Source organism: Flavisolibacter nicotianae (assembly GCF_003628535.1).
GTDB classification, from domain to species: domain Bacteria; phylum Bacteroidota; class Bacteroidia; order Chitinophagales; family Chitinophagaceae; genus Flavisolibacter; species Flavisolibacter nicotianae.
In genome coordinates this window covers 230,687-288,357 of sequence record NZ_RBCI01000004.1, presented here as the reverse complement: position 1 = coordinate 288,357, position 57,671 = coordinate 230,687, and the positions used below count along the sequence as shown (strand labels likewise).

Below are 57,671 nucleotides of genomic sequence, written 5' to 3'. Positions count from 1 at the left end.
TTCCTCACTACGCCTGGCGTGCAAAGCAGTATTTCCATTTTTTTTGGCGCGGCAATCCTGCTTTACCTGCTGCTTCCATCCGGGCTGAAAACGACGGTGGGAAAAAAGACCCCGGGCTTTCTTCTCGCACTTCGGCGGCAGTTGGGCAAGCTGCTTTCTACGCAGACCAACAGTTCTTATTTCGGCATTGGTTTGCTCAATGGCCTTCTCCCCTGTGGCATGATCTACCTGGCGCTGGCATCCTCGTTTCTTGCCGGAGGTATATTGAAAGGTGGTTTGTTCATGCTCTCGTTTGGTGCCGGAACATTTCCCGCCATGCTGGCCGCGGTCTTTTTTGGAAGTTTTATCAACCAGCAGGTGCGGCTGAAACTTCGCAAAGCAGTGCCTGTTTTTCTCGCCTGCATGGCGGCGTTGCTGGTGTTGCGGGGATTAAATCTTGGCATACCGTATCTCAGTCCTTCCCTGCCACAGGATACGGCGGCGGTGGAAACCACCTGTCATTAAATGCTATTAATGACTTATTCATTTTGCCGAAACCGCTTTCGGATCGCTTCCACTTCCTCTTCACGAAGGGTTGCTGTTTTCTTCAGGACATTCATGAAATAAGCCACTTCTTCTTCGCTGGCGGGACATCCCGAATTTTTTCCCGGTTTGTATTGCGAATCGAAAAGCACGGTCCCGTTTTTATCCAAAACAAACCAATAGGGAATGCCCTGGCCTGATGCGCCGTGTTGTGTCAAAAATTCAAGCGCACCGGGGTTTTCCAGGTATTTTTTCCCCGGCGATTCATAAACTGTCAGGTGAGCAATCACATAATTGCGGTCAATGGCTTCTTTTATTGTTCGGTCAGCCAGCGATGAATCCATTTTGCGGCACCAGCCGCACCAGGAGGCATGAAAAATCAACAAGACGTTTTTCTGTTCAACCGACGCTTTTGCCAGTGCCGGTTTTAATACGTCGGTTGCGGCTGGCTTATTTTCCTGCGAAAAAACCGGCAACATGCTCGTCAGCAGCAGTAGCAATGCAAGAATCTTCATACAGCGAATTGCTTAAAATTAAACGAAAGCTTGCCTATTTTGGCTATTCAAAAACGGGTTATGAAAAAGCTCTTCCTCCTGCCACTGTCTTGTCTTGTTGCTTTCCTGCTCGGTGCCAAAACTCCATCGGGCAAGACAATGCCTGTTGCCATTGCCGACACGCCACGCATGAAACAATACTGGCTGGTTTTTTTGCTGAAAGGAGCCAACCGTTCGCAAGACAGCCTGACTGCAGAAATGATCCAGGAAGGACACATGGCCAACATCCGTCGCCTGGCCAGGGAAGGTTCGTTGATCATGGCCGGGCCCATGGGATACGACAAAGACCTTCGCGGCATTTTTATTTTGGATGCAATTGATTCTGCATCTGCCGCTTCACTCATCAACACCGACCCGGCTGTCAAAAGCGGACGACTGCGTTTTGAAATCCATCCCTGGTGGACACAAACGGGAACCTATATTTTCAAGTAAACGACTTCTGTACCGGGATTAATCGGTCGAGTAGGAAAAGTGGGAATTATCTGGGTGAGTTTCTAGAGGTTGGAATGTTGCACCGCAAACTATTTATCCTAAAAATCCCATCCATCCCACGAATCCCGGTTCAGAGAATTTATTTCGTCGCAAACACCTGCGTCCAGTAATCGCCAACCCTTGCGACCGCCATTTCCTTAAACGCCTTGTTCATGATGTTTTTGCAATGTCCCGGGCTCTGTATCCATCCCCTGACCACTTCCTTTTCGCTGCGATAGCCAAAAGCAATGTTTTCGCCATAGGTGCGCCAGTGATAGCCCGTGTTATCGATGCGGTCGCCGGCCCTGCTGCCATCCTGTGCCGCATGTGCAAAGTAATTGTTACCGGCCATGTCGCTGCTATGCACCAGGGCCGCCTGTTCCAGTTGGCTGTTCCAATTTAAGGCAGGCGCTGCCGGGTACCAGGCGTCGCCGCAGCGGCAACCTTTTTTACGGGTTTCATTGATCAACTGTAGCAGGAGTGTTTTATTGATGGGTGCAGGATCTTTACCGGGAAGAACGGGATCTTTTACCGGGGAAAGTGAATGAAGTGAAAGAAAAAGAGGAAGCAAAACAGCTAAGGGTGCCATAACCTGTTTTTTACCGTTAAAACTCCGCTTTCCCCGTTTTATTGCGGCCTGGCCGTTAAAGAAGTTTGAAGAAACGCAACGAAGAAGACGGTCAGTTTCCCAGATATGTCTTCATCTCGCCGGCGTATTGCCTGGCCACATCCGTGGCTGCTTCAGCAAAATCGTCGCCACCGGACGCATAGATGATGGCACGACTGGCATTCACCAAAATGCCGCAGTCGCTAGTCATGGCCTTTTCTGAAATATCCTTCAGGCTTCCCCCCTGTGCTCCCACGCCGGGCACGAGGTAAAAATGATTGGGCGTGAGCCGGCGGATATTGGTAAACTCTTCCGAGCGGGTGGCTCCCACAACAAACATCAGGTTGCCCTCGTTGCCCCAGGTTGCCGCTGTCTGCATCACCCGTTCGTATAAAAATTCGGTTTGATGGGAAGAAGGATCCGGAGACGACCCGCCGGTTTGTTTCCCTGCATTTTCCTGTGGCCAAAGCCGGCGAAGCTCGAAATCCTTTGCACCGGGATTTGAGGTTAGGCCCAGCAGGATGGTCCATTTGTCGCTGAACTCCAGGAATGGTTTTACGCTGTCTTCTCCCATGTACGGCGCAACGGTGACAGCATCGAAGTGCAGGGTTTCGAAAAAAGCCCTGGCGTATTGCGACGAGGTATTGCCGATGTCGCCGCGCTTGGCATCCGCGATGGTAAAATGGTTGCGTGGGATATAGTTTACCGTTTCTTCCATCACCTCCCAGCCTTTCACGCCATGGGCTTCATAAAAAGCCGTGTTGATCTTGTAGCCAACGCAAAAGTCTTTTGTTGCATCGATGATGGCCTTGTTAAAAGCCAGCATGCCGGCTGTCGACCGGTCGAATTGCTGGGGGAGTTTTGCGGGATCGGTATCGAGACCGACAAGTAAATACGAGCCTTTCTGGTAAATCTGCTGAACGAGTTCCTGCCTTGTCATGCCGCAAATGTAACGATGGCTTTTTTTACGATCTGTCCAAACTGCCACACTTCTTCGAACGTGTTGTACAAACCAACAGGAGCCACACGGATCACGTCCGGTTCCCGCCAATCGGCAAACACCCCTTCTGCTGAAAGCTGCGCAAAAACCTCGCGGCCATTCTTCACGGCCAGTGAAACCTGGCAGCCTTTTTCGGACCTGTTGCGCGGCGTGAAAATCCGCACGGAATTCGGCGGCATGTCCCGGATTATGTCGTCCAGCACAAACCACAGGTAGTCGTTCAGCCGGTTGTTCTTGGCAACGACATTTTCAAAACCGGCTTCTTCAAAAATGGACAGCGCTGCCCTGTGTGCGGCATAGAGCAAGGGCGACGGCGTGCTCAGTTGCCAGCCTTCCGCAGAAGCTTCGGGGTCGAAGTCCTTTTCCATCAGGAACTGCGTTGCTTTTTTATTTCCCCACCAGCCGGCAAAGCGGTTCAGTGACGAATCCGTGTGATAGCGTTCGTGTATGAAGGCGCCGCCAATTCCGCCGGGACCGGAATTCAAATATTTGTAACTGCACCAGCAGGCAAAATCGGCGTCCCAGTTGTGCAATTGCAGGGGAACGTTGCCGACGGCATGTGCCAAATCGAAACCGGCTTTGGCACCGGCAGCATGCGCTGCTTTGGTAATACTCTCCATATCGAACACCTGCCCCGTGTAGTAATTGACTCCTCCCCAGAAAACAAGCGCCAATTCTTCTTTATGCCGGTCGATGGCCGCCAGGATATCCTCGTGGCGGATCAATGAATCTCCCTCCCGTGGCTGCACTTCCACAATGACATCGGCTGGATTCAGGCCGCGTTGCCTGACGTGGGTGGCTAGCATGTACTGGTCGCTGGGAAAAGCCTTTGCCTCACAAAGAATTTTCGTTCGCCGGCCGGTGGGCTGGTAAAAGCTCACCAGCATTAAATGAAGATTGACGGTTAGTTGGTTCATGGCTACGACTTCGTGCGACTGCGCACCGACCATCGTTGATAAAGAGGGTGTGAGTTGCCGGTGAAATTCCAGCCAGGGTTTTTCGCCCATGAAAAACCCCTCCACACCGAAGCGGCTCCACTGATCCAGCACCTCGCGGATAGCGCCGGCCGTTTGTTTGGGCTGCAGCCCCAGCGAATTCCCGAGGAAATAAATGGCGTCCCTGTCTTTGTGCCGCGGAATGATGAATTGTGAGCGAAACTGCCGGAGCGGGTCTTCCTTATCCAGTTGCCGGGCAAAGGCCTGGTTGTTTTGAAAATCCATGTTGTACAAATTAAATGGAGCCGGTTCGTCCCCCGTCAACGGGGATGCTGGTACCGTTGACATACGCAGCCGCAGGTGTTGCCAGGAAAGCCGCCACGGCAGCTACTTCTGCTGCTTCGCCAAATCGTTGGGCCGGCACTTCCGCCATCATCTTTTTTTCCACGATTTCTTTCGGCACGTCTTCTTTTTCGGCAATGCTGCCGATCAGCGAATCGAGCCGCCCCGTTCGTGTAAAACCGGGAAGGACGTTATTGACCGTAATCCCGTATTGACCGAGTTCGTTGGCCATCGTCTTCGCCCAGGAAGCCACAGCGCCGCGGATGGTGTTGGAGACGCCGAGGTCTTTAAGCGGTATTTTAACCGAGGTGGAAATGATATTGATAATGCGGCCATACCCTTCGTTTTTCATGCCTTCCATCACCGCCCGTGTAAGGATATGGTTGGTGATAAGGTGCTGCTGGAAGGCTGTCAAAAATTGCTCTTCCGTTGCTTCAATGATGGGTCCTGCTTTGGGGCCGCCGGAGTTATTGACCAAAATGTGCACAGGTCCCTGTGCAATGATGGACCGGATCAATTCCCTTGTCGTCGGTTCATCGTTAAAGTCAATCGCATGGTAACTGTGGATCTGGCGGATCGATGTATCCAACTGTGAAGCGGCAATTCGTAAATTTTCTTCGTTCCGTGCCAGCAGGATGCAGTTGGCACCCATCAGGGCCAGTTCTTCGGCAATGGCATAGCCAATTCCCTGGCTGCTTCCGCAAATGACTGCATTCCGTCCGTCGAGTGATAGGTTCATCTTTCCATTCAATTTTATAAGGTGAAAAATCCGTTGACAGCCGTAGGTCTTAGGTCGAAAACAATGTAGCCGCTCGTTTTTGCATTTCTGCTGCCACAGCCTGCGCCTCTGCGTCCTGTTTATTTAAATGCCCAATGATGTTGTGGTAGCTTTCCGCATCGCGGTTCTGGCTTAGCTTGAAAACAGTGTCCAGTTCCTGCACATTCACTTCAAAGGCAACGATGGCCTTTTGCAGGCGGCTGCGGTAGTCGACCGGTAAATTGTCGTACACCGTTGCCGAATCAGGATTATTCTTTTCAAAATGGAGGCTTGTTTTTTTCAACATGTCAACAAGCGCTTCCTCGTCGAGAAACGAAAGATTGCCTCTGGCATGCACCGACATATAGTTCCAGGTAGATGCCTGGTGCGGATTGCTGTACCAGGTGGCGCTGACATAGGTGTGAGGGCCGGTGAATACGCAAAGTACCTGCGGATTGGCAACTATGGCCCTGTGGTGATCCGAGTTTCGCATCATGTGACCCGTTAGGTAAAGCCTGCCTTCCCGCTCGTCGATGAAAACAGGGATTTGCGTAGCCACGGGCTTTCCGTCTTCATCGCAGCCGGCAATCAATGCAAACGGGTGTTTTTGGATAAACTCCAAAACGACAGTTTTGTCGCTTTCTTTAAAATAGGGAAGATTGTACATAGGCTTGTTTACTTCGTGGCGTTTTGTTCGTCCTGCATGAAGAGAAGCAGTTTGCGCAGGTCTTCTTCGCTGGAAAAATCAACCGTATTTTCTTTCAGATATTGCTGAAGCTTTGGCTGCTTTTTGCCAAAAATATCCTGTATGTTTTTCTTGTTCGCCGGCTTGAAATGATTGAACTGGTCACCGATGTAAAAAAGGTTGTAGGAAGAAAGTGTGACGACTTCTTTTGCCACCAGGTCGTTAAAGACGTTGGCCGAACTGATCCTGTCGTAGGCATCAATGGAAGCACTGGACACTTCGCCAAATCCGCCGACCTTTTGTTTGTTGGTAAACGAAAAGTATTTTTTGTTTGCCAGTTTCAGCCCGTTGTAATTGGCCAGCAGTTTCAAATAACCTTTGTCGTAATAAAACACGTCTTTGTTGATTACGATCGACTGGATATTTCCTTCATCGGCAATGCCCAATGTGTCGCCTTTTTGATCGATAAATTGCATGTCGCCAAAAAGCGCATTGTAATTGAGTTTGGCCGTTGAAAATTTATCGCCTTTTAGATAAACCTTGCCTTCCGTAAAGTCCGGGTAGGAATAAATCTCCTCTTTGGGGATCACCTCCAGAAACTTTTCACCCGGGTTGATCTTGTAGATTTTACGCTGCGAAAAACCAGCAAGGCACAGGAAGCAAAAACCAACGATGCAGGCTGTTGTGCGAAGTAAAGCAGTTGTCATTGTAGAAATTTTGTAAAGTGAATATACACTTTACTCTTCAATCACTTCCGCCACCTCTTCGCCTTTCATATGCGCATTGCGCATGGAAACGCTGCGTGCCACGATGCCTGCAAATTCCGCGAATGCACTTTTGGTGATCTCGTCGTCGCTCATCATGATGGGTATACCGATGTCGCCGCCTTCGCGAATTCCCTGCACCAACGGGATCTGGCCCAGGAAGGGCAAATCATATTCTTCCGCCAGGCGCTTGCCGCCTTCTTTTCCGAAAATATAATATTTGTTGTCGGGCAGTTCCTGCGGCGTGAAATAGCTCATGTTTTCAACCAGGCCAATAATGGGTACGTTCAGTTGCGCCTGGCTGAACATGGCGATGCCCTTCTTGGCATCGGCAAGGGCAACATCCTGCGGTGTTGTTACAACGACTACTCCGGTCACGGGTGCGGTCTGCATCAGCGTCAGGTGAATGTCGCCGGTTCCGGGCGGCATGTCAATCACGAGGTAATCCAGTTCGCCCCAGTTCACGTCGGTGATGAACTGGCGGATAGCGCTGCTGGCCATCGGACCGCGCCAGACAACGGCATTTTTTTCATCGACCAGCAGCCCGATGCTCAGGAGCTTGAGTCCGTAACGGTCCAGCGGAACGATCATGGCTTTGTCGTTAATATTGGTCATCATGGGCCGTTCACCGCGAACGCCAAACATGATGGGCACACTGGGGCCGTAAATGTCCGCATCCAGCAAACCCACCTGTGCACCGCCCTGGGCCAGGGCCAGGGCGAGGTTGGCCGATACCGTGCTTTTGCCGACGCCGCCCTTGCCGCTTACCACGGCAATGATGTTTTTTACACCGGGCAGGACGTTGCTTTTATCGGCACGGATGGTGGTCGTGCTGGAATCAAACTTGACATTGACGACAGTATTGCTGTAGCTATTTTTTATGGCCTTGATACAGTCGTTTTTGATCAATTCTTTCAGGGGACAGGCGGGTGTTGTCAGCACAACGGTAAAGGAAATATAATTGCCTTCGATTTCGATATCGCGAATCATATTCAGGGTGACGAGGTCTTTTTTCAGGTCCGGCTCCTGCACTGTGCTTAACGCATTTAGTATATCTTGTTGTGTCATTTGTGGCTTTTGTTAACGAAAGCGCAAAGTTAACCCAAAGGAAGTTCCGCCGGAAGGACATTCCACACAGCAGACTATTTTTGAAGAGATGAAAAAAGCGCTACCCCTTTTCTTTATACTGAGTTTTTTGCTGCACAAGCAGGCCAGTGCCCAGTTTGAAACAGTAAAAGATTCGGTTGTCCAGCTTTATGGTATTGTGATGACAGCCGACAGCCTGGTTGGCATTCCCGCTGTCAGTGTATCCATCCGCGGAACAAACCGCGGTACCATCACCAACAACCAGGGCGTTTTTTCCATTGTTGCATTGAAGGGCGATGTCGTGGAGTTTACCCACGTCAGCTTCAAGCCCAAGACGGTGACGATTCCCCGCAACATCGAAGGCAACCAATACAATATTGTGCAACTGATGGTGGAGGATACGTTTTACCTCCCGGCCACAATCATCCGTCCCAAGCCATCTGCCGAGCAATTTGCCCGCGATTTTGCCAGCACCAAAGTACCCGACGACGACATTGAAATTGCCCGCAGAAACAACGATGCAGCCAAGCGGCGGATATTGATGGAAAACACACCGATGGACGGTGGCGGTGCCGTGGCCATGCAGTTCCGCAACATAGCCAATAAAGCCACTTACCGGGGACAGATGCCGCCGATGAACATTTTTAACCCGGCCGCCTGGTCGGAGTTTATCAAGGCCTGGAAGCGCGGCGATTTCAAAAACAAGAGCCAGTAGGACAAGGTAATTAGCAATCAGCTCTTAGTTTTCAGCAGCCAGCAGCAGCGGGAATATGTTTTGCCCGGCACGACAGGCAGTCACGTGCAAAATATCCGAATATCCAATATCTAATTCTCTCTATACAATTTCCATCAGAAAAACTGCCTATCCGATTATCGCTTCAATAACACAGGGTTTATTTTGCAGAGCAAATTTCTGTTAAACAACAGAACCTTATCATTGGCCCAAAATTGGTTGCCACAATTTTGCACAAACGGGCCTGATGAAAAAAATCGTCTTCATCTTTTGTTTATTCACAGCAGCAAAATGGTCTTCGGCGCAAAAGATCGAAAGCATTTACTTTAATCTCTATACCGATAGCCTCAAAAAAGGGTATTTTAATTACATCAATGTCGACGGCAAAACTGCCGACGGCAAATGGCTGCCGCTGACAACAACGGATGTGATGTTTTCCGCAAACAACGATTCCTGTCTCCGTTTCCAGAATAACGACCTTTTTATCGACAGCGCCTATGCCAGGGAAACAGTTACGGTAAAAGCCGTATTGAAGAACAATCCCGCGGTCTGGAAAGAAGTGACGATCTACATACGGAAAAGGGGTTTCGATGAACCCCTGAAAACCAACCGGGAAATTTTGGACGAGATGAGCCGCCAGCCGGCGAGGAAGAAGAACAAAGAGCAATAAGCAATCAGCAAAAAGAGGTTGATATTTTTACCATCCTTCCCGTTGCCGATTGCTTCTTCCCTTTTTGGCTATTGACAACGACTACATTTTTTTCGCGTCTTCCAGAAACTTCGCCAGGCCGATATCGGTTAACGGATGTTTCAGCAAGCCGAGGATCGATTCGAGCGGGCAGGTGCACACATCGGCGCCCAGTTCTGCGGCCCTGACTATGTGGTTGGAATTGCGGATCGAAGCGGCGAGGATTTCTGTTTTGAAGCCCTGTACAGCAAAAATATTGGCGATCTGTGCAATCAGGTCCATCCCGTCCCAGCCGGTATCATCGATGCGGCCGATGAACGGAGATACATAGGCAGCGCCAGCCTTTGCTGCCAGGATAGCCTGGCCGGCAGAAAAGACCAGGGTGCAGTTGGTGCGGATGCCGTTGTCGGTAAACCATTTGATGGCTTTCACGCCGTCTTTGATCATTGGCACCTTTACCACGATATTCGGGTGAATGGCGGCCAGCTTTTTCCCTTCTTCAATGATGGTATTGAAATCGGTTGTCAGTACTTCGGCGCTGATGTCGCCGTTTACCATTTCGCAGATGGTTTTATAGTGCTGGTTGATGGCCTCTTCGCCGCGGATGCCCTCTTTGGCCATCAGCGAAGGATTGGTGGTTACACCATCGAGTATTCCGAGTTCGTTAGCTTCTTTGATCTGCGCAAGGTTCGCCGTATCAATAAAAAATTTCATTGTCGATTGAATATTTAAGATTGAAAATTGAAGATTATTGATCTTCTTCCTTTTCCAGCTTGATTCTGGTGGCCGCTAAAATACGTGTTAATTCGTCTGCTTCTGTTCGCAGGCGTTCTGTTTTTTCGGATGGGACTAAGTTTAAATCATTTATTGCCTCCAACCAAAACAGCGACTCATCTATTTCTTCAAAAGCAATACTGATTTTTGCTTTGAACGCTTTTTTTGATTGCCCCTTGCAGGCGGCGCGGTAGTTGGCTGCGGCAGAAAAACCTGAACGCAAAAGCTGGTCTTGGATAATCCGGGAAATCTTTTTGGGTGGAAGGGCCTCGCAGAGTGGAACAAGGCGGTAAGCGAAGGGTTTAAATCGTTTTTGCAGATCTTCTGAAGTCATCAGCTTGAAGTTTTATACCTATTAAATATAAAATCTTCAATCCTTAAATAAAAAAGTGGCAGGCTACTTACATCGCACCGCTACAACCGCCTACCCTTGCTACCTTCCGGTCCTGGGGGAGTTCAGCAGGAGCTGGCCGTATAAGACCTGCCGGTGCAAATATAGGAGTCTTTGTTTTATGTTTTTAGTTTACAGTTCTTAAGGTGAAAAAATTTTCCAAATAGTCACCTCTCTCCTGCGAAAGACTCAAAACGATGAACGTTTACCGCTGGAAAACCGAATTCAGGCTGGCAAAGCCAATGCACTCGTCGGCGCGGGCACCAAAAGGACGATAATAAACAAGAACGGTGTAGTTGTTCTCGGTGCTCCAGATATTTCCTTCTGTCTGGCTGAAATCCACCATACCCCCGTTCATGGGTTTGGATGCATAGAGGTAATTGTAATAGCCCTGTTTAAGAAACAACGTTTTTTCATAGACGCCCTTTTCCGGGTTGAAGTGCATCAGCCCTGTTGTGTCGGAAGCCCAGTTGGTCATCTCGCCGAAAATGTAGACATCACTTCCTTCGATCGGCCGCTTGTTCGGCGGAACGAACGTAAAATGCGTGAAAGCGTAGTCGCCCTGCCAGAATGGGTTGATGCTTTCGTATGATTCGATAGTGAAACTGCCGTCGAGGTCGCGGTAAAAAATATAGGGCTGGCCGTTGCGGCTTCCTTCTGTTTTTACATAGACGTTCACGGAATCGCTCCGGTTGTCGAGCACCTCCATGCGATCGCTGCGAAGGCGGAGGCTGCGCATGTCGAGCCAGCGAAACTCCCGTGCGGCTTCCATACCGGTGATGGCTTCATCGCTGTATTCAAAATATTTTCCCCGCCAGATGGTGGGCCGGTCCATAAATAGTGAGGTCTGCCAGTTTTGATTTTGCAGCACCACCACTTTCATATCCGATGGACTGAGAACGTTGATGCGCGGATCGGTTTGAATAGCCAACTGCAGCTTCTGCCCTGTTCGAAATAAGGTGGCGTTAAACGGCTGCTGCACCTGGGCGGAGATTTGCGCCAGGTTGTTTACCACCACGAACCGTTTGGTAAAAGCAAGCTGCGTGGTGTCGTTGTTCAGGTACACTTTCAGCAAATAATTCCCGGCGCGGCTTGGGCTGCTGTTGCGGTCGGGTAGCGTAGCCTGGTAGTGCACATAGTGCGTCGTGGCCAGCGACGAATTGCGGTACGTTGTAATCCGGGTAGATTGGAAACCGCGTGTATACTCAAAGCTTGTCAGCATGCTGGGCGACCAGTCCGCATTGCACAACTGAAATGAATAATAATAATTGCTGACACGGGTGTTGAGCTCATCGAATTCCAGTTGCAGTTGGTCGCCACTGTTCAACTGCAGTACCGGGAAGGAGGTCTGGTCGCCTGCCCGGAAAAGTTTAATGGATTTAACGTTGGGATCAAATACCTGGGTTTGGGCACTGCTTTGCAAAGCAAAAAGCGTGAAGAGGAAAAAGGTAAAACACAGCGTGATTTTCCGGGTCATGTTTAAAAATAATGGATTTCGGCGCACAGCCCTATTTTTGATAAACAGATGACGAAGAAAACAGGCAAAAGGTTTTCTTTAAGACTGGAATGATTTAATCAGATTGTGAATATTTCCTCTTTCATAGCGCAGCGCATCGCTTTTAACCAGCAAAAATCCTTTTCCCGGTTCATCATCCGCCTATCCATCCTGGCTACGGCTATCAGTGTTGCCGTTATGATCATAACGCTTTCGTTTGTCAACGGTTTCCAGGACACGGTCAGCCAAAAAGTCTTTTCGTTTTGGGGCCATGTGCGGATTTCTTACCTGCAGCCCGGACGGGCCTCGATCGCGGAAGAACAACCCATTACGGCCAACGATTCCCTGATACGCAGTGTTCATTCCCTGCCCCAGATCCGCTCTGTGCACCCGTTTGCGACGAAGTATGCCATCCTGAAAACCACCGATGCAATGGAAGGTGTGCTGCTGAAAGGACTTGACAGCACCTATGACTTCAGCCACCTGCAGCCGTTTTTGAAGGAAGGAAGATGGATCCGTTACAACGACAGCTCGTACACAAGGGAGATCGTGATCTCTACGTACACGGCCAGCCAGCTCAATTTAAAACTCAACGACCGAATCCTGATCTATTTCGTGCGGCCCGACGGTTCGCTCCGCCCGGACAAGCTCACGGTGGTGGGCCTGTATAAAACCAGCATCGAGGAGTACGACCGCACGTTTGCCATCGGCGATCTGAAACTGATCCGCCGCCTGAACGGCTGGAGTGAAAACGAGATTGGCGGGTATGAAATCTTTTTGAAAGACTACAGGCAAATGAACGGCGTGAGCGAAGCGATTCACGACAACGACATGTTTCCGCCCGAACTGGAAGTGAAAACGGCAAGGGAACTTTACCCGAATATCTTCGACTGGCTCGATGTGCAGGATACCAACCAGGCCATTCTCATCTCCATTATGGTTGTCATCGCGGCCATCAACCTGATTACCTGCCTGATCATCCTCGTATTGGAACGACTTCGCATGATCGGGATATTGAAAGCCGTTGGCGCTTCCAACTGGACGGTGCAAAAGATTTTTCTTCACCAATCGGGCATCATCACGCTGACGGGTATCGTCATCGGGACTGTCTTTGCCCTGGCCCTGCTTTTCCTCCAGATCAAAACCGGCTTTGTGCGGTTAAAGGAAGAAGCCTACTTTATGGAAACAGCAGCTGTACACATTGTGTGGTGGCAGGTGCTGGCGGTGATCGGTGGAACACTTTTGCTTTCGCTGCTCATTCTTTTTATTCCTTCGCTCCTGGTGCGTAAGATCCAGCCCATTAAAGCCATCCATTTCCGTTAGGGCAGCAGGTGCGAAAGGAGGATACCGGTGGCAACAGCCGCATTCAGTGACTCTGCTTCTCCCCTTTTGGGAATCGTTACCGGCTCGGTGGCCCGCGCCAGAAACTCCTTGCGAATGCCTTTCGACTCGTTGCCGATAACGAGTATGCCCGTTTCGGTTTTGGGAAAGCTGTGGAGGTTTTTTCCCTTCAGCGTGGCCGCATAAACGGGCACCGATTGCCGTTGCAACCAGTTCTCTTCCCTGTCGTAAAAAACATTGACCCTGGCAATGCTTGCCATCGTTGCCTGCACCACTTTCGGGTTGAAACGGTCTGCGCATCCGGGGCTGCAAACAACATCCTTTACATCAAACCAGTCGGCAATGCGGATGATGGTACCAAAGTTCCCCGGATCCTGGATGGTATCCAGGTAAAGGGTGAAACCACCCGTTTGTGGCTCCCGGCTTTCCGTCTGCCGCAACACGGCCAGTACTTTGTTCGGTGTTTTCAGGGTGGAAATCCGTTCCAGTTCTACATCCGAAATCACTTCCACCCCTTTCCGGCCTGCTGCCCATTCCTCCACCGCGTAGACGCCCTGCACCAGTTGCGGCACCACCTGCAACAATTCTTCCACCACCTTGGGTCCTTCGGCAACGAACAAGCCCGTTTCGTCGCGGTACTTTTTCAGGCCTAAACTTTGAATATCTTTGAGCACCTTTTTACTGAGCATAGACGAGAGCAACTTTATGATTCAAAGAAAAACGTTTCTTCCTTTTTTCTCTTTCTTATTTTTTTTGCTCCTTCTGTGTACCGGCTGCTTTACAGTGACCGTTAAGAATTACCCGCAGCGAACACCCTTTGTTTTCCAGACCAACGTCCATGTAAAAGGAGATTTCGGTGCCGACGAACGCAAAGAACTGGAGGCGCAACTGTCGCAACAGCTCGATGACAGCATCCGCGTTCGGGCCGTGAGCAAAGCCATTGGCTGGGATAATGGACCAAAGTTTTTTTACGAAGTACAGAACCGCCCCACACCATTCGACAGCCTTTCTGCCAGCCAGACCGTGGGCTTTATGCATACGTTGCTGAACACCCTTGGCTATTTCCGGGACAGCATCAACTTCACCACGAAGATCAAATCGCGGAACGACAGCAACCAGCTTCGCACCTATATTGATTTTTACGTTTACCCCGGCGCGGTGACCAGGCTGGATTCAATTGCCTACCGCCTGAATAACGATACTGCCGGCCTGTCTGTTCTGCAGCAGCAAAATCTCGATACCCTGCAAAAGGTCACAGACGAAGTGAAATCAACGGCCACCATCAAAAAAGGCGATCCCTTTGCCCGTTATAAACTGGCCACAGAGCGGGACCGCCTTGCCGACGTGTACCGCAACAACGGCTACCTGCGTTTTTCGGAAGAAGAGTTGTTGATCGTTTGGGATACAGTTGGCATCGAACTGCTTCGCCCGACTGTTGACCCTATCGAACAAGCGGCTCTCCTACAGCGGCTGGCAGAGCGCAGGGCGCATCCTGTTGCCGACGTGGAGTTCCGGCTGCGGGCAAACCCCGACTCTACCCGCATTACTCGTTATCATGTTGGCCGGGTGACTGTATACCCGGAATATAACACGGACACGGTCCGTAATTTTCGGTTCACCGACACCGTGGACGGATTCGTGATCAGGTACAACGACCGCCTGTTCAAATCGCGAATTTTCCCGGATTATATTTTTCTCAATCCCGGCGCTTTGTACCGGCAAAGCGATTACCTCAAAACACAAAACAAGTTCAATGCGCTCAGCGCCTGGCGGGTGGTGGCTATCGACCAGCAACCCCGCGCCGGGCAGGATACGGCCGACTTCAGCATTCGCCTGACCCCTGCCCGCAAATACGCCTTCAACACAAATTTTGAGGTCAGCCGCAACCAAGGAAACATTTCCATTGCGCAGGGAAACCTGATTGGACTTGGATTGACCCTGGGTGTACAAAACCGGAACTTTCTGCACGGTGCCAACTTAGCCATTACCAATTTCCGCTTTGGCACGGAACTGAATGCAACCTTCAGGGACCTGATTCAAACGAGGCAGATCACGCTGAGCAATACCGTTCAGATTCCCCGCCTGGTGCCGAGCTTCATGCGCCGTTTCAACAAGGCCAAGGAGAACACGGTTACATCCGTATTTGCCCTCAACGGCGGACTCACACAACGACGCGATTATTTTGACCTGACCACGCTGAACACATCGTGGGGTTACCAGTTTGGCTGGCGCAACAAATTGCTCGGGATCCGTTTTCCCAATATCGAATACAATTACCTGATCCGGCTCGACTCGCTGGAAGAACTGATCAGGAAAAACGCCTCCTACAAATACATTTTTAATACGGGTTTGATCATTTCCACGTTGTGGAATTACAGCATCGCCGGCGGCAAGGGCAATGTGACCAACCTGACCAGCGTGAGTGCGGAATTATCGGGTTTGCCGGGTTTATTCAAAACCAAAATTTTCGGAACAAACCTTTATCGTTTTTTCAAGGTGGATGCCGAGTTCCGGCAAACGCACAAGTTGTTCCGGAATGCGTTTGCATGGCGTGTGTTTGCGGGTGCAGGCTATTCGATGCCTTCATCGTCAGATGACAGCATCAACCGCTTCTTACCTTTTTTCCGGGAATATTTTGCCGGTGGTCCCAACAGCATGCGGGCCTGGAGTGTACGCAAACTGGGACCCGGTTCGGCCATCCGGCCCTTTGGCCGTACCGATGCACCCGACCGCTTTGGCGACATCCGCCTCGAGGCCAATGCCGAGTACCGAATCTTCCTGACCAATTACAAGGGGATTGGAATCAACACGGCCCTTTTCACTGATGTCGGCAACGTGTGGTTCCTGCGCAAAAACGACGATTTTCCGGACGGCGAATTCCCAAATTCTTTTGCGAAACTCTGGAAAGACCTGGCCATTGGAGCTGGGACAGGCCTGCGAATTGACTTTGGCTTTTTGAAAGTACGGGTAGACTATGCGTACAAAGTGAAAAACCCTACACCGGAACTGGCAGCGGCGCAAAACAAATGGTTTTATGGTTGGCAACTGCTGAACGGCCAGGTGCAATTGGGGATTGACTATCCGTTCTAAAATTCAGGTGGTAATCAGCAATCAGCTATTGAACTCGGTTGATGTATTGTTTGCCTGCCAATTGCCGATTGAGTATTGCCTACTGTTTCCCTTCCTTTATCTCCAGTTCCAATTGTTCAATAGTAATGGAGTCCTCCAAACGAAAATTGCCGATGCGGGTGCGGCACAGGCTGCTCAGGTAACCGCCGCAGCCAAGTTGTGCGCCGTAGTCGTTGGCCAGGCTGCGGATGTAGGTGCCCGTGGAACAAACCACTTTGAAATGAACCACCGGCAGTTCGATTTTAGTGATGCTGAATTCGGAGATGGTCACTGGCCGCGGATCAAGCTTCACCTCCTCGCCTCGCCTGGCCAGTTCGTACACACGCTTTCCTTCCTTCTTGATAGCCGAATGGATCGGTGGCACCTGCAGGATGGCGCCGGTGAATGGTTCAGTTGCTTTTAGCAGTTCTTCCGGCGTAAAGCGATCGGCCGGCTTGAAATCCTGCGGCTCGCTTTCCAGGTCGTAAGTTGGCGTAATGGCGCCGAGAGTGATGGTGCCGGTGTACTCTTTTTCCTGCGCCATGTATTCGTTGATCTTCTTGGTGAATTTGCCGGTACAGACGATCAGGAGACCGGTTGCCAGCGGGTCAAGCGTGCCCGCATGACCGACCTTTTTGGTCCGGGTAAGGTTGCGGATTTTGCGAACGGCATCGAAAGATGTCCAGCGGAGCGGCTTGTTGACCAGGAGCACTCTTCCTTCTTCAAAACTGTTTAGTTGCTGCATGCGGCGCAAAGATAACTCCATGCGGTTTGCGGGTGGTGTTAGGTTTTTTTAAAAGATAGCAAAACCAGGAAAATACCGTTGCGATTTGCATGTTTTTAGAACTGCGGTTACCAGGCCAACAAGTGTTTTTGGAAGCACCAAAAGGGTGTCAGGCGGCCTTGCATTGCTCATAAAACCCGGCAAGTTACGTGGCTATTTGCGTTCGTTGCGTAGTTGAATTTTCACTGATATGACTGTTCGCTTACAGAAAAATCGTTTCACCTTGCAACAAAAAGCCCTTCATTTCTGAAAGGCTTTTGTATATCACTTTGTGTGTTTTATTTGATGCTATAATCTATCAGGTCGGAAGAAGTTTGAATAATCGGAACTCCCATCATGTTCAAATCCGACCTTACCTTAATTATCCCGACTCCTTTTGCGATAAAATAGTTGTAATTGCCCATATCCATTGGGCTACCCAAGAGATCATACGCTAGATCGAGACGGGTTTGGATCACGTTACTATAGGTTTTGCCGGCTACAGTCATGGTCAGATTTTTCGCAACGATCGTGGTTTTTATCAGGGCTGCAAAGCCATTGCCGTTACAGGCATTGTATTCCCAGTGATAACCTACCGAAGCCGTATCATTGAGATAATGAAACAGCAGGTCGTATGAACCGCCGCTCGGACTCACACCTTTAGCAGTCAGGTAATAATTTGGATGTGGGGAGGCTGCCAAGGAAGTATCGCTTTGTGTGTTCATTACAGTAACAAGAGCCGTATACAGGACCCCTTTCATTTCTTCAAAACCAGTGGATTTTTAACTGTGGCGACTATATGAACGAAGAAAATATTTTGTAGTTTCGCGAGCTTTAATTCCAAAGACGAACATGTAAAAAATAATTTCTTTCCGCAGGTAAAAGTGGCCGACTGTATTCCAGTGGCCAGTTTCGTTACACTTTAAAGAAAGAAATGATGCTTCGTTTACAAAACATCTCCTACACACATCCTAACAAAGATTTACTTTTTGACAGCATTGATTTGACAGTAAACAAACACGACAAAATAGCCCTGATCGGCAACAACGGCGCGGGTAAGTCAACTTTACTGAAAATCATTGCGGGCCAGTGTCAACCGTCGGCTGGAAACATGACTGTTCTGGCGCAACCGTATGATGTACCGCAACATTTCGGGCAATACAATGACCTCACAGTTGGACAGGCATTGCAGGTAGAGCGCAAACTCACTGCGCTTCGGGAGATCGAAAACGGGAATGCAACGGAAGAAAATTATGCGCTGCTCGACGATGACTGGACAATCGAAGAGCGCTGCCATCAGGCCTTGCGCAATTGGCAACTTACGGATCTGGATTTACAGCAAAAAATGGGAACGCTGAGCGGCGGGCAAAAAACAAAACTGTTTCTTGCGGGTATTTCGATTCACCAGCCTGAATTGATTTTATTAGACGAGCCGAGCAACCATTTGGATTATCTGAGCCGGCAGGTTTTGTACGATCTTCTTCAATCCACCCCGAGCACGTTAATTGTTGTTAGCCACGACCGGAAACTTGTCAATCTTTTTGGAAAAGTTTGCGAGTTGAGTAAGCATGGAATTGCTGTTTACGGTGGCAATTATGAATTTTACCTCCAACAAAAACAAGCAGAGAATCTTGCATTGAACCAGAACATTCAAAGCAAGGAAAAAACGTTGCGGAAAGCCAGGGAAAAGGAAAGGCAAACAATCGAACGGCAACAAAAACTGGACAGCCGGGGAAAAAGCAAACAGGAAAAGGCCGGCGTTGCCCGGATTATGATGAACACCCTGCGCAACAATGCGGAAAACAGCACGGCAAAAATGAAAACCGTTCATGCCGAAAAAATTGACGGTATCTCGCAGGATTTGCAGGAGCTGCGTGCTGCCTTACCCGATATTGCGAAAATGAAATTTGGTTTCGATGATTCCGCCCTTCACAGGGGCAAAATCCTGGTTACGGCAACGAACCTCAATTTCCGGTATGGCACGCAGCCGCTTTGGCCGGACAGCCTGAATTTCCAAATTACAAGCGGTGAACGCATTGTCCTGAAAGGTGCAAACGGTTCTGGTAAAACGACCCTGGTCAAACTGATTCTGGGAAATTTGGAAAACCACATTGGGACGATATACAGGGCGGACAGTCAATCCGTTTACGTCGACCAGGATTATTCACTCATCGACAAGCGTCTGAAGATGTATGAACAGGTTCAGAAATTCAACGCATCTGCGTTGCAGGAACACGAAGTGAAAAACCGGCTCAGTCGTTTTTTGTTTACGAAAGATGACTGGGATAAACCCTGCTCGGCGCTGAGTGGCGGCGAAAGAATGCGTCTGCTTCTTTGCTGCCTGACGGTTTACCAACAATCACCCGACCTCATTATCTTAGACGAGCCAACGAACAACCTGGACATTCAAAATATTGAGATACTAACAGCGGCCATCAACGAGTACCGGGGAACACTGCTTGTTGTTTCGCACGACGAACGCTTTTTGGAGGAAGTACATATCGACCGAACAATCCAGCTCTGACGATGCAATCGAAAATATTTTTGGTTTGGCAAAAAGCGGTGAACCTGCAAAACGAGGTCGGTATACGGCAGTTCGCTTTTGTTATTGAACAGCGATTTTGAAACCCAGCAAAGGGATATGAGCACTAATTTTTCGCAAATGACAGACAGTTATTCCATCAAAAGCGGTTATTCAAACGTGAACGGACTGGACATGTATTACGAAATTCACGGGCAGGGCAAACCACTGTTGCTGATCCATGGCGGTGGTTCTACCATCGAAACCAGTTTTGGCAGGATCATCCCCTTGCTTGCTAAAAACAGGCAGGTAATTGGTGTGGAATTGCAGGCCCACGGGCATACGGCCGATCGTGATACACCCCTGACCTTTAAGCAGGATGCCGACGATGTCGCCGCGCTTTTGCAAAACCTCGAGATCGCAAAAGCTGATATTTTGGGATTCAGCAATGGCGGCCACACCGCTATTGAACTGGCAATCCGGCACCCGAAAATGATCAATAAACTCATTTTGGCCTCCACATTTTACAAACGGGAAGCGGTGGTCCCGCAGTTTTGGGAAGGTTTTGAAAGGGCCACCCTGGAAAGTATGCCGACTGTTTTGGCCGAAGGCTATTTAAAGGCCAATCCGGACGAAGCCGGGCTTCTCAATATGTTTAACAGGGATGTTCAGCGAATGAAAGATTTCACCGGCTGGACGGACGAACAACTACAATCGATCCAGGCACAAACGCTTGTGATCAATGGCAGTAAAGACGTTGGCAGTCCCGAACATGCTGTGGCCATGTACCGCCTGCTTCCCAACTGTGAACTGGCGATATTCCCGGGTGGACACGGGGCTTATCTCGGTACGATAGAAACGCTTGAAAGTGGGAAGTGGTCTTCGTTCAATGCGACCTGCCTGATTGACGAGTTCCTGGGATGAAAAGAGGGTTTTTGAAAAGTAGACAAATCGTTAACCTATGCACGAGGACATTTCTCCTGCCAATTGCCGGAACGGGTTAGAAGCCAGTCTTGACAATCAGTCAAATTACTTCTTGTAGAAGCTTTGTCAAGGAAAAGCTGCCGTTGGTAAAGTGTGCCGGCAACAAAGGGGAAATTGGCTGAACTTACCTGAAAAACCGTAAAAATGACTTCGCTCCTACTGGCCATTCTGTTGGCGGTTTGCCCGGTTAGTGAAAAAGAACGGAGGTTCACCGGCAGCACGCCGGCAGCCCCGCTGGTTCGTTCTTTCCTGGGAATCTCCATGGCTGATTCAATCGACTTTATCCGCTGGAAGCTGGTACTCGAAGATAGCCGCTACCGTCTTTCGTGCCGCTACGGTATTGGCCAGCCCAATACCAATGGCTTTATCAACGGTGGCGCAAAAATCGACCTCGCCGGGACCTGTACAAAAAAAGGAGCCCGGTATGAACTAACAAATGGTTCCAACGCACTCACGCTTGTTGATCTGAACGGCGACTTGCTTCACCTGCTCGATACCGACAAAACCTTGCTCGTGGGAAACGGCGGCTGGAGCTACACACTCAATCGTACCGACCCTTCCGGTCATCCGTATACCGGCCAACCAGCGTCACCATTTGCATTTACAGATTCTGTGGTCTTTGTTGGACGTACGCCCTGCGGTATTCCGGGGCTCGCAAGAAACTATACAACCTGTTATAAGTTGAAATGGAAGTTAACGCTGTATGCCGGCGGCAAATCAAGGCTGTCTGGCCGCTACAAGGTATTGGGCACAGCCTGGCGGCAGCAAGGCAGCAAAACAGGTACCTGGCAACAAATGGGAACAACAAACGGAAACACCGTTTACCGGTTGAACGATGAAAACGGCAAGCTGTTTCTTTCCATGCTGCAGCCTGATGAAAACATTCTTTTGTTTACCGATGCTCAGGGCAGGCTCCTGGTCGGCGATGAAGACTTCAGCTATACGCTCAACAAAGTGCATGGAAAGAAATAGGTTTTCCTTCCGTGACACGCAGTTATTCAAAACATTCCGGGGGAGTCGCTTATCGTACCAGTTTCGCATTCTGGTAATAATCCAGAATCTTTTTCCGCAGCACGAAATCGTATTTGGCTGCGATCAGGTTGATGTTGGCCCTGTCCAGGTTATTTTTTGCAATGACATAATCGACAGATGTGCCCACACCGGCAGTAAAGCGGGCCTCGGCAGCCTTAAAGGAAGTCTGGTACGCCTCTACCTGGCTTAACAGGGTTTTGTAGCGATCGTAGGCATTGGTCATATTCAGGTGGGCCTGTTCGATCTGCTGGCGCAATTGCAGCTTGGTGTTTTCCTCCGTCAGCTCGTTGTTGCGCACCGCAATGTCGGCCAAGCGGATGTTATTCCGTGACCGCATCGAGTTGAAGATCGGGATTCGCACACCCAGGTTCAGACTGTAAAACACGTTGTTCCTGATCTGGTCGTTATAAGGAATTTTGCCGGTCGAATTCTGCGCGACGCTGGAGTAGTTGGTTTGCATGCTTCCGCCCAGCGTAACGGTAGGAAACAGGCGGCTCCGGGCGGCTTTCAGGGCGTATTCGGAACTTTTTGTGCGTAGCTCCACTGACTTCACCAGCGAAAATTGTTGCAGGGCCGTTTGGTAAATGTCGGAACTGCTCACACTGTACGCTGTCAAAAACTCGTCGGCATTCATGCGTTCCAGGGTCATGCCTTTATCGTAGGGTACATTCATCAGCTGCGCCAGTGAAAGCTTGGCGGTCTCCAGGTTGTTGCGCATGTTCAGGATTGACAGTTCATCATTCATCAATTGTCCCTTGACATCCGTGACCTGCGAGGGACTGATGGCGCCTTGCTTGTCTAAAATGGTTAGTCGTTCGAGTTGTTTGTCACTAACGGTTTTTTGCGCAAGCGAAGACGATAGAAGGTCTTCGTTATTCAACACCTGCAGGTAAGCCAGGATCACGTTGAGCGTCAGATTATCTTTTGCCTGCTGCAATTCCATGCGGGAAGCGTCGTAGGCAAGTGTGTATTGCCTGACCTGGTTGTGCAGGTTCAAGCCGTTAAACAATACCACGCCGGAACTGGCGCCATAGCTGGCGTAGTTGATCGACTGGTTGACATAGCCGTTGGTAAACGGATCGATGCTTCTACCGGTATTGATCCCGTGATCCAGGGTCGCGTTCAGGTCAGGCAAAAGATTGGCCCTCGCTTGTTTCATGTTCACATCGGCGGCTTCGGCCAAAAGCCCGCTTTGCTGTACACCGATATTTTTGGCCAATGCAGTGTCGATGCATTGCTGCAAGGTGTAGTGTGGCTGTGCAAGTCCGCTTGCCTGCAAGAGCAGGAACAGGCTTCCTAAAAATGCAATGCGTTTCATAAACTGATGTTCTCTTTTATGTGTTGCTGAATGCGACCGTCCAGCAAATCAATTTTCCGGCTGCCGTATTCGGCGTTTTTCTCCGAGTGGGTTACCTGGATGATGGTGATGCCTTCTTCTTCGTTTAGCTGCTTGAACAATTGCATGATCTCCTCACCCTGCTTCGAGTTGAGGTTGCCGGTAGGTTCATCGGCCAGCAGCAAACGAGGCTTTGCAATCAGGGCCCGGGCAATACCCACCAGTTGCTGCTGCCCGCCCGAAAGCTGCGACGGAAACAGGTCTTTCTTGCCCACAATGTTGAATCGGTCGAGCATGTCTCCCACCATCGCTTTGCGTTCGGACGATTTGACGTTCTGGTACAGCAGCGGTGTTTCAATGTTTTCGTACACGTTCAGTTCATCGATCAGGTGGTAAGCCTGGAAGATGAATCCGATGTTTTTCTTGTACAGGTCCTGGCGGTGCTTTTCTTTCATGTCGTACACCGACTGGCCAAAGAAATCATAGCGTCCTTCGTTGGGAAGGTCCAGCATGCCGATGATGTTCAGCAGTGTAGACTTGCCCGAACCCGAGGGTCCCATGATGGAGAGAAACTCGCCTTCCTGGATATTCAGGTTGATGTCTTTCAGCACAAAATTTGGCTTGCCGCCGATGTTGTACCATTTGGAGATATGCTGTAGTGCGATCATAATTTCAGTCTGGTATTGATTGTTATGTGAAATGCGTACCAATTTTTTTCCTTCTGAAAATCAGGTAATTAGATAAGTAACTTTATACGACAGTGTTCGTTTTCGATACACCAAATGTACGAATTTGGGATAGCCAGGTGGAGGGTGAATGACGAATGGTCGGCGGTGAATAGCGAGTTTCCCAATCGACCATTCACCACTACCTTTTGACAAGACTATTGTGTCCGTAGATTCTTTACCGGGTTGGCCAGCGCGGTTTTGATGGCCTGCAGGCTGATGGTAAAAAAAGCAATGAGGATCGTCACCACACCGGCGCCGGCAAACACCCACCAGTGCAGGTCCACTTTGTAGCTAAAGCTATCCAGCCATTTGCTGGCGGTGAAAAACGCAAGCGGTGCCGCAATCAGCAAGGCAAGGATCACGAGGAGCAAAAAATCTTTTGCCACCAGGGCCAAAATATCTGCCAGCGTTGCTCCCAGCACCTTGCGGATGCCGATTTCCTTGGTGCGCTGCACCATGGTGAAAGCCGTCAGGGCAAACAAGCCCAGACAGGCCAGCAGGATGGCCAGCGAAGAAAAACCGGTAAACACACCAGCCGTGCGTTGTTCGGCCTTGTACAACTCGGCATACTCCTCATCCAGGAAGTGGTATTCAAACGGACGATGGCTGATCCGTTCTTTCCACGTCTTCTCCAGGTTTTGAAGGGTAGCTGAAACGTTGCTGCCCGAGAGCTTGACAAAGAGGGAACTCGCTATCCGCTTGTCGTAAAAAATCAGCAGCGGGTTGATCGGCTCGTGCATCGAGCGGAAATGAAAATCTTTCACCACGGCTTTGATCACGCCATCATTCCCCTTGGTGATGGTTTTGCCGATAGCTTCTTCCGGTGTCCATCCCAGTTGCTTCAGCGCCGATTCGTTTACCATGAACGAATATCGAAGATTGTTTCCGCCGTTGGATGTGTCAAACTGCAGCACATCCGTCTGGCTGTAATCCTCACCGGCAATGATCTTCAGGCCAAGCGTCCTGGTAAAGTCCTCGTCCACGGGCAGGGCATTAACGGTGATCTTTTTCCCGTCTTTGGTGGTGATGCCGTCACTCCAGTCGATGTGCGTGGGTGCTTCATAAGCGCCACCAACAGAAACCACGCCAAGGCTGGTGGCCAGTGCTTTTTTGAGTTCGTCGTAATGCTCCGAGATTGTCCTGTCCACCGGGAGTACCACTACCTGCTCTTTGTTGTAGCCAAGGTCTTTGTTCCGGATAAACGAAAGTTGTTGCAGGATAATAATGGTGGCAATGATGAGAAAGATGGAGATGACAAATTGAAAAACGATCAGCGATTTGCGCAACGTGGCCGAACCGGTGAACGCAAAACCACCTTTTAGGGTGGAGATCAGCCTGGAACCGGAAAGAACCAGTGCCGGGTAAGCACCAGCCGCAAAGGCAATGACAACGGCAGCCAGCAGTAAAACAATCAGTGTTACAGGCCCAAACAATATGTCGGTATCAAACTCCTTCCCGGCAAGGCGGTTGAAGGCAGGCAGAAACAACGCCGATAGCAACAGGGCCAGCACAACAGCCAGCAAAGTCAGTAAAAATGATTCAATGATGAATTGCCTGAATACCTGCCCCCTGCCCGCCCCCATTACCTTTCGCATACTGATCTCCGCACTGCGCCTGGCCGATTGTGCCGTACTCAGGTTGGTGTAATTGACACAGGCGATGAGAAGAATTAATACGGCGACAGCGGCCATGATGTAGATGTAAAGGATATTGTTGTTTGGCTCAAAGCCGTCCAGTTCCGAATGCAGGTGCACACGGGTCAGCGGCTCCAGGTGGTAGGCCATGTACTGCGGCCCGGTCAGTTGCATCTCGTTTTTCGCGATGTTGCGGATGTAGGCATCAATCTTATTCTGCAAAACCGGGACGCTTTTTTCATCCTGCAACAAAAGGTAGGTCACGTAGTTTGCTTCGTTCCACTTTTCTTCTTTTGCTGCACCCAGCGACGAAAAGGTTCCCACAAAATCAAACCGGATCTGCGAAGCCGCCGGTGCGTCTTTCGCCACGCCGGTAACCACGAAATCCTTTGTGCCACCCACGTTCACGGTTTTACCCACGGGGTCTTCATTGCCGAAATATTTTTTTGCGGCAGACGCCGTGATCACCACTTTGTCGGGCCCTGCCAGCACAGTTTTCGGATCGCCCTTCAGCAGCGGGAAAGAGAACAGGGAAAAGAAAGCCGAATCCGCATAGAGAAAGGCTTTTTCATCAAACATCGCGTTCTCGTACCGCACCACTCTCGGGTATTTCAGCAACCGGACATAGGCCTCTACCTCTGGAAAGTGCCGCTGAAAATCGGGGCCCACCCTCGTGCCGGTGGTTGCAGTTTTATTTTCGGCATCACCAAAATTGTACTGCCAGGTCACCCGTGCAATGCGGTCGGCATTTTTGTGAAAACGGTCGAAGCTTAGCTCGTGCCAGATGTAAAGGCCAATCAGCAGGCAGCTGGCAATACCGATGGACAAACCAAAGATGTTGACCAGCGCATACAGTTTGTTTTTTTGCAAATGACGGAGGGCAATCTTGAAATAGTTACGCAGCATGTTTATTGAATAATGAATTGCGTACCAAATTTATACAAGTTGAAAATCAGTAAAATAGATAGTATACAATGTACGATAGTGTTCGTTTTTGATACACCCGATGTACGAATTCGGGCTGGCGGTATGTAGTGGTGAATGGTGAATAACGAAGACAAATTATAGAAAACGAGTTTTCCGTTGACCATTCTATTCCGTTCGTAAATTCTTCGCGGGGTTAGCCACCGCCGATTTCAGGGCCTGTGAGCCAATCGTTACAAAAGCAACAAGAAGGGCCACCACGCCGGTCAGGATGAATACCCACCAGCCGATGGAAATGCGGTAGGCATACTCCTGCAAAAATTTGTGCATCAGCAGCCAGGCAAGCGGTGATGCAATGACAAACGCGATCAGCACCAGCTTTAGAAAATCTTTTGAAAGAAGCGTCACGATCGAAGAAACGGAAGCACCCAACACTTTGCGGATGCCGATCTCTTTCGTACGATTGACAGCCGTGAGCGCCGCCAGTCCAAACAAGCCTAGGCAGGCAAGGAAAATGCAAATGCCACCGGCCCAGCCGGCCACCCGGCTCCACCGTTCTTCGAAAACATAAAACCGGTTCATGTCTTCGTCCAGGAAACTATAACGAAGCGGGAATTCAGGAGCGAGTTTTTTCCACGCCGCCTGCAGAAAGGCCAGCGCAGTGGAAGGATCGCCGCTACGCAGTCGGATGTAAAATTTCGTGGGCTGCAATTGCGGCGGCTGGAAAAACATTTGTGGCCGCACTTCCTGTTTCAGGCTGGCATAGTTGAAATTCCGCACCACGCCAATGATCCGGCGGGAAATCAACTGGTCGCCAAAGCGCCGCTCCTTCAATTCAGCGCCGACAGCCGTGGAAAGTGTCAGGCCAAAATCCTTCAGCAGGGCTTCGTTGGCAATAATGGCGTCTACTGTATCCGTCGTCAGTTCCGGGTTAAAATCGCGACCTGCGAGCAGTTGCATCTTCATCGTCTTCAGGAAGCCCGCATCAACGGGGTACATGATCACGCCTTTTGTTTCGCCTTCGTACTGAAACCCGGTGCCCATCAGGCCTTTCCCTTCGCCCATGCCCATTTCCGAAGCGGAGATACCGGCGAAGGCCGTATTCGAAAGCACCATCTGCCTGAACAGCGGGTAGATCTTTTTTGCATCGGTGCCGTCGGCATCCACCACCAACACATTTTCTTTTTGAAACCCGATGTTCTGCGTCCGCAAAAACTTCAGTTGCTGCAGCAGCACCAGCGTTGAAATGATCAGGACAATCGACAGGACAAACTGGAAAGACACCAACGATTTGGTAAAAAGGTTGGACCCGCCCAACCGGATCTTGTTCTTGATGGCCTCAATGGGTCGGAAGGACGACAACACAAAGGCCGGGTAGATGCCGGCGAACAAACCGGTCAGCAAGGTCAGCGCCAGCAACAGCCACAATAGCTGCGGAAACTGCGAAAAGGAAAAATGCAGTTCGCGACCTGCGAGCTGATTGAAGAAAGGCAGCAACAGCATCGCCAGTACGCAGCCGAGGATCACGGCAAAAACACTCAGTAAAATGGATTCGGTCAAAAACTGTCCAATGAGTTGCCCCCGCCTGCTGCCCGTCACTTTTTTAATGCCCACTTCCTTGGCCCGGGCAGAGGAGCGGCCAATGGCAATGGTGGTGAAATTGATACAGGCAATGATAAGAATGGCCGATGCGATGGCGATCAGGATCCAGATGATCTTAGGGTCGATGGTGTCGGAAGGACCGCCAATGGCCGGGTTGGTATGAACGTCTTTCAACGGCTGCAGGAGAAAGCGGACGGGAAAAGGACCTTTGCCGTCCCAAACGCCCATCTTTTTTAGTTCCTCTTCCTCGCCGGGCATGTGACTGCGCCGGAACTGCGCCAGCCGTCCCGCATCCTGCGCCAGGTTTGACTTTGAATCGAGCAGCAGGTAGGTTTCGCTGCCAATGGTCATGTGCCAGTTACCATCGCTTTGACGGCCCATGTCCGAAGCCATCAGGTAGGCATAACTGCCCAAAATGCTATAGCGGATCGAAGAATTGGACGGAATATCTTCCGTGACGGCACCCACCACAAAGGGCTCGTACTGCTCTCCCATTTTGATGTCGACGCGGCTGCCAACAACATCCGTTCTGCCAAAAAGCTGGATGGCCTTTTCTTTTGTCAGCACCACCGTTTGTTTATCGTTCAGCGCAGTAAATGCATCGCCGGCGATCGTTTTAAAACTGAACATTTTGAACAGTTGCGGATCGGCAAAGGAAATCTTGCTGCGGGTCACGTCGTTGTTCACCCGGACAAACTTGTCGTCAAACCCTGCCTGGATCCGGGCATACGCTTTCACATCGCTGAAATCTGCTTTAATGGCGGGGCCAAGCGGCGTACCGCCAAAGGCATCGCCGCCCTGCCGTTCGGGTGTCTGTATCCATTCGGCAACCCGATAGATATTCGCGGCATTTTGGTGAAAGCGGTCGTAGGTAAATTCATGCACGGCAAAAAGCAGGAAGAGCACAAAGCAACCCAGCCCGATCGACAGGCCGCTGATATTGATAAAGGACAGCACCTTTTGCTTGGCAAGGTTGCGAAACGCGATTTTTAAATTGTGGAAGAACATCGTTTTAATTTATGGTCAGCAATGAAGTTTGATTAGACGACGATTTCTTACAACAGGTAACACGTGTATAGTGAATGGTCGATGGCTAATGGCGAACAGAGACTTTTCTGCTCATCACTCATCATACACGGCTGAACTTGTCGTTCGGATTGCCTTACTCCGAGCGGAGGTTTTTTACCGGGTTCGAGAAAGCAGCTTTCAGCGACTGAAAACTGATCGTGAGCAGAGCGATCACCACGGCCACAACGGCCGCCATCACAAATACCCACCAGCTGATGTTTACCCTGTACGCGAAATCCTGCAGCCACTTGTGCATCCCCAGCCAGGCCACCGGTAAACCGATCAGGGACGTAACCAGCACCAGCTTGAGAAAATCCTTTGAAAGCATGTTCACGATATTGGACGCCGTTGCTCCCAATACCTTCCGGATACTGATCTCCCGTGTACGTTGCTGCGTGGTGTAGGCTACCAGGCCAAGAAGCCCGATACAGGCAATGAAGATGGCCAGCGACGAAAACACGGTAAAGATCTTTTGCGTGGTTTGCTCGGCCAGGTACTGATCGGCCAGTGTCTGGTCAAAAAAGTTGTAGTGAAAGGGACGGTCCTTGACAAACTCACGCCACTTGTTTTCAATGTCTTCAACGGCGGCTTTAAAGTTGTCCGCTTTCACCCGCACGGCCATGAGGTTGTTTGCCCCATTGCCTCTTGCCGAATTGGTGATCACCAGCGGTGAAATTTTTTGGTGCAGCGACTGGAAATGAAAATCATTTAAAACCCCGGCCACGGTATACACATAAGGCTTGCCGTCAGGTGCGTTGAAAAACCCATCGGGGGTGGTTAGTCGTGCGCCAACAGGATTGGCGCCGAGGCCCAGTTCCTGAACAGCCTTTTCGTTCAGCACCACCGAAAGCGAATCGGTGCCGAATTCTTTGGAGAAAAACCGGCCTTCTTTCAAGGCAAGTCCCAGCGTTTTCGCAAAATTTTCGTCAACGACAAGCCCCCGCCCCGTCAGTGTTTCCTTGGCATTTTCTTTCTGCCAGCTGGTGCCGAAAAAGTTTTGCGTTCCCGGCATCGCCGACGTGCCGGTTATCATCTCCACGCCGGGGATTTTCAGCAGCTCTGTCTTGAACGATTCCGTTCGCCTGTCCAAAAGGTCGGCACGTTCGATAATGATGATGTGGTCTTTGCGAAAGCCTAATCGGTCGCCCAGCATGTACCGCATTTGCTGGTTCACTACAATGGCGGCGATGATCAGGATTACCGAAATGGCAAACTGGAAAACCACCAGCCCGTTGCGTAACACAAGGCCTTTTTTGTTTGATTTGAATCGTCCTTTCAGGACTTCAATGGGCTGAAACGATGACAGGACAAAGGCAGGATACAGGCCGGCCACCACGCCTACCAAAATGGCAAAAACAACCAGCACGAGCAGGAACAACGGCTGCACAAGGTAACTATGCGTTAAATTCTTCCCGGATACCTGGTTGAAAAGCGGCAGCAAAATAAACATCAGGCCAATCGCCAGCAACAAGGCAAACAGGGCCAATACCACCGACTCGACCAGGAACTGGATGATCAGCGCATTTTTCTCCGAACCGAATGTCTTTCGAATGCCCACTTCTTTGGCCCGTTCAACGGATCGTGCCGTCGAAAGATTGATAAAATTGATACAGGCAAGAAAGAGAATGAACACTGCGATCACACCAAAAATATACACCGACGCCAGGCTGCCGTTGGGACTCAGCTCGGCCTCGAGGTCAGAGATGAGGTGAATTTTTTGCAGCGGCTGCAGGTAGTAATGATAGCCGTTACCGGCTTTTTTAAAGTCCTGGTAACTCTGGTTGAAGGCCTGCTCGATGGCTCCCGATACGTATTTTTCAACAACGAGAGGCAGCTTGGATTCCAGTGCTTTTGGATTCGCATGGGGCGAGAGCAGCAGGTAGGTATGGGCCGCGAAGCCGGTGTGATTCGGTTGCCGGATAAAGGGAAAGCCACTCACGGAGAGCAACAGGTCAAACGTAAAATGTGAATTCCCGGGCCAGTCTTTACAAACGCCGGTAACCAGGAACGTGTTGTTGCCGTCGCCGTCTGTTTGAAACTGCTTGCCCATCGCGGCATCTGCGGAGCCGTAAATCTTTTTGGCAGCGCTTTCGCTTAGCACCACGGCATTCTGCTGCTGCAGGGCCGTTGCCGGGTTGCCAACGAGGAACGTACCGGTAAATACTCGGAAGAAGTTGGAGTCAACCGCCAGGACCTTTTTTTCTTCAAACGTCTTGTCGCCCACACGCATGAAAAAATTACCGATGCCGCCCGTAAAGTTGAACACCCGGGTCACTTCCTGCACCTCGGGAAACTCTTTCTGGATAGCCGGGCCGATGGACTGCGGGATCATCGAATACGAAGTTGACCGTCCCGGGTAAATACGGTCAAATACCACGCGGTAAATGGAATCGCCTTTCTCGTTGTGCCGGTCGTAGCCGAGCTCACTTTTCACGAACAGCACGATCAGCAAACAAACGGCCATCCCGGTTGCCAGGCCCAGGATGTTGATGAGGCTATAGCCTTTGCGTTTGAGAAGGCTCCGGAGAGCAACCCTGAAATAATTTTTCAGCATAGAAAAGATTTAGGTAATGATGCCGGTTTACAACCTTTCTTGTTTACCCCCACTGTCCGATCAACCAATTCGTTTTTTTCCCTTTTAAAATGAACGTTATTCCGTCCGTAAACTTTTTACCGGGTTTACAAAGGCTGCCTTGATGGCCTGGAGACTTACGGTCAGCAGCGCAATCATCATTGCTGCCGAACCCGCCAGCGCAAACATCCACCAGGAAAGATTCACCCGGTACGCATAATCAAGCAACCAGCTGTTCATAAAATACCAGGCAAGTGGCGAGGCAATCAACAGCGCCAGCAGAACCAGTACGATGAATTCCTTCGACAGCAGTTGAAACAACGACCGGGCACTCGCACCCAGGACCTTTCTGATGCCAAACTCCCTGGTACGTTGCTCGGCCGTGAACATGGCCAAACCCAACAGTCCAAGACAGGAAATAAAAATGGCCAGGAAGGCAAACGCGTTGGAAAGTTTGCCCACCAGTTTCTCGCTGGTATATAGCTTTTGATAGTCATCGTCCGAAAAAGAATAGGTGAAAGGAAATTTCGGGTTCAGTTCCTTACTGATGCGTTCAAGGCTGGCCAGGGCCTCTCTTGTCTTGCCGCGTTCTGTGCGGACCAGCACACGTCCATAATCGGCGGTTTCGCCAAGACGAAGGACAATCGGACGGATGGGATCGTGCAAGGAACTGAAATGACAGTCCTTGATGACGCCAATGATCATTCCGGGCATCTGCCAGAAGACCAGCTTTTTACCAACCGGATCTTTGTACCCGATCAGTTTCAAGGCTGTTTCGTTGATGATGTAACCAGCCGAATCGGTCGGAAAATCCTTTGAAAAATCCCTGCCCTGCACCAGTGGTATTTTCAATGTTCCGGTGAAATCATAACCCACTGCGGCTTGTGCAAACTGCACCATGGAGGTCGGATCTTTACCCTCCCACTGCACACCACCCGTAGCGTTGCTGATGTTGGTCGGATTATCGGTAATGCGTGATACCTGCTGTATGCCCAGCAGGGCCATCGCCTTGTTTTTAAAAAGCGCATAGTTTTTCAGCAGGTCGCCTTCCAGCGGCACATAGAGTAGATTTTCACGGTCGTAACCAAGATTGATCCGCTGAACATAATCGATTTGCCGGCTCACCACGATGGTACCAATAATGAGAACAATCGACAAAACGAACTGGAAAACCACCAGTCCTTTTCGAAACCACAACGCACCGGTACTGAACCTGATCGTTCCTTTTAAAACGCTGATTGAATTGAATGACGAGAGGTACAAAGCGGGATAACTACCCGAAACAACCCCTGTAAGGAGGATCAGGCCGGCAAAGCCCAGGAGAAAGCGCGGATCTGCAAAAGGAACCGTCAGTTGCTTATGGGTTAGTTCATTGAACAGCGGCATGACCAGGGCCACAAGAACCAATGACACGATCGCCGCCAGGAAAACAAAAAACAGTGCTTCACCAATAAACTGCCGGATCAGGGCGATGCGGAAAGCGCCGACCACTTTTCGTACACCAATTTCCTTGGCCCGCCTCACTGATCGTGCAGTAGTAAGATTCATGAAGTTGATGCAGGCGATCAGCAAAATGAAAATGGCGATGACACTAAATAACCGTACATACTGAATTCGTCCGCCGGAAAGTTCGCCGTCTTTGAAAGTTGAATGCAGGTACACGTCGCCAAACGGTTGCAAATCGAGACGGACCTTAAAATTGGGTTCCTTGAAATAGTTTTCAATGAAGGCGGTGATCTTTTTGGCAAAGGCTTTCGCATCCGTTCCTTCCCGGAGTACGAGATAGGTTTCCGGCGCATTGTTGCCCCAGTCTTTTGCCCACTCATTTTCGTTCAAAAATTCTTCCCAGTTGAGGAGATAGTCAAATTTTAGCGAGCTGCTGGACGGCACATTGTCAAAAACAGCCGTCACTTTAAAATCTTTTTTGTTTTGAAAACGGATGGTTTGGCCGTAGGCTTTTTCTGCCGAGCCAAAGAAATCCTCCGCCATCTTTTTCGATAAGGCGATGGCAAGCGGTTCCTCCAAGGCTGTTTCCGCCCTGCCTTTCAACAAGGGGAAACTGAACATGCGAAAGAAATCCTCACCGCCGTAGTTTCCTCCTTCTTTGATGATCTTGTTGTTCGCCTCGAACGTCGCCTCTTTGTTCCAGGCATAGCCAGCGGCAAATTTCACCTCCGGGTACACCTTTTTCAGTTCCTGTGCCCCGGCGTGTTGTGGTTGGCGAAGACCGTTCCGTCGTGGTACTGCCGTTCAAAAATGCTGTACAACTGCGGACTGTTTTGATGAAACCTATCGATGCTGTATTCATCATTCACCCAAAGGAAAATGAGCAAACTGCAAGCGATGCCCAGCGCAAGCCCCAACACGTTGATGGCCGTAAAGGCTTTGTTTCGTTGCATGTTTCGTAAAGCCACCAGAAGATAATTCTTTACCATAACCGGAATTTTGAAAATGGATAAATTGAATGTATCCTCATGTGATCTTGCCTGGCTCGCTCAAGGTTTGTTATTACCTTATCGTTTCATCGGGTTTGTAACCATGTTTTATTCGGTTCGTAAACTTTTCGCCGGGCTTGCCAGTGCGGCCCGCAGGCCGTTGAGCCAAACGATCAGCAGCGTCAAAAACAACACGCTGAAGCAGCTGCCCACAAACAGCCAGATGCTGATGTTGATGTGGTACTCGTAGTTCTGCAGCCAGTTGTTCAGCAGCCACCACGTAATGGGAATGCTGATGAGCGCCGCCAGCAACACCAGGAACAAAAATTCTTTGGAGAGCAGGTAAAGCAGTTGCTGCACGGAAGCGCCCAGCACCTTGCGGATGCCGATCTCTTTGAACCGCTTTTCGATGGTAAAGGAAGCCAGTCCCGAAAGGCCCAGGCAGCAAATGAAAATAGCAAGGCCTGCAAAGATCTTACTCAGTTTCGAGATCAGGTCTTCGGTGGCAAACTTGCGGTTGAAGTCCTGGTCCACGAAGGTGTACTCGAACGGATATTCCGGGTTGTACTGCTTGAAAACGCTTTCAATTTTTGGCAGGGCCGCCTGAGGTTTCACGCCGTCGCGCAGGCGAAGCACATAAAAGCCGCCCCGGGCCTTGTCCAACATCATCATCATTGGCATCACGGGTGCATACGGCGATCCCATGACCACATCGTCTGTTACACCTACCACGGTGTAATCCCGGTTGCCGTAGCGCATGCTCATCCCCACCGGGTCGGCAAGTTGCATAATCTTCACAGCAGATTTATTCAGCAGCATTGCGTTGGAATCCACGGGTGCCGTGGTAAAATCACGGCCCTGGGTAATGCGTGCCCTCGTGGTGCCGGCAAAGGCCACATCGGTACGCATGGCTGTCATCACCAGGTTTGTTCCCTGTGGTTTACCCTTCCAGTCAGGCGCCGGTGTGAAATTCCAGATGGCCGTGATGGGCGATGACGTGCGGGTAATAGAAGCCACCATGCCTGATTGCAGCAGCTCGTTTTTGATGATCTCCGCGTTTTTGTTGGCGTCTTGCGACGACGGGATCTGCAGCAGGTTGGCCGGGTTGTAGCCAAGATCGCGGTTTTTGACATGCTGAATTTGCTGGTAAACCAAGATTGTAGAGGAAATCAGCAGTACCGAAATGCCAAACTGCAGCACCACCAACACCTTCCTTGGAAGGGCCGCATTTTTACCCGGAAGAAACGTTCCTTTCAAAACTTTTACAGGATTGAACGAAGACAGGTAAAGCGCCGGGTAGCTGCCTGCAATCAGGCCTGTCAGCAAGATCATCACCAGCGATGCCGCTAAAAATTTCGGGTCAAACACGTTCAGTGAAAGCTGTTTTTCCACCAATGTATTGAACAGAGGCAGCAGGGTGTAAACATCCAGTACCGACAACAAAAACGATAGCAAGGCAAAGATGAGCGACTCGCTGTAGAACTGCCAAATCAACTGTCTGCGTTCGGAGCCGAGCGTTTTGCGAATGCCCACTTCCTTGGCCCGCTTTTCCGATTTGGCGGTAGAAAGGTTCATGAAATTGACGCAGGCGATAACCAGGATAATGATGGCGATAATGGTAAACAGCTTCACGTAGGAAATCAACCCACCAGTATTCACCCCGTTTTTAAAATCGCTGTAGAGCCGCCATTTGTCCATCGGGTGAAGAAAGAATTCGAATTTGGCGCCACCGGTGGTTTTGCTGTTCATGAACGCCGTGATCTTTTTATTCAGCCCCGGGATATTGGTGCCCGGTTGCACTTCCACGATGGTCTCGGTAAAAGAGTTCACCCAATCGGTAGCCGCCTGCTTTTCAAAATCACCGCTTGGGTTGAAGGAAGTTAAAAAGCTAAACTGGAAGCTTGAATTCGATGGCGGATCCTGCACTACGGCCGAAACGGTTTTCAGGGCCTGGTTGTCGAACTTCACCATTTTGCCCAGGGGCTCCTCGCTTCCAAAAAGCGATTTTGCCATAGACGCGGTGATCACGATGTTTTCCGGATTGCTAAACGCCGTTGCCGCATTCCCTTTCACAAATTTCCACTGGAACATGTTGAGAAAACCACTGATGGTATTGTAGCCACGCTTTTTGACGATCGTTTCGTTGAACTTCAATACATGGTCTCCGCCATAATCATCCACCGCGGCATTTTTGACCTCCGGAAAATTCGCCTTCAGGGCTTCGGCCGTCGGGTAAGGCGACGCAACATCGGTGGTGATCTCACCGTTGAAATTGCGGTTCACCAACAAGCGGTAAACGTTGCTGTGATTGGAATGAAACCTGTCCCAGCTCCGTTCGTCCTGCACCCACAGCAGAATGAGGATGGTACAGGTCATACCGATGGTTAGTCCTAACAGATTGGTGACGGAGAAAGCCGTGTTCTTCCAAATATTCCTCCAGGCAATTTTCAAATACGAACGAAACATAGTTTTTTATTTACGAATTATAAAAGTGATCAGCAATCAGTTTTTAGCTATACCAAATATCTCAATATCCAATATCCAATATCCCGCTCTTTCTCCTACTCTGTTCTCAAGTTCTTCACCGGGTTGGCCAGCGCTGCCCTAATGGCCTGCGAGCCAACCGTAAGCAGGGCGATCACCACGGCCATGATCGCCGCCAGGGCAAAGATCCACCAGCCGATGGCCGTGCGGTAGGCAAAGTCCTGCAGCCACTTGTTCATGATCCACCACGAAACCGGGAAGGCAATCACCGGAGCGAGAAGGACCAGTTTTAAAAAGTCTTTCGAGAGCATGGAAACCAGGTTCGTTACCGTTGCTCCCAGGACCTTGCGGATACCGATCTCTTTGATTCGCTGTTCGGCCGTAAACATCGCAAGGCCAAGAAGGCCAAGACAGGCGATGAGGATGGCGATCACCGCAAGGCTTAAGCCCAGTTTCCCGGTGCGCTGCTCCACCTTGTACATGCTGTTGAAGGCGTCATCGAGGAACTGGTAGCTGAACGGCATGCCCGGCGCCATGGCTTTCCATTTTTTTTCGATGGTGCCCAGGAGGGATTTCAGATTGCCCGTCTGCACCTTGAAGGCTGTCACCCACGAGGGGTTGCCCAGCCGCATGCAAAGAGGCCCGATATTTTGCCGTAGCGATTCAAAATGAAAGTCCTTCACCACGCCGATGATGTCGTAAGCGATCAGCCGGTTGCCGGTGATATCCTGGAAATTGCTGTAAAGCTTTTTGCCAATGGGATTGTCGAAGCCAATCAGTTTGGCCGTCGTTTCATTGATGATCACGGCGGAAGAATCGGCGCCGAAATCACGGGAAAAATTTCGTCCTTTCACCAGTTGCATGCCCATCAGGTTCAGGTAGTCGTAGTCGACCTGCCAGGCCTGCATGTTGAAGCCGTTCTTTGCCGTCATCACGGCTTCCGTTGAAAACGTATTGTCGTTGCGTGCCGAACCCTCCACCGGCAGGTAGCCGGCAAACGCAGCGCCGGAAACGCCGCTCAGCTTTGCCACTTCCTGCTTAAAGGCCGTGGCCTGTTCCCGCAGGGCGCCGGTTCCGTTCACGATCAGCACCTGGTCTTTGTTGAAGCCAAGCTGCTTGGTTTGTACATAATTCAACTGGCGGTACACCACGATGGTGCCGATGATCAGGATGATGGACGTGGTGAACTGGAAAACCACCAGGGCACCACGAAGGTTGCTGCGCCGGAAACCCGCATTGAGGCGGCCTTTCAGCACGGCGATGGGCCTGAACGACGACAACAGGAAGGCCGGGTAAGCACCGGCCAGCAGGCCAACGATGAGCGGCAATAGCACAAGGAAAACAACTTGTTTCGATTGGAAAAAATCGGCCAGCGAAAGCTGCTTGCCTGACAGTTCGTTAAACCAGGGCAAACAAACGGCGGCAATGCCGATGGCCAGTGCCGTGGCCAAAAACGAAGTGACGATGGACTCGAGCAGGAACTGCTGGATGAGCGATCGCTTTTCGGAACCCAGTACCTTCCGGATGCCGACCTCCCTTGCCCTCCCGGCGGAACGGGCCGTTGACAGGTTCATGAAATTGATGCAGGCCAGCAACAGAACGAAAATGGCCACGGCCGAAAAAATGTACACGTACTGGATGTTACCATTAACACCCAGTTCCGGAAAGCGGTCGGAGTAAAGATGGATTTTGGTCAGCGGCATCAGGCTGTACGAAAGATTGTTGCCCGCCTTGCGAAATTCATCCATCGAACCAATGTTCATGAACTCCTTGGCCTGCGGTATTACGTACCGGTCAATTACCTGGTTGAAATTCTTTTCAAATGCCCTGTAATCGGTACCGGGTCTTAAGAGAATGTAGGTTTGAAAATTATGGCTGAGGAAATTTCCCATTTGGTAGTCGATGCCCTTCATGGGAAAAATAAAATCAAACTGAAAATGCGAATTGTGCGGAATGTCTTTGATCACGGCCGTGACCTTGTAAATAGTGCTTCGGTTTTCGTCGGTTTCAATTTGCTTTCCCACCACGTCTGTTGTTCCAAAGTATTTCTTCGCCGTTGACTCTGTCAGCACAACCGTGTTGGGTTCATTCAAGGCGGTCTTTGTATTGCCGGCGATAGCCGGAAGGGTAAACACATTGAACAGCGTTGAGTCGGCACGGGCAACATTGTTTTCCCGCAGGTATTCATTTCCTTTCTTTACCATCCGGTAACCGTCGGAGTTGTAAAACCGGACAAATTCTTCCACCTGCGGATAGTCTTTCTTCAAGGTGGCACCCATCGGATCGGAGCAGACGGCAAGCCGCAGGTTGTTGCCACCAAACAACACGTCGGAATTGACCCGGTAGATGCGGTCGGCCTTTTCGTTGAAGCGGTCGTAGCTGAGTTCATCCGCCACGTACATGGCGATCAAAATAAAGCAGGCCAGGCCGGAGGCAAGGCCGATGATATTGATGAAGGAGAAAATCTTGTGCTTCGCCAGATTTCTCCAGGCGACCGTAAAAAAGTTTTTCAACATAAACACGGTTTTATGTTTTCATTTTTCCTCTGCCTGCTGTTTCCAGCATTTTTTCCATGTAAGCACGGCTTTGAAATTTTCAACATAACAACAACGGCATGATGGTGCGCTTTTACCTTTTGACACGAGGCCGTATTTACGAAGTTGAACAGCATGAAAAATGTTTCGGTTTGATGCGTGTTGCTTTGCAGCGATCAGCGACACAATCGATATTGCTGTCTATGCAAACACCCGTTTTGAAACCGAACAATTGTACCACTTCCACAAGAAACTGGGAAGCAAATACTTACTTATCCTGTTCGCTTACGACCCTGTTCGTATTCGCACAAAACTGTCCGTTTTCGATACAGCTTTTTAGCTGCAGGTTTTCGATCCAGGAGCCATCTTTACTCGGTTCGTAAACTCTTGACCGGATTTGATAACGCCGCTTTCATCGACTGATAACTTACAGTTAGAAACGCAATGATAAAGATGGCCACAAACGGGATCATGAAGTAAGACCAATGGATATCAATTCGGAAGGCATAGCCTTGCAACCAACTCAAAACGACATACCATGCCAATGGCACTGCTAAAACAAATGCAATGGCAAGTAGCGACGCAAATTCCTGGTACAACAATTTCAGGATCTGCGGAACGGAAGCTCCCAGTACTTTGCGGATGCCGATCTCTTTTGTGCGCTGAATCGTGGTGAACGAGGCAAGACCGAACAAGCCCAAACAAGCAACGAGGATGGCAAGTGAAGTAAACAGCCCGAATACCTGTCCGAACTTTTGATCGGCCTTGTACTGCTCGTCGAAATGATCATCGAGAAAAAAATATTCAAACGTGTTTCCGGGGAAAAATTGATTCCAGGCTGCTCTTACGTTTTCGATGGTTTGGCTGGCTTTCGATGCCGGTGTTTTAATTGACAGGAAACCCTGCACATCCGGGATCAAGCGAAAGATCAGCGGCTCGAAATCTTCCCGCAAGGATTGCTGGTGGAAATTATCTGCGATACCTACGATCGTGAACTGCTCGCCCCAAAAATCAATCTTTTTCCCCACGGCATCTTCCGGTTTCGCCAAACCCAATTGCTCAAACCCCTTTTTCGTGAAAATAACGGCATGGTCATCACTGCCGTAATCTTTGGAAAAGGGACGACCGGCAATAAGTTTTATGCCGTACAATTTCAGGTAATCGTAATCCACGCCAATAACGCGGTATTGCTTTTGTGTCGATTCGTCGGTACCAACCAGCTTTATCCCTCCAGCATTCCAATCCACCGGTTCGCCGGGAATACTGGTTGAGATGGTGACACCTTTAACGGATGTCTGCTGGCTTAGCGCTTCCTTCAATGCCGTCATGTTTCGCAGATAGGTGGAATCCGTCAGTACCACCGGACGATTTACCACCAGGGTTTGATCGATGTTTATACCCAACGACTGCTTGCGCATGTATTGGATTTGCTGATAAACAGCCAGTGTGCCGATCAATAAAAAGAGGGAGGCCGTAAACTGAAACACTACCAACCCTTTCCTCAGCACAGAACCCTTGGATGTGGTGGTCATTTTTCCTTTCAACACGTCGATCGGTTTGAAACCGGACAAAACAAAGGCAGGATACAATCCCGAAAAGAACGTACCGACAATAAACAAAGCTATCAGGCCAACCCAAAAATCAGACTTCACGAGGAATGAAAAAGAAAGATGCTGACCCGAAAGTTGGTTGAAGCCGGGAATGGCAACGACGACAATGACGAACGCCAGCAACAATGCAAACGCATTCAGCAAGGCCGATTCAGAAAGAAACTGGAAAATTAACTGGCTGCGTTGCGAACCGACTGTTTTCCGAATACCCACTTCCTTTGCCCGGTTGATGGCACGGGCGGTGGCCAGATTGATGTAATTGATCCAGGCGATCACCACGATAAAAAACGCAATGCCCAACAACAGGTAGACCGTCTTGCCATCACCGTTCGGTTCCGGCTCTCCCATGTAGTGCGAGTACAGGTGGATATCGGCGAGCGGCTGCAAAGAATACGTCACGGCAGAATTGTATTTCTTCATGTCGGCTGCAGTGAACTTGTCCACAATCGGCTGAAACTTTTTTTCAACGGCACGGGGATCTGCACCTTTCCGTAACAAAAGATAAGTCAGGCAGCCATCCCACAACCAGGCTGTTTCAGGTCCCTTGCCGGTGGAATCGGTCGTGCGCTTGACAAAGGTGGCATAGGAAAGCAGGATGTCAGGCTTGACCTGCGTATTGGCCGGAGCATCCTTGTACACGGCTGTCACAGTGTAATCGCTGTTGCGGTTCAGGCTAAGGCGTTTGCCAATTACATCAGTGGTACCATACAGTGTCCGGGCTGTTGTTTCAGACAGAGCCGCTGTGAATGGTTCGGTCAATGCCTTGTTGCCATCACCGGCTATCACAGGATAAGTGAAGACGCGAAAGAAAGAACCGCTGGCAAAAAACACCTTCTTTATCTGCACCGGTTGATGGTTGATTTCAGCAATCGCGGCGTTTTTAGAAAGCAGTTTTACATAGTCCTCGATTTCCGGTATTTCCTCCTTGAACGAATTACCAACAGCGTAGGCACCCGCCGCCCACTCGGTACTGAGTTTGCCATTGTCATACCTGTCCTGCTTTACCCGGTAAATACGATCCTTGTTCACCTGGAAATTTTCATAGCTCAATTCGAAGGACACATATTGCAGGATCAAAAGACAGGCAGCCACACCGATTGCCAAACCGATGACGTTTATCAACGAGTAGCCTTTTTGCCGCGTAATGTTTCGCCAGGCTGTTTTGAAGTAGTTTCTGAACATATCGTTTTGTTTATTCGGTTCGTAAACTTTTCACCGGGTTGGCCACCGCGGCCCGAATGGCCTGGAAACTAACCGTGATCAGCGCAACCGTCAGTGCGGCCGCACCTGCCACCACGAACACCCACCAGCCAATGGCAATGCGGTACGAAAAATCGGCCAGCCATTTGTTCATGGCCCACCAGGCCACGGGGAAAGCCAGCAACGACGAAAGCAGCACCAGGCGAACAAAGCTTTTCGACAGCAAACCAAAAATGCTGAGCACTCCGGCACCCAATACTTTGCGTATGCCAATCTCCTTTGTTCGTTGCTCGGCATTGAAAGCGGCCAGTGCAAACAGGCCTAAACAACCCACAACAATCGCCATGAGCGTGAAGATCCAGATCAGGCTTCCCAGCTTTTCTTCGGACTTGTACATGGCGCCATAGGTTTCATCCATGAACTTGTAATCAAGCGGAAATCCCGGGTTGAATTTGTTCCAGGTATCGTTGATGTAGGCAATGGTATTTTTCATATCAGCCGTCCTAAGTTTTACGGCCACTTTGTAGGTAACTGCAGGATAAAGCTGGATCACCGAAGTCGTCACCTTTTCGTGCAGGTTTTTGTAATGAAAGTCCTGCACCACGCCAATCACCTTGCCGATCTTCTGCGGATGAAGCGAGTCGACAGGATTCCATTCATCCCACTTCAACGTTTGCCCCAGGGCTTTTTGCGGTGTGCCAAAGCCCAGTTCTTTTACGGCTGTTTCATTGATGATAAAGGCCTCCCGTTCATCGGTCTTCATTTCGCTGGAGAAATCACGGCCTGCAACCAGTTTCAGGCCAAGGGTTTTCAGGTAATCGGGATCGCCGATAAACACATTGGCAGCGTATTCTTTGTCGCCTTCTTTTCCCGGGACCGTCACACCATCACCGGCAAACTGGTCGCCGGGCAGGCCATAACCCGATGTTACGGATACGACGCCGGAGGATTGCTTCAACGCCTGCTTGAACGTCTCCAGGTTTTTCTCCACATCGCCGCGAATCTGGAAATAAAGCACCTGGTCCTTGTTGAAGCCAAGGTCTTTGGTATTGAGATACTGGATTTGTTTGTACACGACCAGCGAAGAAACAATCAGCAAGGCGGAAAGTGCAAACTGCACGACCACCAGGGCCTGCCGCAGCCAGCCAACATCGCTGCCCGCGAGCTTCATGTTCTTCAAGACTTTGATGGGCTGAAAACCCGAGAGCACCAGCGCCGGGTAAATGCCTGCTAAAATGCCAATCAGCACGCCGCCACCAAGGACCAGCAGAGCCAGCAGCGGATTGGTGACAGGGTTAAATAAAATGTGCTTTCCTGTGAAGCCATTCAATGCTGGTAAAAGCAGTATCGTGGCAACAATGGCAATCAGCATGGCGATCACCGAAAGCAAAACGGTTTCGCCCATATACTGTACCACAAGCTGTTTACGGCCGGCACCCACCACTTTACGAACGCCGATTTCCTTTGCTCTGCGGAAAGAACGGGCCGTTGCCAGGTTGATGAAATTGAAACAGGCAATTACCAACACAAAGAGGGCAATGATGGTCAGACCGGTCACATAGCTTTCATTACCCCTAACGGCATTGTCGAACACAAAATCCGCCGACTTAAGGTGAATGTCGTGCAGTGGCTGAAAGAAAGGCAAAAAGACGCTGCCTTCCTGTTTCAGCGTCGGGTAAATTTCCTTTTTCACATGCGCCTGGAATTTGTCCTGTACCAACCTGGCATCGGCGCCGGGTTTTAGTTTGACGTAGGTATAGAACTGGTTCCAGGTCCACTTCTCCATCCTTTCTTTGGGAATACCGGCAGAAGAAAGCGACATCAGGTAATGAAAATCCAGGTGAAAATGTTCCGGAAGTTTTGCCAGTACGCCTTTTACTTCAAAGTCGCCTTTGTCGATCTTGAGCGTTTTACCAACGGGGTTCAGGTTGCCGAAATAACGTTTGGCCAGGTCTTCCGTCAATACGATCGTGCCGGGAGCCGTGAGTGCTGTGGCAGGATCGCCGAATAAAAATTTCAGCGGGAAAATTTTGAAAAAAGAGGCTTCCGTGAAAATTCCTTTTTCTTCGTAACCGCTTTTCTCTCCCACTTCCATGAGGAACTTGTCGCCGGACATTAAAATCCGCACGGTTGTGTCTACCTCCGGATATTGCTGCTGCAAAAACGTTGCATAAGCCGGCGGCACCGGTGCCTGCAAACGACGATTGCCATTGTCGACATATTCGTCGTAAAGACGGTACACATTTTCTCCGCCGGGTATGCCCTTGTCAAACTTTTTTTCGTCGTATACAAAAAGCGCTATCACGAGGCAGCCCGTGATGCCAATGGCCAGGCTCAGGATGTTGATAAAGCTAAAGCCTTTGTAGCGGAGCAGATTGCGGATAGCGGTTTTAAAGTAGTTCCTGAACATGGTTGGTGTTTTTATTCTGATCGCAGGTTTTTCACAGGGTTGGCAATCGCTGCCCTGACCGACTGGTAGCTAACGGTGCCGATGGCAATAAGGATGGACGTGAGGCCAGCAGCCACAAACACCCACCACCGGATCTCGACACGGTAAGGATAATCCTGCAGCCATTTGTACATGGCCCACCAGGCAATTGGCGAGGCGATCAGGATGGAAACAATCACCAGCTTTAAAAAGTCTTTGGACGGCAGCGTGGTGATGCCGCCAACCGAGGCGCCTAATACCTTGCGGATGCCGATTTCCTTGACCCGGTTTTCCGCCATGTAGGCCGCCAGGCCAAACAGGCCCAAACAGGAAATAAAGATTGTGAGGGCGGCAAAAAGTGCCGCCAGCGTAGCTGTCCGCTTTTCGTTGTCGAATTTCTTCGCGTATTCCTCGTCCACAAACTTGTAAATGAACGGGAACTCGGGATTGTATTTTTTAAAAATCGCTTCGGCCTTTGCCAGGTTATCGGCCGTTGAACGGGCCTCGTTCAGCTTGATGTGGATGCAATTGAAAAACCCTTTGCTGCCTTCGATGACCATGGGCTTGGTGGGATAAAACGGCGATTGGAGGATAAAGTCTTTGATCACCCCCACGATGTGCCAGTCGATGCCGTTGTCTTTGACGATCTGTCCCAGCGGGTCTTTAAAATTCATCACTTTGGCCGCCGACTCGTTGATGATAATACCCGTGGAATCGGTTGGGAATTGCTGCAGGTTAAAATCGCGACCGGCAACAAACTGAAGGCCGGCTGTTTTGGCCAGTCCTTCGTCGGAACAAAAGCGGTCAAAGTCTGTTTTATCGTTCGGGTCTTTGCCTTCCCACTGGAAGCCCCAGCTATCGCTCCAGCCCTGCGTCAGCGGCGCACTGGTTTTGGTCACAGAGGTGGCAATGCCGGATGACAGCAGTTCGGTTTTTACCAGCTGGTAGTTTTTGTCCAGGTCACCGTCGAGGAAGTGATAAACCAGGTTGTTTTTGTTGTAGCCTGTTTCGCGGTCCCTGGCATAATCAATCTGTTGTTTTACGATTATGGTGCAGATGATCAGAATGATGGCAAACGTGAACTGCAGCACCACCAATACCTTTCGGGGCGTGATGAATGCATTGGTTGTTTTGATGGTCCCCTTCAGCACTTTCACGGGGCGGAAAGACGAAAGAAAAAAGGCCGGGTAACTTCCGGCGACCAAGCCGGTGAGCAGCACGAAGGCAAGGCTTGCCAGCCAGAACTCCCAACTACCGTAAGGGATGGACAGCTTTTTATCGGTCAGGCTGTTGAAACCCGGAAGGCTGACCTGCACAAGAAGAAGGGCAATGACGCCGGCGATCAGCGAAAGCAAGATGGACTCGCCAATGAACTGAACCACTAGTGCGCCTTTGCGGGCCCCCACCACTTTGCGGATGCCCACTTCCCTTGCCCGTTTTTCGCTGCGTGCCGTACTCAAGTTCATAAAGTTGATACAGGCAATCAACAGGATGAATGCCGCAATGATCCCAAAAAGTTGTACGAAGGTGATGCGACCACCCTCTTCTACTCCATTGGTGAAATTGCCATAGAGGCGCCAGCGGCTCATCGGGTAAAGAAACATTTCCCAGGAAGGGTCTTCCGTTTTGTCGTAACGGACCTTAATTTTTTTAATCTTATTATTGGCCGCATCAATGGTCGCGTTCTCTTTCAGGAGCACAAAGTTGGACACGGAGTTGTTGCCCCAGTATTCATCATCGTTGCCGTTCCTACGCAGGTAAGACCATGGCAGGAGGAATTCAAACTTGAAGCGTGTGTTGGTTGGGATATCTTTCAACACACCGGTAACGGTAAAGTTCTCCTTGTTGTCAAGCTTGACAATTTTTCCAACGGGGTTATCGTCGCCAAACAGTTTTTTTGCCAGCGTTTCCGTTACCACCATCGAGTGCATATCCATCAGCACCGATTTGGGATTGCCCTGCAGCAGCGGAAAGCTAAAGACCTGCAGGAAATTGGAATCAACAATATTGCCCTGTGACTTCAATCGTTTTTCAAGGTAGGTCAGCAGGTAGTTGTTGGGCCATTCGGCGCGGGTAGCCTGTTCTATTTCGGGCACATCCTGCTGCACGTATTTGGCCAGCACCTTGGGCGTGGTGTTCCAGCACTGTAGCTTGCCGCTGAAGGTTGCCTTGTTCCATACCTGGTAAATGCGGGCTTTTTTTTCATGGAAGTCGTCGTAGTGCACCTCGCTCAGTATCCACAGGATAATGAGAACAGCACTGGCCATACCCACCGCCAGGCCGGAGATGTTGATAAAGGAAAACCCTTTATGCCGAAGCAGGTTACGAACGGCAATTTTGAAATAGTTGCGGAACATTTGTAAGCGTTTAAATTCGTAATGACTGTTGGTTTACGTCCACTCACCGTTCACAACTCACCGATCAACTCTTTACTCTGTGCGTAGATTTTTTACGGGATTTGTCAGTGCTGCCTTTACCGCCTGGAAGCTGACCGTGATGAGCGCAATGACAAGTGCCGTAACACCGGTTGTTGCAAATACCCACCAGCCGATTGAGGTGCGATAAGCGAAATCTTCCAGCCATTTGTTCATCACAAACCAGGCAATGGGCGACGCAATGACTAGAGCGATCAGCACCAGCCGCACAAACTCTTTCGATAGCAAACCCACAAGGCTGGAAACACTGGCACCCAGCACTTTCCGTATCCCGATCTCTTTGATCCGCTGTTCGGCACTGAACGTTGCCAGGCCAAACAATCCCAGGCAGGAGATCAGGATAGCAATTATGGTAAAGCTGTCCACCATTCCCTGCAACTTGTTTTCACCATCATAGTTTTTCTGGAAGTCTTCATCCATGAAACTGTATTCAAACGGCTCGTTGGGATTCAATTTGTGCCAGCTTGCGCCAATGTTTTTCAACAAGGAAGAAAGATTGCCGGTGTTGGCATGTACAACAAGATAGTTGTACGAAGTCCGGTTGTTCAGGAAAAAGCCATAGGGTAAAATGGGCACCCGCAGGTCCTGGAAATGAAAGTCTTTTACAACGCCAACGATAGGGAAACGATGGGTTTCACCACGCCAGTCGAAGAGCAGGGTCTTGCCTACCGCGTCACCAGCAGAGGCAAAACCAAGTTGTTTGATTGCTTCAGCGTTCACGATAATCCGTTCGGCTGTATCGCCGGGAAATTGTTCCGAGAACAGGCGGCCGGCCAGCGGCTTGATATCGAGTGTCTGCAAAAAATTTTCATCGATAGTATTGAGGAAGACATCTTTTTGGTCATCCAGGCTTTGGCCTTCTTTTCGCATCAATATATCGCTGGGATTCATAATGCCGGGATAGTAAAAACTAGCGCCTACCTGCAACACACCGTCGTTGCGTTTTACCTCATTTTTTAAAGCGGTGTAAATATTTTTGGACGTGTTGCTGCGTAGTGGAATCACAATCTGCTGGTCTTTGCTGAAGCCAAGATCCTTTGTTTGCATGTAGCGCATCTGGTTGCCGATCACCACGGCCGCAATAATGAGAACAACGGAAATCATAAACTGGAAAACCACCAACCCCTTTCGCAAGGCCAGTGTTGCCATAGAGTTGGAAAAGCGGCTTTTCAGAACCTTGATCGGCTTGAAGGAAGAAAGATAAAAGGCAGGGTAACTGCCGGCAAACAAGCCGGTAAGAAGTGCCAGGCAAAAAAAGCCGGCCAGCAGCGGAACGTGTTCCGGTAGCGAAAATTGCAGCTCTCTGCCAGAGACAAAGGAGAACCCTGGCAACAAAAGCAGGGCAAACACGATAGCCAGCAAGAAAGCAATCAAACTCATGACGATTGATTCACCCATAAATTGTTTGATAAGCGACGACCGGTCCGCACCCAACACCTTGCGTACGCCCACTTCTGCTGAACGCTTCGACGACCGGGCAGTGGACAGGTTCATGAAGTTGATGCATGCGATGAGCAAGGTAAATAACGCAATGGAGCCAAGCACATACAAAGAGGTCATACTTCCAACCGGCGTGATGTTGGCCTTCATGTTTGAGTGCAAATGCATATCTGTGACAGGAAGCAGGAACTGTGATTTGTAATTTTTTGTTGCTTCCATGTCCTTTTTCATGTATTTCTCCACGAACAGTGGAAATTTAGCTTGCAACGAAGCAGCGGTCGCTCCGGGTTTTAAAAGAAAGAACGTGTGAAACATGTTGTTATTCAACATGTCTGTTTGCTGGTTGATAAAGGGCTCCATTCGGCCTCCCCGGATCGACACAAAAAAGCGGGCATCGATCTGCGAAGGCTTTTTGAACGGTTTATAAACGCCAGCGACTGTAAATGTTGTGTCGCCATTGGTATTGCTACTGATCGAGATGGTTTTGTTGAGGGCTGGTTCGTTGCCAAACAGTTTTTTTGCGATCTCCTCGCTTAGTACGACCGTGTTGGGACTTCCAAGTGCCGTGGCCGGGTTCCCTTCTATAAACTGGTAGGAGAACAACTGGAAAAAAGTGGAGTCGGCCATATAGCCCTTGGTCTCATAAAAAGTTTTGGCCGGTCCGTTTTGCGGATTGTATTGCAGCAAGGTTTTGTCTTCCGCGAACAACTTCATAAGCCTTGTTGTTTTTTCAATTTCCGGAAACTCCTGCTGCATGGCTGCAGCCATTGGCGCCGGGCAGTTGGGCGTTCTCTCCGCTTTGCCATCACGGATAAACGTGGTGCCGAGCTGCACCAGGCGGCTTGCATTTTTGTGGTAGCTGTCGTAACTCGTTTCGTGGTAGATGTACAACGAAATCAGCAGGCAGCAGGTCAGGCCGATTGAGAGGCCAAAGACGTTGATGAAGGTAAAGACCTTGTTCTTTTTCAAACTCCGCCAGGCGATTTTCAGGTAATTACGGAACATGTGTCGGTTATTAATTACTGATGATTGATTATTAAACGTCGTTTATTCACTATTCACCATTCACTACTTTATTCCGTTCGCAGGCTCTTCACCGGGTTGGCCGTGGCCGCCTTAATGGCCTGGATACTAATGGTACAAAGCGCCACCACGAAGGCCAGCAAACCGGCCAGCACAAACACCCACCAGGCGATGCTGATGCGGTAGGCGAAGTTGTCGAGCCATTTTTGCATGCCAAACCAGGCCAGCGGCGAGGCGATGATGATGGCAATGGCCACCAGCCAGAAAAACTCTTTCGACACGAGGAACACAATATTGCCGACCGATGCACCCAATACTTTGCGGATACCGATTTCCTTGATCTTTTGTGTCACGATCAGGATCACCATGGCCAGTAATCCCAGACAGGAAAGCACGATGGCAATCACGGCGCAGGAAACAAAAATCTGGGAAAGCTTTTCTTCTTTTTTATATTGGCGATCAATGTTCTCATCGAGGAAGGAGCCTTTGAAATCGCTGTTGGGAAGAATTTGCTTCCAGGTATTTTTTACCAGCTCCATGCTGGCCGGCAGGTTGGCCGAAGCCACTTTGACCAGTGCATAGTGAGCCGGGAAATCCTTTTCCAGCACAAAGCTCATTGGCTCGATTTTCTTTTGTAATGACTCGTAGTTGAAATCCTTCACCACGCCGATGACGGTTACTGGATGGGCGCTGTCTCTTGCCAGCAGTTGCAACCCTATCACATTTTTTTCCTCCAGTTGTCTGGCCATGGCTTCGTTGATGACCATGGCGTTGCTATCAGTGGGAAAGTCACGGGAGAAATCACGGCCGGCCACCAACTGCAGGTCAAGTGTCTTTACAAAATCATAGCTCACACCAAGCCAGCCCGTAGAGATGCCGCGGTTCTTGTAATCAAAACCAACAGTGGAATGACGAGAGGACCCATCCAACCCGCGGCCAAGATTGTTGTAAATGCCGCTGATGCTTTTGATGGTTGGATAACCGGATAATTTTTCTCGAAGCCTTTCCAGCACCAGCGCCGGGTCCTGGTCGCCTTCGACCGGAACAGAGATCACCTGGGCCCGATTGTAACCAAGCGGCTTGTTTCGGAGGTAATCGATCTGCTGCCAGGAAATAATTGTACAGATCAGCAGCAGGACGGCTATGGAAAACTGCACAACAATCAGTGTGTTCCGGATGCCTTGCGACCGTGCGATGGAAAATTTTCCTTTGAGAATGCTGACGATGTTGACCCTTGAAATCAGCCAGGCCGGGTAGCCACCGGCTACCAGGGTAATCAGGAAAAAACCGGCCAGCACGCCGGCCCAAACAACCGGTGAAAAAAGTACGTCCCGCTCTACGTGCAAAGCAAACAACTGTTTGTAGGGCGGCAGCAAAATATAGGAAAGAACACCACTCACGACCAGGGCAAAAAAGCAAATCAACAAGGCCTCCACCCACAATTGCGCAATGATCTGTCCGCGCAAGGCGCCCAGGGTTTTGCGCAGGCCGATTTCGTGTGAACGGGTAAAGGAACGGCCGATGGTAAGATTGATAAAATTAATGCATGCAATGAGCAGGATCAGCACACCGATGGCCAGCAGAAGGTATAAATAACTCCGGCTAACATTGCCGCCTTCTACGAGCATCGCTGTTTCGGTATGCATATCCTTCAGCGGTAAAAGCCCTAACTGGATGTAGGAGCCATCCGCAGCCGGTTTGGCGCCGTCCCGCTTCAGGCCATTGTAGTCTTCCTTAAAATATTGGTCAAAAAACGCGGCCGTTTTTTTCACCAGCGCATCCGGGGAAGCCCCTTGTTTCAATTGCACATAGGCATTGTGATTCCAGCTTTCCCAGTCATTTATCCTGGCGTTGTAGTTCTCGTCGGTCTCGAAACGGCCAACCATGTCGAACGTGATACTTGAGTTTTCGGGAATGTCGGCCGTGACCCCTGTCACGGTAAAAGGCTTCCACTGGCTGCCAACCTGCATCTGCACAATTTTTCCGATCGGATCTTCCTCCTTGCCGAAGATTGCTGCTGCCGATTTCCTTGTCAGCACAAGACTGTTCAAATCGTTGAGCGCTGTTTGCGGCGAACCTTTCAGGAAGGGAAAAGAGAACATGCGGAAAAAATCAGGATCGGTGATCCGCAGGTTCTGCGTGAGCTGTTTTTCCATATAGCGCACATTCCCGTTCTTGGAAACATACCGGCTGGCGTACTGAATTTCCGGATAGCTTTCTTTCAAGGCGGGTATCATCGGGACCGGCACCGTGGAGGAATTTTGTACACCGTTTACGCGGTAAACTTTGGTGTACACATGATAAAGCTGCTTCCCATTCTCATGAAAGTTGTCGTATGAAAATTCAAAAAATACGCTTAGAAAAAGCAGCAAGGCCGCTGTAAAGGCCACGCACAAACCAACCAGGTTAATGGCCGTATCGACTTTGTGCTTTCCCAAATTCCGCCAGGCTAGTTTTAGATAATTCCGAAACATGATTGTTTTTTAATGCTGAATGTGGAATGAAAAATTTTGATTGGTCCGGAAACACTATTCATCATTGATCATTCAAAATATCTATTCTGTCCGCAGACTTTTTACCGGGTTGGCCGTTGCTGCTTTCACCGCCTGCGAGGCGATGGTCACAAAGGCAATCACACCGGCAAGCAGCGCTGCCACCAGGAAAAGCCACCAGGGCATGTTGATGCGGTAGGCAAAATCATCCAGCCATTTGTGTATGAAATACCAGGCGGCAGGAAACGCAATCAGGGCGGAGACGCCGACAAGTTTTAGAAAATCTTTCGACAACAGCGTGACGATGGTGCTCACGTCGGCTCCAAGTACCTTGCGGATACCGATTTCCTTGAAGCGCTGGCTGATGGTGAATGCAGACAAGCCAAACAAACCCAGGCAGGCGATGAAAATGGCAATAGCGGCAAACGTGGTAAAGATGGAGCGCTGCCGCTCTTCGGACTGATACAATTTGGCAAACCGGTCATCGAGGAATGTATAGTCGAACGGGATATGCGGTAAAAACTTTTTCCAGGTGCTTTCCAGATGAGCCATAGCACCCTGCGTGTTGCCGGATAGCTTTACCGTCAGGCTGCCGTAGTTTTTTGCATTTTTCGGGATGAACATCACCAGCGGCAGGATTCGTTGATGCATGGATTCGAAATGGAAGTCATTAAATACCCCGACCAACTGGCCTTTTCTTCCGCCATACAGAAATTGTTTGCCCACAGCATCCTGCGGTGATTGCAATCCCAAAACACGCACAGCCGCTTCGTTGACCAGGAACGAAGACGTGTCGGTACCGTAGTCTCTTGAAAGGCCTCTGCCGGCGATCATTTTTACGCCGTAGGTCGCGAGGTAATCTTCATCTGCCACAACAAATTTGATATCGGCCTGTGTCGGTGCAAGGCTATCGCCCTTATTGATCTGCGACCCCATGGCATCCAGCAAGCGCCCTGTGGGTATGCGTGAGGAGCGGGATATGTTTTTGATGTTCGGATTGGAAAGCAGTTCGAACCTAAAAGCGTTGTACTGCTCCGTCAGGCCGTCGTTGTAAGCCAGCGTTACAATGTGATCGCGGTTAAAGCCAAGCGATTTGTTTTGCATGAACCGCATCTGCTTAAACACGATTGCCGTACTGATGATCAGGATGATGGAAATGGCAAACTGCACCACCACCAGCACTTTGCGAAACGACACATTGCCACCGCCAACTTTCAACAAGCCTTTCAACACTTTGATGGGCTGGAAAGAAGAAAGAAAAAGCGCCGGGTAAAGGCCCGAGAAAATGCCAACAACAAAGGGGACCAGGACAAGCGGAAGCAAGACCGACCAATGTAAAAGCTGGTTGATGGAAAGGTTCTGTCCCGACAGCTTGTTTAAATAAGGCAGTGCAAGCCAGGTGCAGACGTAAGAAAGAATGGCGGCCAGCCAACAGAGTAAAACCGACTCGCTTAAAAATTGCCCGATCAATTCGGCCTTTCGTGCGCCAACCACTTTGCGGATTCCGATTTCCTTTGCACGCAGGACAGAGCGGGCCGTGGAAAGATTCATGTAATTGATGCAGGCAATCAGCAAAATAAAAAGAGCAATCGCCGAGAAGATATACACCCGTTTGATATCGCCGTTTTCCTCGGCCTCATCGTCTTTGTGCGACAGCAAGTGAATGTCGGTCACCTTGCGCAGTGTGAGCAGGGAATAATCCGAAGCTTTGATCAAACCGTTGTTGTCCGGCGGAATGTGCCTGTTTTGGAAAGCCGGCAATTGTGCCTCCAGGCGCCTGGGATCGTAATGCTCCGGCAGGAGAATATAGGTGTAAAAGGCATTATTGCCGAAATTGTCCACGAAATTCTGTTTGCCGTAAACCGCACTGTCCATCAAGGTCGGGAACGAAATCAGCAACTCGGGGTGAAGGTGCGAATTGGACGGGAAAGCCTTGTACACGCCAGTCACCTTTAGATCAAACTGGTTGTTCATCCGGATTACTTTGTTCACAGGGTCGTCGTTGCCAAAATATTTTTGGGCCGTTTCTTCCGTGAGCATGACCGAATTGGGCTCTTCCAGCGCCCTGGCCGGGTTGCCTTTTAGAACCTTGACATCAAATAGGTCGAGCAGATTTCCGTCGCTGAAATACGAGTTGGATTCGCTGAACATTTTTTCCTCGAACCGGAACGGCGTTGGTCCATTCGACAAAACCTGTGTCAGCTTTTTGATTTCTTTGAAATCAGTTTGCAACAGGGATCCAAAAGGAGGCGCGATGGCCGCCAGGCGAAGGTTCACTGTCTTGTCCTGCGGGTTCAGGAAGGTGCGCTCAACGCGATAAATGTTTTTCGCATTTTTATAACGGTCGTAACTCAGCTCATTTAAAATATACGCCAGGATCAACAGGCAGCAGGTGAGCCCTACCGTCAGGCCAAAAAGGTTAATAAAGGAAATCGCCTTGTACTTCCTCAAATTGCGCAAGGCAATTTTCAAATAGTTGCGGAACATAAATTGTGTTTGAGCGGAAAGAAATTCTTCTCGGTTGTTTCTTGTGCAGTCTTCCCTTTTCAAACAAGTTTACACCATGATATTTTCCAGGACCGTTTGTCCGTCGAGCATGCGTACGATGCGATGACTGTAGCGGGCATCGTGCTCGGAGTGTGTCACCATTATGATCGTGGTTCCTTGTTCGTTCAGGTCCGTCAGGAGTTGCATTACCTCGTTGCCGTTGGAAGAATCGAGGTTACCGGTCGGTTCATCTGCGAGGATCAGTTTGGGTTTGTTGACCACCGCCCTGGCAACCGCCACACGCTGTTGCTGGCCACCCGAAAGCTGTTGCGGGTAGTGATTGCGGCGGTGCATGATCTGCATTTTGTCCAACACGTCTTCTACCCTGGTTTTGCGGTCTGCGGCCGTTACGCCCAGGTAGATCAGGGGCAGTTCCACATTTTCAAAGACGGTCAGTTCATCAATCAGGTTGAAACTCTGGAAAACGAACCCGATGTTGCGTTTGCGCAAATCGGCCCGTTTGCGTTCGTTGTATTTGGCCACTTCAATCCCGTTGAAAAGAAAGCTTCCGCTATCGGGTTCGTCGAGTAAACCCAGGATGTTGAGCAGCGTGGATTTGCCGCAGCCCGAAGGGCCCATCACGGCGACGAACTCTCCTTCCTTTACATCGAGATTCAGTTTGTTGAGGGCTACCGTTTCCACTTCTTCGGTACGGTAGATTTTTTCCATGTTTCGAATCTTTATCATAAGTGTTGATTGATGGCTGATTGGTTGATTATCGACTGTCACTTTCAGCGTTAAAAGTTGACAATCAAAATTGATGGCGCAAGATGGAACGACGCTTTTGCTTCTTTCCTGAGAGCAGGTCCTGCTTTTTTGGTTCCTTTCACCGGCGTAGTTGTATGCAGGCAAAGAAAAACAAACATCAGAAGTAAGAGTTTCATAACTGTTGATTTTGTGATGAACGGTTGTCTGACTTAGCTATTGAACGAACTTTTTTTATAAAACTGTTAGAAGAGACGATACTGAACCGAAAAATGTTACATCGCTATGCACAAAAGCTGAAGGCTGATAGCTGATAGCCGACTTCTATTTCTTGATCACCAATTCCTGCATGTTACCGTAATTCTCATAACTGGATGTAACGACCTTATCCCCTGGCTGCAAACCACTCAGCACTTCGTAGTAGTCGGGGTTCTGCCGTCCCAATTGAACGTCGACTTTGTAAGCCGTATTGCCGTCCGAACTCACTTTGTAGACCCAGTTGCCGCCGGTTTGCTGGAAAAAGCCGCCTTTGTTCAGAAGCAGGGCTTGTGTTTCGTCGCTCAGCGCCAGGCGGATCTGGAGGGTTTGCCCGCGGCGGATCCCATCCGGCACTTTTCCGTCAAACAGCATGTCCACCTGGAAACGGCCATTGGTCACCTGTGTATAAACCTTCGTGATCTTCAATTTGTAATTCTGGTTGGCTACTGTGGCTTCGCCCATCAGGCCAATGAACACACGGGAGATATAGTGCTCGTCAATGTCCACCCGCACCTTGTAGCCACTGATGATATCGATCTGGCCGAGGCGTTCGCCTTTGTTTTTGCTCTGGCCGATCTCCACATCCAGCGAGGTTAACTGGCCCGCAACCGGTGCCCGGACAATGAGGTCGCCCACTTTTTTCCGCATCACGTTCAGGGCGTTTTGCGAACCCTTCGCCGACTGCGCAGCCTGCGATACCTGTTGCACATTCGACGTCGCATCCTGTTTCAGGATCTCGTCGGTCAGCTTCATCCGCGCCACCTGGTAATTGAATGTGTTCTCCGCCTGTTTGAATTCCTGCAGGCCAATGGCTTTTTGTTCGTACAGGTATTTGTTCAGGTCATACACCCGCTTGGCTTCTTTGTAGGCGTTTTCCACATCGGTTTTCTGGTTGAGCTTTTGCGTGGTGTTTTGCTGGGCAGCGTTTTTCGCAATCTGCATTTGCGTGAGCAGGTTATACACGGCCGTCTGCTGGTTCACGAGGCTTAGTTCGAGATCGGTGTTGGACAACCGGAGAATGGGCTGGCCTTTGCTCACCATTGCTCCATCCTCCACGTATTTTTCTTCTACCCGGCCTCCTTCCACCGCATCGAGGTAGATGGTGGTTTGTGGCAGAACAACGCCGTTGACAGGAATAAATTCCTGGAAGGCGCCCTTTTTCACTTCACTGATTGTGATGCGTTCGGACTCGACGTTCAATTTTGATTTGCCCGAGGTGTAGTAAATGCTGCCGCCAATCAGCAGCACCAGCGCCGTTACGCCAACAAGGGTGAATGTTTTTTTGCTGTTCCAGCGTTTTTTTTCGATAACTCTGTCCACTGTCGTTTTTTTTTAACCGAACAGGATAAAAGAAATAGGATGCCAAAACAGGGAAGGCATGGTTTTCAACGGGTTAGAAAAACCACGATCTACGAAAGTGTTCGCATGCGGACAAAAACTGTCCGCTTTCGATACAGTGGATTTGAACGGCCAAAAAAGAGGTGTTCATTTTCAGATTCTTATATGATGGCATATTGTTAGTTTCGTCTTTCGCCACAATTCTTTTCTTTACACCATGTCTTTAAAAACTGCTTCGATCCTGGTAATTGACGACGATGTTGATGTGCTGACCGCCGTTCGCCTGCTCCTTAAACCCGAGGTCAAACAAATCGTGACCGAAAAAAACCCGGAGAACATCCGTTCCATCCTGGCCAAACAGGATTTTGACGTGATCCTGCTCGATATGAACTTCAACAGCTCGATCAATACGGGCAATGAAGGCATCTTCTGGCTGAAAAAAATCAAGGAGTTCCGTTCGTCTGCCAATGTCATCATGATCACGGCTTATGGCGATATCGACCTCGCCATCCGCTCGCTGAAAGAAGGTGCGTTTGATTTTATCGTCAAGCCCTGGCATAATGAAAAGCTGATTGCCACCATCAAGGAAGCTGTGCGCCAGAAAGAAAGCAAGGGCAGCGTAGCGCCACCTTCGGGTACGTCGATTTTTGAAAAAGAGCTGTTGGGTGAGTCGGAGGTCATGCAGGATATTTTTTACAAGATCCAGAAGATCGCACCGACGGATGCCAATATTTTGATCCTGGGCGAAAACGGCACCGGCAAGGAACTGATCGCAAAGGCCATTCACCAGTTTTCGTTGCGGGTGACAAAACCGTTCATCAAAGTCGACGTGGGTGCGCTGACCGATTCGCTTTTCGAGAGCGAATTGTTCGGCCACAAAAAAGGCGCCTTTACCGATGCCCGGGAAGACCGCGCCGGCCGGTTTGAGTCGGCCAATACCGGCACCCTGTTCCTTGACGAAATCGGCAATATTTCCCTTCACCAGCAGGCGAAATTGTTAAGCGTTCTGCAAAACCGTCAGGTGACCCGGTTGGGAAGCAACGAGCCAGTTCCCATCGACATCCGCCTGATCTGCGCCACCAACCTGCCACTCTCAGAGCTGGCCAACGAGAGCCGGTTTCGCAAGGACCTGATCTACCGGATCAACACCGTGGAGATCGTGGTGCCGCCGTTGCGGAAACGGGGCAGCGACATTTTACTGCTTGCCAACCATTTTATCAAGATCTACCGGGCCAAATACCTGAAGCCGGAAATGGAGCTTGACAAATCGGCCAAAGAAAAGCTGTTGGGGTACCACTATCCCGGCAACGTTCGCGAGCTGCAAT

The 57,671-nt window shown here is 50.0% G+C and carries 42 protein-coding genes and 1 other RNA gene (2 of these 43 running past the window's edge); 10 read left to right on the top strand and 33 right to left on the bottom strand.

Annotation, left to right across the window (positions count from 1 at the left end):
• On the top strand, window positions 1-504 hold the 3' portion of the coding sequence (locus D6024_RS13005) for a sulfite exporter TauE/SafE family protein (protein ID WP_121355061.1). 207 nt of this gene lie to the left of the window's left edge; only the last 504 of its 711 coding nucleotides appear in the window; its start codon lies beyond the left edge, outside the window; it ends in the stop codon at window positions 502-504.
• Window positions 505-518: 14 nt separating this feature from the next.
• Here the strand turns inward: D6024_RS13005 and D6024_RS13000 are convergent, their stop codons facing one another.
• Window positions 519-1,037 (bottom strand): thioredoxin family protein, encoded by a 519-nt coding sequence (locus D6024_RS13000; protein WP_121355060.1) that lies wholly within the window; start codon window positions 1,035-1,037, stop codon window positions 519-521.
• A gap of 60 nt (window positions 1,038-1,097) precedes the next feature.
• Between D6024_RS13000 and D6024_RS12995 the strand changes: the two genes are divergently transcribed.
• Window positions 1,098-1,508, top strand: a complete 411-nt coding sequence (locus D6024_RS12995) for a YciI family protein (RefSeq protein ID WP_121355059.1) — start codon at window positions 1,098-1,100, stop codon at window positions 1,506-1,508.
• A 139-nt stretch (window positions 1,509-1,647) separates the two neighbouring features.
• Here D6024_RS12995 and D6024_RS12990 read toward each other — a convergent pair whose 3' ends face one another.
• The 7 genes from D6024_RS12990 to D6024_RS12960 all read right to left on the bottom strand — a co-directional run bounded on the left by D6024_RS12990 (window position 1,648) and on the right by D6024_RS12960 (window position 7,705).
• Window positions 1,648-2,136, bottom strand: coding sequence for a CAP domain-containing protein (locus D6024_RS12990; RefSeq protein ID WP_121355058.1), 489 nt, complete (start codon window positions 2,134-2,136; stop codon window positions 1,648-1,650).
• Between the two features lie 91 nt (window positions 2,137-2,227).
• Window positions 2,228-3,094, bottom strand: a complete 867-nt coding sequence (gene pyrF / locus D6024_RS12985) for an orotidine-5'-phosphate decarboxylase (RefSeq protein WP_121355057.1) — start codon at window positions 3,092-3,094, stop codon at window positions 2,228-2,230.
• A complete protein-coding gene (gene kynU / locus D6024_RS12980) occupies window positions 3,091-4,374 on the bottom strand; it encodes a kynureninase (protein WP_121355363.1) in 1,284 nt (427 codons plus the stop codon). Before kynU ends, pyrF begins: the two co-directional genes overlap by 4 nt.
• A 10-nt stretch (window positions 4,375-4,384) precedes the next feature.
• A complete protein-coding gene (locus tag D6024_RS12975; RefSeq protein WP_121355056.1) occupies window positions 4,385-5,170 on the bottom strand; it encodes an SDR family oxidoreductase in 786 nt (261 codons plus the stop codon).
• 49 nt (window positions 5,171-5,219) lie between these two features.
• Window positions 5,220-5,855 (bottom strand): FMN-binding negative transcriptional regulator, encoded by a 636-nt coding sequence (locus tag D6024_RS12970; protein WP_121355055.1) that lies wholly within the window; start codon window positions 5,853-5,855, stop codon window positions 5,220-5,222.
• An 8-nt stretch (window positions 5,856-5,863) separates the two neighbouring features.
• On the bottom strand, window positions 5,864-6,580 hold the full coding sequence (locus D6024_RS12965; protein WP_121355054.1) for a hypothetical protein: 717 nt from the start codon (window positions 6,578-6,580) through the stop codon (window positions 5,864-5,866).
• A 30-nt stretch (window positions 6,581-6,610) separates the two neighbouring features.
• Window positions 6,611-7,705, bottom strand: a complete 1,095-nt coding sequence (locus tag D6024_RS12960) for an Mrp/NBP35 family ATP-binding protein (RefSeq protein ID WP_121355053.1) — start codon at window positions 7,703-7,705, stop codon at window positions 6,611-6,613.
• Window positions 7,706-7,793: 88 nt separating this feature from the next.
• On the opposite strand from D6024_RS12960, the gene D6024_RS12955 reads away from it, so the two are divergent.
• Window positions 7,794-8,438, top strand: coding sequence for a carboxypeptidase-like regulatory domain-containing protein (locus D6024_RS12955; RefSeq protein WP_121355052.1), 645 nt, complete (start codon window positions 7,794-7,796; stop codon window positions 8,436-8,438).
• Between the two features lie 265 nt (window positions 8,439-8,703).
• Window positions 8,704-9,126, top strand: a complete 423-nt coding sequence (locus tag D6024_RS12950) for a hypothetical protein (RefSeq protein ID WP_121355051.1) — start codon at window positions 8,704-8,706, stop codon at window positions 9,124-9,126.
• An 81-nt stretch (window positions 9,127-9,207) separates the two neighbouring features.
• On the opposite strand, the gene fsa is transcribed toward D6024_RS12950, so the two are convergent.
• From fsa to D6024_RS12930, 4 genes are all read right to left on the bottom strand, one after another.
• On the bottom strand, window positions 9,208-9,858 hold the full coding sequence (fsa, locus tag D6024_RS12945; RefSeq protein WP_121355050.1) for a fructose-6-phosphate aldolase: 651 nt from the start codon (window positions 9,856-9,858) through the stop codon (window positions 9,208-9,210).
• 34 nt (window positions 9,859-9,892) lie between these two features.
• The gene (locus D6024_RS12940; protein ID WP_121355049.1) at window positions 9,893-10,252 is read right to left on the bottom strand and encodes a four helix bundle protein; all 360 of its coding nucleotides are present in this window, start codon (window positions 10,250-10,252) and stop codon (window positions 9,893-9,895) included.
• Window positions 10,253-10,305: 53 nt separating this feature from the next.
• Window positions 10,306-10,405: signal recognition particle sRNA small type (gene ffs, locus D6024_RS12935), an RNA gene on the bottom strand.
• Window positions 10,406-10,514: 109 nt separating this feature from the next.
• Window positions 10,515-11,786 carry a type IX secretion system plug protein gene (locus D6024_RS12930; protein ID WP_121355048.1) on the bottom strand — a complete coding sequence of 424 codons (1,272 nt, stop codon included), beginning with the start codon at window positions 11,784-11,786 and terminating at the stop codon, window positions 10,515-10,517.
• Between the two features lie 105 nt (window positions 11,787-11,891).
• On the opposite strand from D6024_RS12930, the gene D6024_RS12925 reads away from it, so the two are divergent.
• Complete coding sequence (locus tag D6024_RS12925) at window positions 11,892-13,127, top strand: ABC transporter permease (protein ID WP_121355047.1); 1,236 nt, start codon at window positions 11,892-11,894, stop codon at window positions 13,125-13,127.
• On the opposite strand, the gene D6024_RS12920 is transcribed toward D6024_RS12925, so the two are convergent.
• A complete protein-coding gene (locus D6024_RS12920; protein ID WP_121355046.1) occupies window positions 13,124-13,834 on the bottom strand; it encodes a TrmH family RNA methyltransferase in 711 nt (236 codons plus the stop codon). The genes D6024_RS12925 and D6024_RS12920 overlap by 4 nt on opposite strands.
• A gap of 16 nt (window positions 13,835-13,850) precedes the next feature.
• On the opposite strand from D6024_RS12920, the gene D6024_RS12915 reads away from it, so the two are divergent.
• Entirely contained in the window at window positions 13,851-16,235 is a 2,385-nt protein-coding gene (locus D6024_RS12915) for a BamA/TamA family outer membrane protein (protein ID WP_121355045.1), read from the top strand.
• A gap of 79 nt (window positions 16,236-16,314) precedes the next feature.
• On the opposite strand, the gene truB is transcribed toward D6024_RS12915, so the two are convergent.
• Window positions 16,315-17,019, bottom strand: coding sequence for a tRNA pseudouridine(55) synthase TruB (gene truB / locus D6024_RS12910; protein ID WP_240410025.1), 705 nt, complete (start codon window positions 17,017-17,019; stop codon window positions 16,315-16,317).
• A 296-nt stretch (window positions 17,020-17,315) separates the two neighbouring features.
• Complete coding sequence (locus tag D6024_RS12905; protein ID WP_162944740.1) at window positions 17,316-17,717, bottom strand: hypothetical protein; 402 nt, start codon at window positions 17,715-17,717, stop codon at window positions 17,316-17,318.
• A gap of 233 nt (window positions 17,718-17,950) precedes the next feature.
• On the opposite strand from D6024_RS12905, the gene abc-f reads away from it, so the two are divergent.
• From abc-f to D6024_RS12890, 3 genes are all read left to right on the top strand, one after another.
• Window positions 17,951-19,540, top strand: coding sequence for a ribosomal protection-like ABC-F family protein (gene abc-f / locus D6024_RS12900; protein ID WP_240410024.1), 1,590 nt, complete (start codon window positions 17,951-17,953; stop codon window positions 19,538-19,540).
• Between the two features lie 117 nt (window positions 19,541-19,657).
• Complete coding sequence (locus D6024_RS12895; protein WP_205573276.1) at window positions 19,658-20,461, top strand: alpha/beta fold hydrolase; 804 nt, start codon at window positions 19,658-19,660, stop codon at window positions 20,459-20,461.
• 204 nt (window positions 20,462-20,665) lie between these two features.
• Window positions 20,666-21,493: a hypothetical protein gene (locus tag D6024_RS12890; protein WP_121355041.1), complete on the top strand. Its 828-nt coding sequence runs from the start codon at window positions 20,666-20,668 to the stop codon at window positions 21,491-21,493.
• A gap of 49 nt (window positions 21,494-21,542) precedes the next feature.
• Here the strand turns inward: D6024_RS12890 and D6024_RS12885 are convergent, their stop codons facing one another.
• From D6024_RS12885 to D6024_RS12805, 18 genes are all read right to left on the bottom strand, one after another.
• Complete coding sequence (locus D6024_RS12885; RefSeq protein ID WP_121355040.1) at window positions 21,543-22,871, bottom strand: TolC family protein; 1,329 nt, start codon at window positions 22,869-22,871, stop codon at window positions 21,543-21,545.
• Complete coding sequence (locus D6024_RS12880; RefSeq protein ID WP_121355039.1) at window positions 22,868-23,557, bottom strand: ABC transporter ATP-binding protein; 690 nt, start codon at window positions 23,555-23,557, stop codon at window positions 22,868-22,870. The genes D6024_RS12885 and D6024_RS12880 overlap by 4 nt, the downstream gene beginning before the upstream one ends.
• 215 nt (window positions 23,558-23,772) lie before the next feature.
• Entirely contained in the window at window positions 23,773-26,157 is a 2,385-nt protein-coding gene (locus D6024_RS12875; RefSeq protein ID WP_121355038.1) for an ABC transporter permease, read from the bottom strand.
• A gap of 186 nt (window positions 26,158-26,343) precedes the next feature.
• Window positions 26,344-28,785: an ABC transporter permease gene (locus D6024_RS12870; RefSeq protein ID WP_121355037.1), complete on the bottom strand. Its 2,442-nt coding sequence runs from the start codon at window positions 28,783-28,785 to the stop codon at window positions 26,344-26,346.
• A 154-nt stretch (window positions 28,786-28,939) separates the two neighbouring features.
• Complete coding sequence (locus D6024_RS12865; protein WP_121355036.1) at window positions 28,940-31,399, bottom strand: ABC transporter permease; 2,460 nt, start codon at window positions 31,397-31,399, stop codon at window positions 28,940-28,942.
• 96 nt (window positions 31,400-31,495) lie between these two features.
• Window positions 31,496-33,589: an ABC transporter permease gene (locus tag D6024_RS12860; RefSeq protein ID WP_205573275.1), complete on the bottom strand. Its 2,094-nt coding sequence runs from the start codon at window positions 33,587-33,589 to the stop codon at window positions 31,496-31,498.
• A 17-nt stretch (window positions 33,590-33,606) separates the two neighbouring features.
• Window positions 33,607-33,852: an ABC transporter permease gene (locus D6024_RS27040; protein ID WP_205573274.1), complete on the bottom strand. Its 246-nt coding sequence runs from the start codon at window positions 33,850-33,852 to the stop codon at window positions 33,607-33,609.
• Window positions 33,853-33,960: 108 nt separating this feature from the next.
• Window positions 33,961-36,318, bottom strand: coding sequence for an ABC transporter permease (locus D6024_RS12855; RefSeq protein WP_121355035.1), 2,358 nt, complete (start codon window positions 36,316-36,318; stop codon window positions 33,961-33,963).
• A gap of 95 nt (window positions 36,319-36,413) precedes the next feature.
• Window positions 36,414-38,852: an ABC transporter permease gene (locus D6024_RS12850; RefSeq protein WP_121355034.1), complete on the bottom strand. Its 2,439-nt coding sequence runs from the start codon at window positions 38,850-38,852 to the stop codon at window positions 36,414-36,416.
• Between the two features lie 386 nt (window positions 38,853-39,238).
• Entirely contained in the window at window positions 39,239-41,662 is a 2,424-nt protein-coding gene (locus tag D6024_RS12840; protein WP_121355032.1) for an ABC transporter permease, read from the bottom strand.
• A 10-nt stretch (window positions 41,663-41,672) separates the two neighbouring features.
• Window positions 41,673-44,090 carry an ABC transporter permease gene (locus tag D6024_RS12835; protein WP_121355031.1) on the bottom strand — a complete coding sequence of 806 codons (2,418 nt, stop codon included), beginning with the start codon at window positions 44,088-44,090 and terminating at the stop codon, window positions 41,673-41,675.
• 11 nt (window positions 44,091-44,101) lie between these two features.
• On the bottom strand, window positions 44,102-46,465 hold the full coding sequence (locus D6024_RS12830; RefSeq protein WP_121355030.1) for an ABC transporter permease: 2,364 nt from the start codon (window positions 46,463-46,465) through the stop codon (window positions 44,102-44,104).
• A 72-nt stretch (window positions 46,466-46,537) separates the two neighbouring features.
• Window positions 46,538-48,988, bottom strand: a complete 2,451-nt coding sequence (locus D6024_RS12825; protein ID WP_121355029.1) for an ABC transporter permease — start codon at window positions 48,986-48,988, stop codon at window positions 46,538-46,540.
• 68 nt (window positions 48,989-49,056) lie between these two features.
• Complete coding sequence (locus tag D6024_RS12820) at window positions 49,057-51,480, bottom strand: ABC transporter permease (RefSeq protein WP_121355028.1); 2,424 nt, start codon at window positions 51,478-51,480, stop codon at window positions 49,057-49,059.
• An 81-nt stretch (window positions 51,481-51,561) separates the two neighbouring features.
• The gene (locus D6024_RS12815; protein WP_121355027.1) at window positions 51,562-53,985 is read right to left on the bottom strand and encodes an ABC transporter permease; all 2,424 of its coding nucleotides are present in this window, start codon (window positions 53,983-53,985) and stop codon (window positions 51,562-51,564) included.
• A 69-nt stretch (window positions 53,986-54,054) separates the two neighbouring features.
• Window positions 54,055-54,732 carry an ABC transporter ATP-binding protein gene (locus D6024_RS12810; RefSeq protein ID WP_121355026.1) on the bottom strand — a complete coding sequence of 226 codons (678 nt, stop codon included), beginning with the start codon at window positions 54,730-54,732 and terminating at the stop codon, window positions 54,055-54,057.
• A 50-nt stretch (window positions 54,733-54,782) separates the two neighbouring features.
• Window positions 54,783-54,929 (bottom strand): hypothetical protein, encoded by a 147-nt coding sequence (locus tag D6024_RS26710; RefSeq protein ID WP_162944739.1) that lies wholly within the window; start codon window positions 54,927-54,929, stop codon window positions 54,783-54,785.
• A gap of 145 nt (window positions 54,930-55,074) precedes the next feature.
• On the bottom strand, window positions 55,075-56,328 hold the full coding sequence (locus D6024_RS12805; RefSeq protein ID WP_121355025.1) for an efflux RND transporter periplasmic adaptor subunit: 1,254 nt from the start codon (window positions 56,326-56,328) through the stop codon (window positions 55,075-55,077).
• 235 nt (window positions 56,329-56,563) lie between these two features.
• Between D6024_RS12805 and D6024_RS12800 the strand changes: the two genes are divergently transcribed.
• Window positions 56,564-57,671: the 5' portion of a sigma-54-dependent transcriptional regulator gene (locus D6024_RS12800; RefSeq protein WP_121355024.1), read on the top strand. Its footprint extends 248 nt past the window's final position; the window shows 1,108 of its 1,356 coding nt (coding positions 1-1,108); the start codon lies at window positions 56,564-56,566; its stop codon lies beyond the right edge, outside the window.

Bases quoted from the DNA above. Each gene is read 5' to 3' on its own strand.
- D6024_RS13000 (WP_121355060.1), bottom strand. From the start codon at position 1,037: ATGAAGATTCTTGCATTGCTACTGCTGCTGACGAGCATGTTGCCGGTT.
- D6024_RS12995 (WP_121355059.1), top strand. From the start codon at position 1,098: ATGAAAAAGCTCTTCCTCCTGCCACTGTCTTGTCTTGTTGCTTTCCTG.
- D6024_RS12990 (WP_121355058.1), bottom strand. From the start codon at position 2,136: ATGGCACCCTTAGCTGTTTTGCTTCCTCTTTTTCTTTCACTTCATTCA.
- pyrF (WP_121355057.1), bottom strand. From the start codon at position 3,094: ATGACAAGGCAGGAACTCGTTCAGCAGATTTACCAGAAAGGCTCGTAT.
- kynU (WP_121355363.1), bottom strand. From the start codon at position 4,374: ATGGATTTTCAAAACAACCAGGCCTTTGCCCGGCAACTGGATAAGGAA.
- D6024_RS12975 (WP_121355056.1), bottom strand. From the start codon at position 5,170: ATGAACCTATCACTCGACGGACGGAATGCAGTCATTTGCGGAAGCAGC.
- D6024_RS12970 (WP_121355055.1), bottom strand. From the start codon at position 5,855: ATGTACAATCTTCCCTATTTTAAAGAAAGCGACAAAACTGTCGTTTTG.
- D6024_RS12965 (WP_121355054.1), bottom strand. From the start codon at position 6,580: ATGACAACTGCTTTACTTCGCACAACAGCCTGCATCGTTGGTTTTTGC.
- D6024_RS12960 (WP_121355053.1), bottom strand. From the start codon at position 7,705: ATGACACAACAAGATATACTAAATGCGTTAAGCACAGTGCAGGAGCCG.
- D6024_RS12955 (WP_121355052.1), top strand. From the start codon at position 7,794: ATGAAAAAAGCGCTACCCCTTTTCTTTATACTGAGTTTTTTGCTGCAC.
- D6024_RS12950 (WP_121355051.1), top strand. From the start codon at position 8,704: ATGAAAAAAATCGTCTTCATCTTTTGTTTATTCACAGCAGCAAAATGG.
- fsa (WP_121355050.1), bottom strand. From the start codon at position 9,858: ATGAAATTTTTTATTGATACGGCGAACCTTGCGCAGATCAAAGAAGCT.
- D6024_RS12940 (WP_121355049.1), bottom strand. From the start codon at position 10,252: ATGACTTCAGAAGATCTGCAAAAACGATTTAAACCCTTCGCTTACCGC.
- D6024_RS12930 (WP_121355048.1), bottom strand. From the start codon at position 11,786: ATGACCCGGAAAATCACGCTGTGTTTTACCTTTTTCCTCTTCACGCTT.
- D6024_RS12920 (WP_121355046.1), bottom strand. From the start codon at position 13,834: ATGCTCAGTAAAAAGGTGCTCAAAGATATTCAAAGTTTAGGCCTGAAA.
- D6024_RS12915 (WP_121355045.1), top strand. From the start codon at position 13,851: ATGATTCAAAGAAAAACGTTTCTTCCTTTTTTCTCTTTCTTATTTTTT.
- truB (WP_240410025.1), bottom strand. From the start codon at position 17,019: ATGGAGTTATCTTTGCGCCGCATGCAGCAACTAAACAGTTTTGAAGAA.
- abc-f (WP_240410024.1), top strand. From the start codon at position 17,951: ATGATGCTTCGTTTACAAAACATCTCCTACACACATCCTAACAAAGAT.
- D6024_RS12895 (WP_205573276.1), top strand. From the start codon at position 19,658: ATGAGCACTAATTTTTCGCAAATGACAGACAGTTATTCCATCAAAAGC.
- D6024_RS12890 (WP_121355041.1), top strand. From the start codon at position 20,666: ATGACTTCGCTCCTACTGGCCATTCTGTTGGCGGTTTGCCCGGTTAGT.
- D6024_RS12885 (WP_121355040.1), bottom strand. From the start codon at position 22,871: ATGAAACGCATTGCATTTTTAGGAAGCCTGTTCCTGCTCTTGCAGGCA.
- D6024_RS12880 (WP_121355039.1), bottom strand. From the start codon at position 23,557: ATGATCGCACTACAGCATATCTCCAAATGGTACAACATCGGCGGCAAG.
- D6024_RS12875 (WP_121355038.1), bottom strand. From the start codon at position 26,157: ATGCTGCGTAACTATTTCAAGATTGCCCTCCGTCATTTGCAAAAAAAC.
- D6024_RS12870 (WP_121355037.1), bottom strand. From the start codon at position 28,785: ATGTTCTTCCACAATTTAAAAATCGCGTTTCGCAACCTTGCCAAGCAA.
- D6024_RS12865 (WP_121355036.1), bottom strand. From the start codon at position 31,399: ATGCTGAAAAATTATTTCAGGGTTGCTCTCCGGAGCCTTCTCAAACGC.
- D6024_RS27040 (WP_205573274.1), bottom strand. From the start codon at position 33,852: ATGGTAAAGAATTATCTTCTGGTGGCTTTACGAAACATGCAACGAAAC.
- D6024_RS12855 (WP_121355035.1), bottom strand. From the start codon at position 36,318: ATGTTTCGTTCGTATTTGAAAATTGCCTGGAGGAATATTTGGAAGAAC.
- D6024_RS12850 (WP_121355034.1), bottom strand. From the start codon at position 38,852: ATGTTGAAAAACTTTTTTACGGTCGCCTGGAGAAATCTGGCGAAGCAC.
- D6024_RS12840 (WP_121355032.1), bottom strand. From the start codon at position 41,662: ATGTTCAGAAACTACTTCAAAACAGCCTGGCGAAACATTACGCGGCAA.
- D6024_RS12835 (WP_121355031.1), bottom strand. From the start codon at position 44,090: ATGTTCAGGAACTACTTTAAAACCGCTATCCGCAATCTGCTCCGCTAC.
- D6024_RS12830 (WP_121355030.1), bottom strand. From the start codon at position 46,465: ATGTTCCGCAACTATTTCAAAATTGCCGTTCGTAACCTGCTTCGGCAT.
- D6024_RS12825 (WP_121355029.1), bottom strand. From the start codon at position 48,988: ATGTTCCGTAATTACCTGAAAATCGCCTGGCGGAGTTTGAAAAAGAAC.
- D6024_RS12820 (WP_121355028.1), bottom strand. From the start codon at position 51,480: ATGTTTCGGAATTATCTAAAACTAGCCTGGCGGAATTTGGGAAAGCAC.
- D6024_RS12815 (WP_121355027.1), bottom strand. From the start codon at position 53,985: ATGTTCCGCAACTATTTGAAAATTGCCTTGCGCAATTTGAGGAAGTAC.
- D6024_RS12810 (WP_121355026.1), bottom strand. From the start codon at position 54,732: ATGATAAAGATTCGAAACATGGAAAAAATCTACCGTACCGAAGAAGTG.
- D6024_RS26710 (WP_162944739.1), bottom strand. From the start codon at position 54,929: ATGAAACTCTTACTTCTGATGTTTGTTTTTCTTTGCCTGCATACAACT.